The following is a 57671-nucleotide window of genomic DNA, read 5'->3' as shown; positions in this document are numbered from 1 at the left end:
GACCATCGCATAAGGCTCCTCCAAGACGCCCGGCTTAAACGAACTGCGGTACAGTTCCAAGGCAGGCAGCGTATTGGCCGGCGAAAAATGAGCCGCAAATGCAAACGGCAAACCGAGTTCCCCGGCAAGCCGGGCGCTGAATCCGCTTGAACCGAGAAGCCAAATCGGCACATCAAGCCCTTCGCCCGGTATGGCGCGCACGTGATTTCTTACATTGCCGGACGGCTTAAAATACTGGCGGAGTTCTTCAAGCTGCTCGGGAAAATCCTCCCCGCTGCTTATATTTCTTCTTAATGCGCGGGCGGTTAATTGATCCGTACCCGGAGCGCGCCCCAGTCCTAAATCGATTCTGCCTGGATAAAGGGATTCAAGCGTTCCGAACTGTTCGGCGATGACAAGCGGGGAATGGTTCGGCAGCATAATCCCTCCCGAACCGATGCGCATCTTCTTAGTGCCCCCGGCGATATAGCCGATCAAAACAGAGGTGGCCGAACTCGCAACGCCTTCGATATTATGGTGCTCAGCCAGCCAGAACCTGTGGTATCCCCATTTTTCGGCATGCTGCGCCAAATCCATAGATTGTTTAAAAGATTGTCCCGCATTTCCGCCTTGTACGATAGGAGACAGATTTAATACGGAATACTTCGTATTTTTGAAATGCTGTTCTGACATCGTTTTTCCTTCTTCCTGAAGTGTAGTGGTTATGTAATTAGACGATAACATAATCGTTCCGGTGAATAAAAGAAATTAGTTCGAAAAAAATCGAACTAATGTGTTAAAAGCTTGCCTCCCTGCGGAGGCAAGCCTTTTTTTAAGAAGCGGCCGTTTGGCCGGCTGTCTGGTTCCTTCCTTTAAAGAAATAAGCAGCGCTAATGAGCAAATAGATTCCCGCCGTCACCAGTGTAATGACAATCGACGTGGTCAGGATGACACCGATCAGTATCGCTGTCAGCGAAATGATTGCCACCCAAGTCGTATAAGGGAACCATTTGACATAGTAGCCGTTCCCCGCTGTTTGATTCCGTTTCCTCGATTTTAAATGGGCGGCGGCAATCAGCATCCAGATTACAAGGACGGTATAGCCGAGAGACCCCATCAAATATTCAAACGTTTGGCTGCCGGCAAACAGTGAAAACAATACACCCAAGTATAAGAAAGAAGTACATAATAGAATCGAATAAACCGGCACCTTTCTCACGGAAAGTCTCGAAAAGATTTTCGGCATTCTTCCGTCTGACGCCTGTGTATACAAAATTCGTGAGGCGCCGTAAAGCCCTGAGTTCATCGAAGAAATGACCGCCAGTAAAATGACCGCATTCATCAAATGATCCGCTCCGGGAATGCCGATCATCTTAAAGACCATGACAAAAGGACTCTCCGACACTCCGTTGACTTGATTCCATGGAATCAAGCTGACGATCACGAAAAACGGCAGAAGATAAAAAGCAATAATTCGAGTCAACGTTCCACGCACGGCTTTAGGCACGACCTTCTCAGGGTTTTTGGTTTCCGCCAGTGTCACCCCGATAATTTCGGTTCCGCCGTAGGAATAGATCACAACAAGCATGGCTGTAATCAGCCCTCCGGCGCCATTCGGGAAGAAGCCGCCATGGTCTGTCAAATGAGTAAAACCGACAGCTGAGTGTTGTCCAAAAGAGAAAAATAACAAGATAAATCCGGATATAATAAAGACGACAATCACTGTGATTTTAATAAGGGCAAGCCAGTATTCCGTCTCGGCGAAGCTTTTGACAGAAAGCAAATTCACGCTCGTAATGACGAGTGAAACAAACAGCGCCAGCACCCAGATCGGCAGCCCCGGCAGCCAGTACTGCAAAAATATCGCGGCGACAACAGCCTCTGCCGCAATATTGAGAACCCACATTTTCCAGTATATCCAGTCCAAAAAATAAGCGGCATACGGCCCTAATATTGATTGAACGAGATCCCTGAATGTTCTGGCTTCACTGTTTCGGACAGCCATCTCGGCGAGCCCCTGCATGATAAACAGCAAAATTATGCCGCCGATCATGTAGGCGATCATGACCGAAGGCCCCGCCAAATCGATCGCTTTGCTGCTTCCTTTAAATAATCCTGCTCCAATGGCTCCGCCCAATGCCATCATCATAATATGCCGCGATGTCATCGTGCGCTCGAGCTTCTGCATGTCTTTCTCCATCTATGTTCACTTCCTCTATTAAAATAAAAAAAGCTCACCGTCTCCCTCTTCGATTTGAAGATAAAGAGACGATGAGCTTTGAAGCTTACCGCGGTACCACTCTTTTTGATTCTATGCCAAGAATCCAGCTTTTGAGAAGCACAGCCGTGCTGTGCAAACCTGTTAACGAAGGTTAATCGTAGTGTCCTCAGGAATTGATGTCCGTCCTTTAGCCAGTCCACTCCCGGGCGAGTTCAAAGGTTCATTGGTCTGCGTCGCACCTACCCGCAGCTCTCTTTGCCAATGCCGATCTTTTACTGCTCCCGTTCATTGTGTTTCTTCTGCCTGAAATATATTCATATAATATACGTGCCGATCTTGACTTTGTCAACATCAAATCCACTGCCAAAAAATAAAAATTAAAATTTTTCTCTCTTTTTAAGGAAAATTGCCTTTTCTATTGGAAAATACAAGGGAAGATATGCACAACTTTCATGGTGATGGAGCATTCTCCATAAGAGGAAAAATGTAAAATCGGCGAATATCCCCCGAAAAAAATAGTTAAATTGAAATATTATTCAAACTTTACAAAATATTTTAACGATGATAGAGTGTGAACCGAATCATCACATCAGCTAAAGGAGGAAGAGAACGTGAAAAAACTTTCGTTTATGGTGATCTTGTCCGTATTGACGCTCGTCTTTGGTTCATCGTCCGTAAGCTTTGCGAAAGACATTCCTGAAGACAGGTATACAACACCTACAGATGCTGAATTTAGCCAGATGAAAGAGATTTTAAACGACGCTGATATCGAAACCGGCAATTTGCAAAAGGATTACGGTGTGATTGTCAATGATCCCGCTGAAAAAGTCGGCGTCATATCAGACATCCCCGCCGAAAAGGATGACTGGAGCCATGTCAGCTTCCATTCCTACTATGTCGACCTCAACAGCAACACTCTTATCGCTGATGTTCAATTTGAATTCACACAAAACGATGACGGCACTTCGGAAACCGAGTACAAAAACGTAACAAACGGAGGCAGGTATTTCGTCAAAATGGACCAAGACGGAAATGTCATTGATGAAGATGCGACCGGCGACATGTCGATTTTGGGGAAATACTAGAAACCGAGCGCCCCTTATGGAAAACGCCTTTATTCAAAGGCGTTTTTTGTTCGGGTTTTTAATAGATCTATCCATTGACGCCATTCGCATCCGCAAGATTAAAGGCATGATGCCCGAACAAACCCGGGCTCATGCCTATCAAAGTCTTTCTGTCAAGAAACAACGCGTTCCTCTGAGCTGTCCATAAAGATGTCTTCAAGCGACGGTTCATCGACATGAATTCTGTAGATTCCCACTTTGCAGTTCGTTAATACTCTGACGATGGCGGGAATTTTTTCTTCTGAATTGACGGTGATCGAAATCTCATGGTGCTTGAATTGAACGTTTTCACCAGCTGACTCAAGAAAACGGTCGATCAGGCCGAAATGCTGCTCGGGAATATTCGAGTGACGAATGTGAACGCTTATGTTCGACATGAAATGCCTTCTTAATTCATCGAGCGTGCCTTCCATTAAAATGCGGCCGTTTTTCATAATCGCGATTCGGGTGCAGATTTTCTCGATTTCATGCAGGTTGTGTGACGTCATAAATACCGTCTTACCTTCTTTTTGCAAATCTATGATCAGCTTTTGAATGTGCAGAGCCGATTCGGCATCGACACCTGATGTCGGTTCATCCAAAAAGATGAGCTCGGGATCGTGGATGATCGCCTGGGCGATGCCGAGCTTTTTTTTCATACCGAATGAATAGGTGCCCGCTTTTTTTTCAGTATGCTCGGTAAACCCCACTCTCTCTAAGACTTCTTCGCACCGCTCAGTCGATACGGCTTGTCCGTTCAGCTTTGCAAAATACTTCAAATGCCCGACTGCTGTCATTGAATCATAGAGAGTCAAATAATCGGGCAAAACGCCGATGCGATGCTTGACGTTTTCAATCGAAGCGTCATTTAACAGCAGAAAACTGCCGGCAGTCGGCTGAGTAATGCCTGTAATCATATTCATGAACGTAGATTTCCCCGCACCGTTGCGGCCGAGGAATCCGTAAATCTCTCCTTTTTCGACTTGGAGGTCGACATGGTTGACGACGGTTTTGGCTCCGTAGCTTTTCATCAGCCCTTTTGCCTCGATCACCACATTCATTATAAATCTCTCCTTTTAAACAAAACGATCGCGCCGCACAGAACGATGGCGGCGTAGACAAAGTTGATGAAAATAAAAGAACCGCCCAATACGGAGTAATAGTACGGCGTTACATATTTAAACCAGGTGATCATGCCGTTCTCTGAATAAACAGCCCATAAACTGACCGCAGGAAAGACGAGTGCAAACACGATTCCGAAAAACATGGACATGGCGGGCCTTGAAATCACGATCGAAAATAAAAGGTTCAAAGAGATTGCAGCTGTAAGAAAAGCCATGCTGTCTGCATAACTCATCCATAAAAACTCTTTTGAGACGATCATCCCCAATGTATATGAAACGAGCATGCAGAAAAACCAAAACAGCCAGACGCCCAAAAATTTCCCCAGAATGATCTTGATCCGCGACGTTTTCGTCACAAGAAATCTGACCGTCCGGGCATGGACTTCGCGGTTGATCATGTCATGGGAAAGTCCAGCGATAAACAGGAAACCGAGAGCAAAAACGATAACGGCTGTTCCGATTGCGTTTGCATCGCTTCCTAAATCCAATTCGCGCACGAAGTCCGCAGGCGCCTGTTCGATCAATCCCGCAGTCTTATAGCTCACCCAAAACATAATAATAATGACAATCATCGACTTGATGCTTTTAAAAAGACTGATAAATTCATTCAGACATACCGCCCGCATACGAGTCACTCCTTCACTATTCTCCATTATAGTGAGTGAACATTATCGGGAAATAATCTTATCCTTAACATTACCTTAAATTTTAATAGACTCTTTCTTTCAGGGGTGTTTCCGAGAATAATAAATGAGATGCAAACGGCTCGAACCAGCAGCAGAAATGGGGATGCAGAGCCGGCTAACTGATAAAAATGCCATTTTAATATAACAAGTTTATGACCGGCAAAAAAGTGGAATGATGCGGTAAATCGGGATATGCCGGAATTTTCATATCGCTAAATAAAAAAGATTAGCTCAGCATGAGGCTAATCTTTTTGTTATCGTCTTATTACCGGTCCGTCACGACAATATAGGCCGCTTTTACCGGGCCGTGGACGCCGACTACAAGATCCATTTCGATGTCGGCTGAATTGCTCGGTCCAGTGACATAGTTGATGCAGGACGGGATGACGTCGCCGTCTGCAACCTTTTGTTTGATCATTGCGCTTGCCTGTGTCATCCGCGGGACGATGGTGCTTTTCGGGACGATCGCGATATATGTCGTCGGCAGCAAGCTGACAGAACGTCCTTTGTCTTTTGAACTGAAGAGGACGACCGTTCCGGATTCAGCAAGCGTGATCTCGCTGAATGTCACGCCGATGTTAGCCTGTTCGGCCCGCTGGATATTTTCATCTCCGGCCGCTGCATCCCATTCCCATACTTTTGTCCCCTCATTCGGCCACTTGTCTGTTAACAGGCCTGACAGTCCGTACTCTTTAAAACGGTCATCTTTCGGAATGATGACAGGCCCGCCTCCAAATCGCGATGCTTGTTCATACAAGGCATCATGCAAGCCGATGACATCCGTTTCAATCAGCTCCGTATGAATTTTCCGGCAGTGGTCCTTTAAGACGCCGACAAGCTCATCCTGTGTATAGCCTTGATATACCCGGTGCTGCGGCTGATACGTATAATCAGGAACGGTGACGCCCGCCGAGCGCCTGTTGCGGCCGAGCCTTTCCGCAATCCGGTTTAAAAAGCCGTCTTTGTTTTGGATTGTTCCATTTGTCATCTGTCTTCCCCCTTCTCTTTCCGTCTGTCCTCAAACCAGTCGCGGAACCTTGACTTGTTCGGCGCGGGGAAGTCGCGAATCTGGGTCCACTGTTTTAACGGACCCGGCCCCTTCGTTATTTTGCCGTCTTCATTAAACGGCTTCATGGCTGCCGGCGCCCATTTGGAGCCCATTTTATATAGGGATGGCGCAGATGTTCCCAAGCCGAACGCTTTCATCGCGAGCTTCTCGGATATCGGTGCGCGCCCTTCTTTTTCAACGATGCGCTGCCGGTGCTTCAGAAGCAGTTCATGAAGCGGGATTTTCACAGGACATGCTTCAGAGCAGGCCGCACATAATGAAGAGGCGTACGGCAGTTCTTTATAATCGTCATATCCGCCGAGCAGCGGCGACAATACGGCTCCGATCGGGCCTGAATAGATCGAACCGTAAGAATGTCCACCGACATGACGGTATACGGGACAGACATTGATGCAGGCCGCACAGCGGATGCATTGGAGGACGGATTGAAACTCCGTTCCGAGAATGTTCGAACGCCCGTTGTCAACGATGACGAGGTGAAACTCTTCGGGTCCGTCCGCTTCACCGGGCAGCCGCGGCCCTGTCAGCGCCGTGATATAGCTCGTCAGCCGCTGTCCGACCGCACTTCTTGTGAGCATGCCGACGAGAACTTCAAACTCGTCGAATGAAGGGACGAGCCGCTCCATCCCCATCACGGTAATCTGCGTCTTCGGAATGGTCGTGACGAGACGGCCGTTTCCCTCGTTTGTGACAAGGCTGACAGACCCCGTATCGGCAATCGCAAAATTGCAGCCCGTAATGCCGATGTCAGCCTCGAGAAATTTCTTTCTCAGCACGGCGCGCGCGTGCATGACAAGCTCTTCCGGCTTTTCGGTGTTGCGGTAGCCGATCCGCTCTTTAAAGACGTCGCGGATTTGCTCTTTGTTTTTATGCAAAGCAGGTGCGACGATATGTGACGGCGGATCATGATCATCGATTTGGAGGATGTATTCGCCCAAATCGGTTTCGACCACTTCGCAGCCGTCGCGTTCAAGCGCCTCGTTCATGTTGATTTCTTCGGTCACCATTGATTTTGATTTCACGATTTTTTTGCCGTTTTTCTTTTTCACGACATCGCGGATATAGCCTGTCGCTTCTTCGGCCGTCTGTGCAAAGAATACGTGCCCGCCTTTTTTGGCGACATTTTCGGCGAGCTGTTCTAGGTAGTAGTCCAGGTTTTCGAGCACGTGCTGCCTGATTTCCTCGGCCTGAGACCGCCATTCTTCCCAGTTCCCGAGCTCTTCCGCCGCCTCAAGACGGCGCGTTCTCAAGCGCTCCTGCGCACTTGAAACAGCCCCCCTCATAAACTCGTTTTCGAGCCCGTCAGATACGCGCTCTTTAAATTTCTGCGTTCCGATCTTCATTGCCATAACGAATGTCCCCCTCTATCTGTGAAATGACCGGATGTCTGTTAGGATCTGCTGTTCAGCACTTCTGCGATGTGCATGACTTCAATGGACTTGTTCTTTCTCCCGATCCGTCCGCCGATATTCATCAAGCAGCCGCAGTCCGCCCCGATTAACACATCTGCGGCTGTTTCTTCGACACACGCCACTTTCTCATCGACCATCTGTTCGGATATTTGCGACATCTTCACCGAAAAAGTCCCCCCGAATCCGCAGCAGTCGTGTTTGCGCGGCAGCGGCGTGAACTCCAGTCCCTTCACATGCCGAAGCAGTTTCATCGGCGCGTCTGTGACGCCCAAAAGCCTTGTCATATGGCATGACGTATGATAAGTCGCCTTTTTCTCAAGTGTCGCCCCAACGTCTTCAACCTTCAAAACGTTGACGATAAAATCGGTCAGCTCATACGTTTTGTCAGCCAGCCGCTGCGCTTTTTCCGCCCAGGCCGGCTCATCCCGGAAAAGGTGCGGATACTCTTTGAACATAAAAGCGCACGATCCTGAAGGGCTGACGACGTATTCGGCTGATTCAAACGTCTCAATCATCCGTCTCATCGCTTTTTTGGAATCTTTGACATAGCCGCTGTTGTACGCAGGCTGGCCGCAGCAGATCTGCCCTTCGGGAAAATCCACTTCACATCCGAGCCGCTCCAGCAGTTCAACCGTCGCTTTTCCGACATTTGACTGAAACATGTCAACCAAACACGTGATAAACAGTGATACTTTCATCTTGATCCCCTCTCCAACCCGATAAATCAGGTCATCTGATGACTTGGTTAGAAAACCCTCTTTCTCCATCTTACACCTTGGTAAAATTTTTTGAAAGGGGTTTCTTTTTCGTTTTCACTCAGCCCGCTGCTTATATGGCCGGCTCGTCGGTCTGTTTCGTTTCTTCAAAATATGAGGCCAGCACATTTTCCACATTCGTCAGATGGTTGTGCATCGCCAGCTCTGCTTTTTGGCCGTCTTTTTCCATCACAGCCTGATAGATGGCTTCGTGTTCCTCATAAAGGCGCTTAACGGTTGTGTTCTTCGAGAACAGCCAAATTTTGCGCGTCTCCCTCATCGTCTCAATTAAGAGCGATGACACATGATTCATCAAGCCTTTCAGCAGATCGTTTTGCGAGGCGCCGGCAAGCGCAAGATGAAACGCGAGGTCGGCTTTTTCGCCAAGTTCGCCGTTCCCGTCCGCCTGCTTCATATCCTCAAGTGCTGCCTGCATGCGCCCGAGATCATCTTCCGTGCGCTTTTGAGCCGCACTTGAAACAGCTCCGATTTCAAGAATCTTACGGACTTCGAGGAGTTCAGCGACGTCTTTCTTTTTCATCAAAAGCGCAGCCGAAAGGGGGATGGAAATTTGCTCAGGCTCAAACCTTTTCACATACGTCCCTTCCCCCTGCTTCATTTCGACCATTCCCATCGCTTTTAACGCGGACAGCGCTTCCCTGACGGCCGAACGGCTGACCTGAAAGCTGTCGGCGAGCGCCTGGACGGAGTCAAGCTTGTCACCTGGCTCAAGCTCTCCGCTTTTAATCGATTCAAGAAGCGCTTCCGCGACTTCTTCGTATATTTTTTTCGTCTTGATTTGTTTGTATTTCAACTTTTTTCACCTCGTAACCAGACTGGGCATGATGCGCTATTTTTTATTATACCGTTCTTTCCGTCCGGAACATATAGACTTCGGCTCCATGCAAAAAAAGATTGTAATTTATGACATTGAGAAATATAATGCTAAATAATCAGTCTTATCATCATGTCATCAGATGACTGAGTGAGACTTTGAACAAAGGGGGAATTGGAGATGGGATGGACGCAAGATTATACTCCATTGGGGAACAGTTTGCTGCTTTCTTCGCTTGCAGCGCTGATACCGATTTTGTATTTTTTCTGGGCTCTGGCAATTAAAAGAATGAAAGGGCATACAGCGGGTGTGACGACTTTGCTGATTGCGCTCGCGCTGGCCGTTTTCGTATACGGCATGCCTGCTCATCAGGCTGTGATGTCGGCTTCGCAAGGGGCGGTTTACGGGCTGCTTCCGATCGGCTGGATCATTGTGACTTCCGTTTTTTTGTACAAGCTTACAGTCAAAACCGGTCAATTTGAAATCATCAGGAGCTCGGTATTGTCGATCACAGATGACCGCCGTTTGCAAGCACTTTTGATAGCGTTTTCATTCGGGGCGTTTTTGGAAGGAGCGGCAGGCTTCGGCGCCCCTGTCGCGATCTCGGCCGCATTGCTTGTCGGCCTCGGCTTCAATCCGTTGTATGCGGCGGGCATATGCCTGATCGCCAACACGGCGCCTGTCGCTTTCGGGGCGATCGGCATCCCGATTATCGCGGTTGAAGGGCCGACGGGGATTCCTGCGATGGACATTTCAAAAATGGTCGGACGCCAGCTCCCGTTTTTATCTGTATTTATTCCGTTTTATTTGATTATCATCATGAGCGGCTTGAAAAGGGCTTGGGAAGTGCTGCCGGCGATTCTCGTGTCGGGTGTCTCTTTTGCCGTTACGCAGTATGTAAGCTCAAACTTTCTGGGGCCTGAGCTCCCGGATATTTTGTCAGCCATCGTATCGCTTATCGCGCTCGCTGTATTCTTAAAATTTTGGAAACCGAAAACGACATTCAGATTTTCACATGAAAAGGAAATGGCCGCTGCCGCGGAGGCGCAGCAGCTTGAACATCAAAAGGCTTCATACTCGGCGGGGCAGATTTTCAAGGCGTGGACACCGTTTTTGCTGCTCACGGCAATGGTCTCCATCTGGGGAATTCCAGCTGTCAAACAGGCGCTGACAGGCCATTATGAAGGGGCAAATCCACTGCTGCTGTTCATCAATGACATCGGCGGCAGGCTGACATTCGCGCCCGGTGTGCCATTTTTGCACAATCAAATTCTCGATGGCTCGGGAAAACCGCTTGAAGCTCTTTATAAACTTGATCTCGCCGGATCAGCGGGAACGGCGATCCTGATTGCCGCCGTACTGACAAAGTTTGTCACAGGCATGCCCTGGAAAGAATGGGGCGCCGTGTTTACAGATTCGCTGAAAGAGCTCGGCAAGCCGATATTAACGATCGCTTCCGTCGTCGGTTTTGCCTATGTCACCAACTCTTCGGGCATGAGCACAACACTTGGCATGTCCCTTGCGATGACGGGTTCAATGTTCGCATTCTTTTCTCCCGTTCTCGGCTGGCTCGGCGTCTTTATAACCGGTTCAGATACGTCGGCCAATTTGCTGTTCGGCAGTCTGCAAAAAGTGACGGCACAGTCGGTCGGAATGGAGCCGGTGCTGTCTGTGGCGGCCAACTCTTCGGGCGGCGTCACAGGAAAGATGATCTCTCCGCAGTCGATTGCGGTCGCCTGCGCAGCCGTCGGACTGGCAGGAAAGGAATCCGATTTGCTGCGCTTTACACTGAAACACAGTCTGTTTCTTCTGTTCCTGGTTTGCATGATTACGTTCCTGCAGCATCACCTGTTTGCGTGGATGATCCCGTAAAAAAGAGCCGCCGGCGTTCGTGCCGGACGGCTTCTTTATTGATATCTCTTTCTGACAGACGAAGGCAGTATATTGAGCTGATCACGGTATTTGGCAACGGTCCGCCTCGATATGACGACGCCGTGCTTTTCGTTTAAAAGGTCGGCCAGCTTCTGGTCTGAAAGCGGTTTCATTTTATTTTCTTCATCGATCAGCCGACGAAGATGCGCTTTGACTGTGTGACTTGACGTATGTCCGTCAGCGGCGTCCTTTACCTTCGCCGAAAAAAACCGTTTAAGCTCGCACAGCTCAAAAGGCGTCTGCACGATTTTCCCTTTGACTGCGCGGCTTACAGTTGATTCGTGAACGCCGAGAGCATCGGCGACCTCTTTTAATGTGAGCGGCTTCAGTTCGTCTTTCCCTTTTAAAAAATAATCTTTTTGCCGCACCATAATTTCCGCCATCACCCTCCGCATCGTTTCCCGTCTTTGCCTGAGGGCATTGTCGAGCCATTTCCATTGCTTGAACTTATCAGAGATATAAACGGTCGCCTCGTCTTTTGACTGACGCTGCAAAAACGGCTCGTAAAACGCGTTAAGCTGGATGTCGGGAAATGAACGGCTGCTGAGCTCAAGCACCAATTTTCCATCCTCTGCTGAAATGATGACATCAGGCTCGAGATAGACTTCGCCTTCTTCCGTGCCATACATCAATCCGGGACGCGGCGACAGTTCTGCGACAAGATCTTGTATGTCCTGAAGCTCTGAGAGCGAAAGGCCCGATCTCTCAGACAGCTCTTTCCATCCTTTTTTGGCAAACAGGTCAAAGTATAGGGAAATGACTTTCTCCGCTTTTGCCGTCTCCTTTGGCAGACGCTTTAATTGGATCAGGATGCATTCCTGAAGCGACCGCGCTCCGATGCCTGCCGGATCAAGAGTTTGCAGCTTGCCCAAGACTTCTTCCGCTTCTTCTCTGGTGACAGCCAGCTCGGAAGCGATAAAGGCGATGTCTTCTGTCACATATCCGTTTGGATCAAGGGATTCGACCAAGTAGCTGAAAATCCGCTTTTCCCGGTTTGACAGCCGGAGATCGAGCGCCTGCTGTTTCAAGACGCTTTTGACATCTTCACGGGAATGCGCCGTCTCAGAGCGGCTCATTCCTTCATTTTGCAAATGACGATTCGTTTTATGGTAAAATGATCGGGGAATATCGGGGTCTTTTCGTTCGATCAGGGGGTTTTCCAATGAGAGTTCGTCAATCCGGCTGTTCAGCTCGGCCGACGAATACTGAAGCATATGAATGGCTTGGGCAAGCCCTTGCGTCAAGTGAAGTTTTGCCGATTGCTGCTGCTGTACATGCAAGTTCATCATATCTCCCCTCCCACTATTAGTTTACACGATCGGTTCCGTACCGTATAGACTTAAAAAAGGAGTGTTACCATTGACAGAACTTTTCTCTGTTCCCTATTTCATAGAAAATTTTAAAACCCATATTGAAATGCATCCAAATGAGGATAAAATCCACGCGATGAACAGCTACTACCGTTCAGTCGTGTCAACGCTTGTCCAAGACCAGCTGACAAAAAACGCGGTCGTTTTAAAACGGATTCAGCATTTGGATGAAGCCTACAACAAAGTAAAGCGCGAAGAAGCATAGCAAAAAAACCGCCTGTCATACGTGAACAGGCGGTTTTTCTGCTTCTTCCGGCTTGTTTTGAATCAGTTCTGTACTCGGGATATCCTTCATCCATGTGTTGTAGTAATTGGCGTTTTTTCCGTAAGAGTTGTCAATCACGACGTTTTCTTTTCCGAGCAGGCACGATAAGATGTGGCCGTGCAGCCTTGAAGTTACGACAGATTCATAACGGCTGAAAAAACGGATGGATTTGTCGACGAGGCTGTCCGAATAGCGTTTCCAATAAGAAGCGATCGGCAGCGGATTACCCGCTTTTTTGTTGAGGACATTGATCGTCTGCAAACGTTTGATTCCGCGTTTGTCGCCTTCTGACAAGATGACGTTCCAATCGTACGTATCCGGCTCCCCTGTTTTCTGCAGGCTGCTGTTTGCTTCTTTGTCGGTTCTGATCAACCGCAGAACGGACTCAGAAGGCTTTTCGGCAGGTGCCGCGATCGGCCAGAGCTGGTGCGCCATGTCGGGCATCATTCTGATGTTTTTCACCCCTTCGAAATGCTTGAGGGCAAATTCGAATGATGCCTTTTCCCTCGTGAATAAGTGCAGATCCGGGTGAGCCGTCAAAATGCCGCGCGTTTTTTTTGCATTTTCTTCATGTTCATAATAAATTGACTGCGGCAGAATGACGATCCGGTTGTCCGGGTAATGTTCGACCACCCGTTCCCTGAACTGCTGAAAGTGAGGGTACAAATCGCCAAAATTGCCGCCCCCCTGACAAACGATGATGGCGTCCTTTGGAATGCGGCGGCCCGGAATGAAATTCTCTGCATTCCATCTTTCGCGCACCTTGATGCCGTATGCTTCAAAAAAAGCTTCCGTTCCTTTCATGATCAATAGGTCCCCGACGTTTCCGTAGAGCGGGTAGTCCAAGTAAACGACTGATGAAAGTCTTGGGATGACATCCAAAATTTCTGCCAGCTTATGCTTTAAGCTGTCCATGGAATATGTAATCGCCATGTTTAGCACCTCATTTATATTTAATCCGGTCGGCCACGATTTGAATCACCCGGTCCTGCTCTTTTCGCGTCATACTTGATCCTGATGGCAGGCAGAGTCCGCGCTGAAATAGGTCGCAGCAGACAGAGCCTTTGTCATCGTGCGGATAAAAGGCCGCGCCTTTAAAAAGGGGCTGTCTGTGCAAAGGCTTCCATAACGGCCGGGCTTCTATATTTTCATTTGCGAGCTGTTCAATGATGTCCGCCGGTGTTGTTTGAATCTTTGCTGTGTCAAACGTTAATGTCGTGAGCCAGCGGTTTGACATGCCGGCTTCAGGCATGAATTCTATACCTTCGATACCGGCGAGCGCCTCCTGATAGCGCTCGAAGATCGCCCGTCTGGCGTGTACCCTGTCATCCAGGACGGCGAGCTGAGCGATGCCGATTCCGGCCAGGACATTGCTCAGCCGGTAATTGTAGCCCGCTTTTTCGTGCTGATAATGAATGGCGGGCTCGCGCGCCTGAGTGGCTAAAAAGCGCGCCTTCTTCAAAGCGTCTTCATCATCGCTGACAAGCATTCCTCCGCCTGATGTGGTGATGATTTTGTTACCGTTGAACGAATAAATGCCGAAGCGTCCGAAAGTTCCACTTTTTCTTCCTTTATAAACAGAACCGAGCGATTCGGCCGCATCTTCAATGACTGGCACGGCAAATCGATCGCAAATCGCCATAATCTCGTCCATTTTCGCGCTTTGGCCGTACAAGTTAACGACGATGACGGCTTTCGGAAGATTCCTGGCCCGCTCCGCTTCGTCGAGCGCCCGTTCAAGCGCCTCGGGCGACATGTTCCATGTATCCCATTCAGAATCGATGAAAACCGGTTCAGCCTGTTCATATATAATCGGATTGGCGCTCGCTACAAACGTAAAGGAAGAACAGAAAACCGTATCGCCTTTGCCGACGCCGAGCAATTTCAACGCCAGGTGGATTGCGGCTGTTCCTGAGCTGACTGCCGCGGCACCGGATGTCCCCGCATAGGCGGCAAGCTTTTCTTCGAATGTATCGACAAGGGGACCGAGGGGCGCGATCCAGTTTGTCCGAAACGCTTCGGCTACATAGCGCTCTTCGTCTCCGCTCATGTGCGGCGGGGATAAATAAATTCGCTTATTCTGACTCATGTTTTTCACCCTTTTTACTGCTGTTATTTGATCTTTCTTGCAGGGACTCCGACAGCGGTACAATCATCAGGAATGTCGTGAATCACGGCTGATCCCGCTCCCGTCACGCTCCAGCGTCCGATTGTCTTTCCGGGAATGACCGCCGTTCCCGCTCCGAGATGAGCGCCTTCCATAACTGTCACGCCTCCGGTTAACACCGTTCCCGGCGAAAGATGAACGTAATCGCCGATCCGGTTATCGTGTTCGACGATCGCACCTGTGTTGACAATCGTGTGGATGCCGATGTGGGCATCCGCTTGGATAACGCTCGACGCCATGACAACGGTGCCGTTTTGAATCCGGGCCGAACCGCTGATCACGGCGGATGGGTGAATCAAGACCGCATACCGGTCAAGCGGAAGGCCGAGGCGTTCATACAGCTGCTGTCTGATGCCGTTTTGACCGACAGCTAAGACGAACTTCGCGTCCGGATGCAATCGCGCAAGTTCTTTTGCGGCGCCTGAAGGCCCGCGATACAGACCGTTCTCGACATGAAGCTCCGCATACCGGTCATCGAGAATACCGGCAAGCGCCGTATCGGGCCGCGCTTTTACAAGATCCCGAACGACTTTCCCATGGCCGCCGGCTCCGATGATCACCACGTTTTCCATCAGGCATTCCTTCTCCCCGTAAATTTTTCTGCTGTCACATGCCGGTCCTGGCTGACGCCTTCCGACTTCAAGACTTTTACGACAGTCAACAAAAGGATTTTGAGATCAAGCAAAAAAGAACGATGATCCACATACCAGACATCAAGTTCAAACTTTTCCTCCCATGTCACTTTATTTCTCCCGTTGATCTGCGCCCAGCCCGTGATGCCCGGCTTGACTTCATGCCGTCTCCACTGCCGCTTCGAATAGAGGGGAATATACTCCATCAAAAGCGGCCGCGGCCCGACGAGGCTGAGGTCTCCTTTGATGACGTTGATCAGCTGCGGCAATTCGTCAAGGCTCGTTTTTCTGATCAGCCGCCCCGTCTTTGTCAGCCGTTTTTCATCGCTTAGCAGATGGCCTGCTTCATCTCTTTCATCAGTCATTGTTCTGAATTTATATAATGTAAAAGGCTCGCCATTCAGCCCCGGACGGGTTTGGCGAAATAAAACAGGCGAGCCGATTTTCCATCTGATGAGGCAAGCTGTCAGGATCATGGCCGGACTGAGCGCGACCAGCAAAATAACCGACAATGCAAGATCGAAAAACCGTTTCGCTAGCACGAAAAACGCACCCCTTTCTTTTATTTAAAAAATCCCTTTTGAAATGGTAAGGATAAAGAGCATCGAAATGCTTGCAGCCTCGTTATGACAATATGCCGTTCCGCTTTCGTCAACGTGACGAAATAGGCAAACAGGCCGTATGCCCCCGTCGCAGCAAGCGCCGTGACAAACAAGGACAGCAGGCTGTCGACCGCAAATAAGTATTGAAGAGCGTAACAGACAGCCAAGGTAAATGAAGCGCCGGCAACCGGCCCGTATATGCCTTTATAAAAAACCCTTTTTCTTTCACCCGTAATCTTTGACGCATAAATCGGAGTGAAGACGACATTTTTCAGCATTAAAGCTGCCGCACCGGCCAGCGCAATTCCGTAAAGGCCGAGTCCCGCCGGTCCGCTCAGCACGATGGCAAGCAGCAAATTGACAACGCCGAAGGCAACCGTGGTCAGTGCCGGTGTTCTCAGCTTGTTATAGGAGGTAAAGATATAAAACAGCGGCGCCGGGCTTAATGAAACAACCAAGTAACCCGCATGTATCAGTAAAAGCCATTTCAAATGTTCGAATGAAGGGCCGAGCCACAGCGTCAGAAACGGGCCGGCAAGCCCGCCCAGAAGCGCCGCCGGCAAAGCGAGCAGAATGCCGTTAAACCTGACGGCCTGGTTGGCATAGCGGACGAGCCCTTCTTTGTCGCCTTTTGAATAATAGAGTGTAATCGTAGGTGAAAATACGGCCGCAAGCGTTCCCGAAAGCGTCCGCAATAACAGCGGAAACTGAATGATCGCCGCGTACATGCCGGATTCGGAAACCCCCAGCATCACATTCGCCACCATTAAATCGATTTGCAGAAACAGCAGGACGCCGACTTGGCTGACGGAGCTCCAGCCTCCCGCCTGAAGCAGTTTTTTGCACTTTGCAAACGACATATCCCTCACCCGAAAGGTAAACCATGGGATCAATTTCTTAAAGAAAAAGATCGACAGGATGCACGCCGAAGCGGTTGCGATAAGAGCGGCGAGCTGAATGTGCCAGATCTTCGGCGCAAACCACGCGAAAATCAACAATACGCTCAAGACGCGAATCAGCATTTGGACGGCCTGGATCGTACTTGTAATATAGATTTTATTGGCAAAAAACGGACCGGCGGCAAATCCCGACATCACAAAGGTCAATAAAAACAGCAGACTCCCGATCAAAAGCGCGATCTGCACATCTCCCAAAAGACCGGCGGGAACGCGAATGATCTGATCGATAAAAAACACCGTGCCGCCAAGCGGAAAAAACAAGATGACTGAAAGCACCAGTGATGAAACGATGTAGGTATTCATATAGCCCCTCGCTTCATCAAGCGCTCCCCTGTGGGCGGAAACAGAAAAAAACCTGACAACGACCGCGCTCAAGGCGACCGTAATAATCGAAAAGTAATTGATCATATTCTGCGTGAGATGGACAAACCCAAACGCCTCAACACCGAGGTTCTTGATGACATAAGGCGTCAGCCACATCGAAAACAGCACCGATAATAAAAAAGACGCCACATTGGCGCCGAGATTCAAAATAAATGTCTTATTCAAAAGGCTCATCCCTTACTGGGCAGATTTCGTTTAAAAAACAATTCGAGCAGGATCGGAATATTCAGCTTGCATAGCAATAAAACGAGCCGTTGGCCGATTAAAAGATTGCGGTTGCGGAGAGACGTTGATTTGACGCACGACTGCACCATCCGGTAAGACAAAATGTCTTTAATGTGCCGCCTCACCTGCTTTGAAGGCTTCGGTTCCGCACAGGCATTGGCTAAAAGCATCGGAATTTGATGTTTGCATGTGTACGTTTCCAGATCGTCCGCACATTCATCCAAAAGCTGAAACGTCTCATAGAATCTCCTTTTCGCCCGGTACTGCCTTTTCAGGCTTTCGTCCATGTACGGTTTAAACGGCACCTCCGTCAGGCTATCCGGATTGCACCTGTACATGTAGTAGCCGTCATCGATCGCTCTTACCCGTTTCGCTGCATAAAAGGCGTACAAATTGAACGGCGAATCCTCTGCAAAACGAATGTCTTCAAAAAAGTACAACTGGTTTTTCTTCAGCAGATCGCGCCTGTACAAATTCCGCCACACATACCAGATGAAGCGGGTTTCGTGCGCCTTTTTGAGCTCGCGTTTAATATCCCAGCTCAACAAGAGACGATCGGTCGGCAGCGGCGGCGGGAAATAGGTGTCTTCCGCATCGGAATGTTTATGATACCCGCACATGACGATATCAAGGTCGTCTTTTTTGGCAGCGGCGTACATGTTTTCAAACATGGCAGACAATACAAAATCATCACCGTCGACAAATCCCACATAATCTCCTGTCGCGGCTTGAAGACCGGCATTTCTCGCCGAGCTCAGCCCGCCGTTTTTTTTATGAATCACTTTCACTCTGGCATCCAGGCTGCAGTACTTTCTCGCTATCTCCCCGGATCTGTCAGGAGAGCCGTCATCGACAAGGATGATTTCAATATTTTTCAGCGTCTGCCTGCGCAGGGAATCGACGCATTCTTCTATATAATTTTCGACATTGTACATCGGAACAATGATACTGACAAATGGCTTCATTGGACATCACCCATAATTTTCTGTCTTAAATCTGTGAAATAATGCTCCCTTGACGGAGTCTCACGATACGAATCACCGGTCTTAATCAGCTCTTCAATTGCGCCGAGAACCTCTGCCGCATCGGGATTTTCCACAAGCTTCATCGAAGGAACGCTTTTCAGCCAGCGAAAGCCTTCAAGCACCTTATGATCAAAAGAGCGGATCACAACGCACGGCGTCCCTGTAATCGCACAAAAAATCATGCCGTGCAGCCTGTCTGTCACAACGACCTCCGCACCTCTCAGCTGATCCCAAAGCCGATTCAGCTCCTTCTCGCGGGACATGCGGCTGACCCTCCTGCCGATCGTCGTTGTAAAAGTTTGCACGCCGCCGTATTCGTCGCCGACAGCCTTCATCAGCTTTTCACGCTCTTCCGGTCTGAGAAAGCTTTCTTTATCCTCTCTTAAACAAACCAGCACACCGTCTCTTTCAGACTGCTGTTCTTTCTTTAAATAAAGCACCATATCAGGCTGCTTCACAATCGTTTGCTTCGAAAAATGCTGTTTCATAAATTGATAGGTTGTATCATCGCGCGCCATCATAAACAGCCGACGATGGGAGTTGTAGACTTTTTTCGCTCTTTTCAGCTCCTTTTTGCCGCGGGGCGTCTCGGAAAAGTGCGCGGTGGCTGGGAGCTGGACAATTTTATAATGCTTGAATGTTTTGATAATAAAGCGCCTCGTCCATTCCTCATTGCGGTACAAATCCCCCATGTTTCCTCCGCCGATGATGAACACCATATCCTCGGGGTGGCGGATGCGGATGAGGGCTTTTGCATGTTTGTAAATATCGTTGATGCCGATTTCAATTAATTCAAAATCGGGAAACTCGTTTTCTATGAATGTCCGGCTTGCCAGGGCAATCGCGTGATCTCCCAAATTATCATGGGACGGAATTAAAGTCAGAATGATTTTTTTCTTGCCTTTGTATTGATCAAAACGCTTCAAACCCGGCGTTCCCATCACATATTCAGAAGGATATTTCACCTTGAGCAAAAGCCATTCTGCAAGATTGATCTTCAGTTCCTGAAAGGTCATTTCCTCACCGCCTATTTCTTCATTCTGTGCTCGATCATTTTCTGGTAAATGGCCGCAAATCCATACACTGCCGGCATAAACCGCAAGCGAATCAGCATAAGGAGAAGCTTCTTCTTCGAATCGAATGCCGACATGTCCACCGCGGGAATTTTCCCCCTGAATTCCGGACAGGCGCATATGCTGCGGATATTTTTATATTTTTCTATTGAAGGATTTTGGTTTCGGCTCTTGCATTCATTTAAAATACTGATGCAGCCGTGGTTGACGATAAAGACGTGCAGCGCCTCCTTTAAAGCCGGAAGCTCTCCGTGCTTTGTCAGGCAGTCAAGGTTCGCTTCATAAAGAGCGAGCCCGTCTTCAAACAGCCCCGCCTGATACTTTTGGACGATGGACGACAGGTGGACCCTGTAATGATAAAGCGGCTTAGTCACGAACGCCGCCGTATTCGCATATAGAAGGCATCTGAAGCTGAAGTATTGATCTTCGATGTTTTCCAGCTCGTCGCGCAGCGGGAAAACGAGCTTATGCTGCTCAATCAGGCTCCGCCTGTAGAGCTTGTTCCAGGAAAAGCCGCTTACTTGACCCTTTAATAAAGCTTTTATGAATGCCTCTTTCGGCTTTCCTTCATAGTTTTTCCCGATGTCCGGGCAGACCGTTTTTCCGGTATCCTGAATTTCGACGGCATAATCACAGATGACAAGGTCGGCATCCTCATCCTTTGCTTTTTCATACATAGATTGGCAATAGTCCGGCTCAATCCAGTCGTCGGAGTCGATGAATGCCAAGAACTCGCCTGACGCCGCTTCGATCCCTTTATTGCGGACAGCGCCGAGGCCCTGATTCTCCTGCCGAATCGTTTTGATGCGTCCGTCCTTTCGGGCGTAATGATCAATGATCTTCTGGCTTCCGTCTGTTGAACCGTCATTAACGATAATGATTTCGATATTTTTTAAGGTCTGGCTGATCAGCGATTGCAAACAATTCGGCAAAAAAGCTTCTGTATTATAAACAGCGACCAGTAGACTAACTGCTGGATTTTCCAATGTGATGACTCCTTTGTCGAAATTTTCACAAGATATTCCGCTATTCAACGTTCAAAAATCGTTCTGTAAGGCAATACCGACGAGTCGAACGGCATGAGCATAAAGCTGTATAAGAAGTAACAGATCAAAATCAAAACATACAGAAGCGCGTTCGATTTCGGTTCGAAAATCCGTACAAAATAAGGAACGAGAATCAGCTGATAGAGCCCGAAATAAATGTTGAACCTCGCAAAAATGACATCCTTTGTCGCCAAAATTCCGAACAGGAAACCGATCAGACAAAGGTTGACGATATAATCGACTTCGGGCCAGCGTTTTCTGAGCTGCTCCCTGAAGCAGAATGCAAGTACGAGCGGGAGAAGAAGAACGATGATTTTAATGGCGTTCATGCCGTTCGTATTTTTCATCAGCCATTCTTCGTAATGTCCGTATTGACTGTTTTCAAGCACGACAAGGAATACGGACAAAAATTTTTGATACAGAAAAGTTCCCGCCAAAAATAAGAGCATGAGGCACCAGAGGACAGGCGACCACGCTTTTCTTCTGACGATGAAATAGACAGGAATCATGATCAAAGCCGAAGAATGAAAAAGCGAACAGATCAGCACGACGATCATATAGCGCACCAGCTTCCCATCGATCAGATACCGGACCGCCCAAAACAGAATGGCCGCCGCCATGTATTGGCGAATACCGTTAAACGAAGCGTAATAGTGAAACATGCCGATAAAGAGAAACATGCTCAACTCAAACGGCCTTCCATACACATATAGCGTCTTGACGATATAGATATAGGTAATCGCGGCAACGACGGCAAACATGAGCGCCGGATCGGCTGAAATCTGGTTTAATATCCATAAGAGTGCGGTAAATCCGGGATCTGTCGACGACTTATCTGTTCCGAAACCGAAGATCTCCCAAATGTTGTTGTATTTTCCGGCTAATTCGTAAAGCAGCATATAGGTGTGGTAATCCGTTCCGACCTTGTATCTTAAGCCGGCAACGATAATCAAAGACGCGAGCGGAACGACGGTGAGGATCGCATTCGGACGGTAGCCCGTCGGCAGCCTGTGATCTTCCCTGCCGTACATTTTCGCAAACCATGACCAGATGAAAACAATCCCCATATTCAACATGTAAACAGACATACACTCACTGTCCTTCTGCCGCGGAGATTGAATAGATGTCCATCAGTCTCGCCAAATTTGCTTTTGCATCATAGCCTCTCTCTGCCAGGCTTCTCTCAATCTCCGGCCATGCAGGCTTTTTCGCCTGAGCGGCACGGCTGATATCCTCAGCCCACCGTTCAAAGCCGGCATTTAAGCTGAGACTGGTCAGCAGGCCGAGTCCCAAATCGGTTTCCTCTGTAATATGGTCTGATACAATACAAGGAAGCCCTGATGCCTGCGCTTCGACGAGTACGAGAGGGAGCCCTTCAAACAAAGACGGCATGGCAAATACATCAAACGTCTGCATGAGAGCCGGGATATCTTCGACGACGCCGAGAAACAGAATGTCGTCTTTTACACCGAGAGCGGCGGCTTTTTCTTCCATCTGTCTGCGCAGCGGACCATCACCTGCGAACACCGCTTGAAAAGGCGTGCCCGATTTCTTGAAATGAGCGGCAAGCCCGAGCAGAAACGCGTGGTTTTTCTGTTCAAAAAAACGGCCGACATGTCCGATAACCAATGCGTCTTCCTTGATGCCGAAGCTCTTTTTTGCATCCGTCTTTGAAACGCCGTTCGCTTCTTTGAAGCGGTCAAGTTCAATCCCGTTTTGCAAAAGATGGACCGCGTTTTCGCCCATCTTTTTTCCGCCGAATAAAAAACGCCCGGCATCTTTGCCGCAAGCACACAGAGCCGTAGCACTGGAGAAAATCAAACGGCGGAATGCGAGGAGCTGCCATGTATCCCAAAACCGGGGGTTAGGCTTCCAGGCCGTGTTGTGGGAATGACAGACCCTCACCGGAACGCCGGCGAGCTTGGCCGCCAATGCGGCAAACCCCGTCTGAAAATCCGTATGGGCGTGCACGGCGGCATACGGCCCTTTCTCAACCAAAATCCTTCTGATGTTTTTGATGTAGGCGAGAGGCCCCGACCGCCCGATGCTTGGTACATAAAACACCCGGCCGCCGCGCGTGATGATCTCCGGATCATAATCGCACGTTTCTTCCCGGTGGGAAATAAAATCAAATTGAATATGCCGCCTGTCTGTATGGCGGTATATATTCATAATCATCGTCTCCGCTCCGCCGCGGTTCATTCCGCTTACGATGTGAAGCACCCGTTCTGGTCTCACGCTTCCGTCATTCATGTTTTACGACCCCTCCGCCTTCATTCATCAATCTTCTTTTATGGTATTTGTTCATGATAAAAGGAGGCATGAGCCCCCTGATGATGGGTTTCATCATATAAATGTAGTCTGAGAGCGGCAGCTTCAGCCGTCTGCAGGCGGCAAAGACGATAAACGCATTGTCAATCGAGTAGCTGAACTTTCTCCTTTTAAACGCCGATTCGTCTTCCCTTACTTTGTATAAAGCTTCCTGAAGGTTATAGCCCGTGTAGCCCGCTTCAAAAAAACGGAGCCACAAATCGATATCTTCCATCCTTCTTGTTCTCCGGCCGACCCGATAGCCGTCCAGCGCCTCGTACACTTCCGCTCTCATCATGATCGTCGCATGGCAAAACGGCGTTCCTTTCGCCATGATTCTCGGCCCGGGAGAGGGAGGAAGCATTCTGACGCCTCTGATCCCGTTTTCGTCGAAGGCCATCATTCCGCTGCCGACGACATGATAATGAGATTGTGATTCAAGAAATGCGACCTGTTTTTCAAAACGCCTTGGCAAAGAGATGTCATCTCCGTCCTGGCGCGCGATATATTTCCCGCCGGCGTACCGGAGACAGTGGTTTAGCGAAGCAGCCAGCCGCTGATTCTTCTCGTTTTTAATCAGCTTGATCTTATCTGCGTAATGATCGGCATACCGCCTGGCAACAGCATATGTCCCATCTGTTGATGCATCGTCGCATATAATCAGTTCCCAATTTTTATAGGTTTGATTTAAAATCGACTCGATGCTCTCTGCGATCGTGTCCTCACAATTGTAGACTCCCATAATGACAGAAACTTTCGGCTTTTGACCCCCTGTCATCCTTTCAGCCTCCTTTCAACTGTTTCATGATCCATAAAGGAAGAGTAAATGCCCGCCATTTCTTTGACGGTGCGCTGCTGGGAAAAAGCGGCGGCCGTTCGTCTCCCCGCGTCCCCCATCTTTTTTCGCAAAGAAGGCAGACGGTACAGCTGCAAAATTCGGTCGCTGAACGTTCCGGCGTCTCCCTGCGGAATCAAAAATCCGTTCACGCCCTCTTGAATAACTTCCCGGTGTCCGCGGTTGTCCGCTGCAACGGCGGGCTTTCCTGCCGCCATTCCTTCCAGGAGGTTCATGCCGAGCCCTTCCCTGATGCTTGAAGCGACAGACACATCGGCAAGCTGAATCCATTCGTGGATGTTTTTTTGAAAACCTGCAAACGTGACGGTCGAAGAAACGCCTTTTTGTTCAGCGAGACTTCGGTATTTTTCTTCCATCTGCCCTTTTCCTGCAAACACGAGCTTTAAGTTTGGGGCTCTATCTTTTAAAGCAGCCGCCGTTTCGATGAGCAGCGCCTGGTTTTTATTCGCGTTCAGTTCCGCGGGATATATGAGAATAAAGTCGTCTTCTTTGAAACCGTATGTTTTCCTGAGCAGCATTTTCTCTGTTTCGCTGACAGGATGAAAGCGCTCGGTATCGACGCCGATGCCATGAATTTTTTCTGTTCGCAGCGCCTTGCGCAAGCCTTTTGCAAGGACGAAATCTTCTTCATTGATCGTGATTAGGCAATCGGTCAAAGCGGACAGCCCTTTTTCAATCGGATAGTATAGCAGCCAATTCTTTAAAGGTGCACCTTGGCAAAAGTGAAAACCGTGAGCGGTATAGATCACTTTCGTTCCCTCTTTTCTCTGTTTCCGGGCCGCAAGCCTTGCCAGCACGCCTCCCATCGGCGTATGGCAATGAATGATGCTGTACCGGTTTTCGTCAATGATGCGCGCCAGCTCCCGATAGGCTGCGATATTGCTTGCATTCAGAGGAGAACGCCTGATGTCGATATCAAATTTTTTGTCTGTATAAGGCAGTGCCATATCTCCTTTTGCGGCGATATGAACGTTCCACCCCTGCTCTTTAAACCATTTTAAATATGGGAGGTGGAAGGCCTTGAAATGGTAATCCACAGTAGCGCAAAACAAAACCGTTCTTGTCATGTTCTTCCCCCTAGTGCGCTGTCACCAGCTTTTTCTCATGCTGGCCGATCGCTTGGAACAAGCGTTCTCTCAGCTCGCGGTCTGACAAATACATAAATTCCTCCATGAATGTCTTCAGCACCGTTAGCTCGACGTCGACCGCCTTGCCGATATGAATCTTCGGAAAAACCTGCTCTGCCAGCACTTCATTTTGATTCAGCAGCTCTTCGTACATTTTTTCTCCCCGGCGGATGCCTGTAAATTCAATTTTGATCTGGTCTGTCGTATAGCCGGAGAGCTGGATGAGATTTTTGGCGAGATCGACGATTTTGACCGGTTCGCCCATATCGAGCACGAAAATCTGTCTTCCTTTGGCAAGCGCCCCCGCCTGAATAACCAGCCTTGAAGCTTCCGGAATCGTCATAAAGTACCTCGTCATGTCCTGGTGTGTGACAGTGACCGGACCGCCTCTAGCGATTTGTTTTTTGAAAATCGGAATGACGCTTCCCCTGCTGCCGAGAACATTTCCGAAGCGGACGGCGACAAATTTGGTTTTGCTCGTTTTGCCGAGATTCATGATCAGCATTTCTGCGAACCGCTTCGTCGCCCCCATGATATTGGCGGGGTTGACCGCTTTGTCTGACGAGATCAGGACAAAAGTTTCCACTCCGGTTTCGTCGGCGGCTTCAGCGACGTTTTTCGTACCGAGGATATTGTTTTTGACAGCTTCTTTCGGGCATTTTTCCATCAGCGGCACATGCTTGTGTGCAGCTGCATGATAAATGACATTCGGTTTGTAGCGTTCCATCAGCAAAAACATTTTCTCTCTGTCCTGTATGTCGGCGATTTCCGGATAATAGGCGACATGCTTTCCGAACTTCTCCTCCAGTTCCAGCAAAATCGAATGAATGCTGTTTTCTCCGTGCCCGACTAAAACAATCGATTTCGGTTTAAATTTGCTGATTTGCCGGCAGATTTCCGAGCCGATTGAACCTCCGGCCCCCGTCACAAGAACGACGCGGTCCTTGACCGTATTGGAGATTTCGCTTGTATCTAGCTGGACAGGCTCCCTTCCGAGCAAATCTTCCGCTTTGACATCGCGAAGCTGGCCGACAGGATGTCTGCCGAGCAAAATTTCGTCTATTTTCGGCATGACCTGCGTTTTGACCCCCGTTTGCGCACACGCCTTGTACATGTCCTGCATCTGAGTGACGCTTAAAGATGGAATGGCGATGATGATCCGGTCGATATTCCACTGCCGGACCGCCTGCATGATCTGCTCTTTTCCGCCTAAAACGGGCAAACCCATGATCTCAAGCCGGTATTTCGTTTTGTCATCATCGATAAATGCGACGGGCTTAATGTTCAATTCCGGCTTTTGCACAAGCTGTTTTGCGATCAAACTGCCGGCAGAGCCCGCTCCGATAATAAGCGCTCTTAAAGATCCTTTGCTTTCTTTGTTCACCTGTTCCCTGATGATGCGCCACATCATCCGCGACCCGCCGATCAAGATCAGCTGGAACAGCCAGCTTAAACATAAAAGGCGAACCGGAACGTTTTGAAAGAAAAACAGTTCGAGGACCGCCGTCACTAGATGTGACAAGGTAATCGATTTAAGCAGCACATATAATTCACCGATGCTTGCGTACTCCCACACTTTTTTGTAAAGGTGGAAACAATGGGCGAATAAATGCTGAGCGCCAAGCAGTATCAGTGAAGTCATCAGCAGCATTTCCGAAGGGTATAAATCATATGATGGCGAAATCAGCTGATATCCGATAAAGATGGACAGCAAAACCAAGTACGAATCGAGTGCGGTAATAATGGAAAGCCTTCTCCGATATGTCAATTTCCTACCTCCTAATGTATCTTTCTAGCTGATAGGATCTTTCAGGCCAAAATCCTATGAGCTAAAAAGATACGGGCGATTTTCAAATCTAAACCGAGCACGTACATCAAATAAAAATGGGCATTTAACCCGTCCTCACGCTCCGCCATCGACGACTTGCGTCTAAGGCAGACGGGTAGTCTGCCCACGGTAGAGCCGAGTGCCTCCATCGGTAAAGGCAAGGAGACATCACCTAAAGCGGTTGCAGCCGCTTCATAAGATTACATGGTTGCGTAATTATACTGACGCGCTTTCTTCACTTTCCGCCCGTTCAACACGGCGCCGAGCAGTTCGCTTTTTGAAGAATTCAGCGCGTCTCGGGACTTGATCGCGTTATCAAGCTTTGTTTTTCCGCTGAGGATGACAAGGATGCTTCCATCCACTTGGTTCGCCAATATTTGCGCGTCTGCGACCGGCAAAAGCGGCGGTGAATCAAAGATAACTAAATCATACTGGTTGTACGCTTCTTTAAGCAGATCCTCCATCGCCTGCGACGACAACAACTCGGACGGATTCGGAGGTATCGGACCGCTTGTCAGCACATGGAGATTTTCCGCCTGGCTTTGCTGCACGACATTTTCCAGCGTCGTTTTTTTCATCAATACATTTGTGACGCCAGAATGGTTATCGAGCTCAAAAATTTTGTGAATCGTCGGCTTTCTTAAATCCGCGTCGATCAGAAGGACCTTTTTTTCCTGTTGCGAAAATACGACCGCCAAGTTTGAAGCCGAGAATGATTTGCCCTCTCCCGGGAGGCCCGATGTGATGAGCAATGATTTAAACGGCTTCTCAAAGGATGAGAACTCAATGTTGGTCCTGATCGTCCGGTATTGTTCGACGATCGGCGCATTCGGCTGATGCAATGCGACAAGCGCCGATTGATATTTGCGAGAGCGTTTTTTTCTAATAGCCAAGCGGCTCACTCCTTCCTGCTTTCACACGGATATTCATATCGGGGTCTCCGCGAAACAGACTTTTTGTATGCTTCATTTGCTCAATACTTCCCAAATAAATAAATCCCGCTTCCTTTTCGACTTGAGACGGCCTTGCAACCGTATCATCGATAAAATCCAAAAAGAACGCCAAAGCGATTCCGGTCATTATTGCGGCGCCGAATGCCAGCAAAATATTCATTTTGTAATTCGGTCTGACAGGAGTCGGCGAATCGACGATGTCGGCTTTTGAAAGGACGGTTATCCGATCGGTGTTCATGATTTGCTTAATCTCTTTTTTGAGCACCGCTGTTAGCGTGTTCGCTATATCGGCTGCCCGTTTCTGATTTTCGTCTTGAACTGTAATGTTAATAATCTCTGATTCGCTTTCACTGCTCGTTGCGATTTTTTCACCCAACCGGCCGGCAGAGTAAGGTAAATCAAGCTCTCTCTTGACTTGCTCCAAAATCACCGGGTTCTTCAGAAGCGCTTGGAATGTCCGCGTGTATTGCAGGTTGATTTGAATATCGCTGTACGTGGCGCTCCCTTTTTTCTCTCCTACTTGATGCACCAAAATCTGCGTCGATGCCTGATAGACAGGTGTCAGCACATAGAACTGAATGATTCCGGTCGTCAATGTTACACCTATTGTCAAAACGAGAATAAGAACCGTTCTTTTTCGCAAGATTGCAATCAGTTCTCTAAAATCAATATTTTCTTTCATGCTTGACTGCCTCCTCAGGAATGCCGTTTGTTAATGATTGGATTATAAAAGAAAAAATTTGAATTGAAAAATGCTGAATTTAGCTATATAGTTCTTTTTAGAGAACAAATCCGTTCGTTTTCTTTTATTTTCTGTCGATATCTTAAATTTTTGAATTTTATAAAGAACAAATTATTTCTTATAATGAACAGGAAAGCGTTTTTATATGAATGGCAAGGGGAAGAGGAGGAATCAGTATGATCGGAAGAGTCATCCGAATGTACAGAAAAAGAAAAGGCTACTCCATTAACCAGCTTGCTGATATAGCAGGCGTATCAAAATCATATTTAAGCAAAATCGAACGCGGCGTTCACAGAAATCCGTCAGTCGAATTCCTAAAAAAAATCTCCCGTGCGCTGAAAGTGGAATTAAAGGAATTGTTTGATACCGAAGTGATCCTTTATCGCCGGACCGAGCATGAAGACGAGTGGAGAACCCACCTTGTACAGGCCGTGCAGGCGGGGATGAACCAGGAAGAACTGTTTCAATTCACACACCGTCTCAAACAGAAAAAGAAAGAACGGACGCTTTATCGAAACAGGGAGCTGACACAAGCCAATATCGACGAATGGAGAGCCCTTATGTTGGAGGCCAAAGAAATGGGATTAACCGTCAAAGAAGTAGAAGCGTTTTTGATGAGAACAAAAAACCATTAATTCATCCTGCATTCATATTTAATTTTTTAGAAGATAACGGGAGCTTTTGACTTGAACCATTCATCCGGATATAAATCCACATTTCCATTTCAACTTGCCTAAAATTCGGAATAATCGCATTAATAGATATCGCCCGATCATGAAGATGCATGTCTATAGCTCCGTTTTCACCTGTTTGCCTTATTTTTTCATGGCAGTCTTTAAGAGACTTTTTACTTATGTTTATATATAAATGAAGAAACTCGGATTTTGACCTTTCGCATCTTACTCCAAGGCATGCAAATTCTGTGTCTTGCGGCTTATATCAAGACCTTTGTCACGGCCCGATTCCTTGAATAGGGATGAAGCGTTTTTGTTGAATCCAAGCTGGCTGTTCGTTAAGATGAATAAAATGGAAGAAGGAGATGGAATCATGAAAGTATTGGTACTCGCATTTCATCCGAATATGGAGCAGTCAGTTGTGAACAGAGCATTTGCAGACACATTGAAAGATGCACCCGGCATTACATTCCGCGACCTTTATCAGGAATATCCTGACGAGGCCATTGATGTGGAAAAAGAACAAAAACTTTGTGAAGAACACGATCGGATCGTCTTCCAGTTTCCGCTTTATTGGTACAGCTCGCCGCCACTTTTAAAAAAATGGCTTGACCACGTTTTTCTCTACGGCTGGGCATACGGAACAAACGGCACAGCGCTTCACGGCAAAGAATTCATGGTCGCTGTATCGGCGGGCGCTCCCGAAGAAGCCTATCAGGCCGGCGGGTCAAATCACTATACGATCAGCGAACTGTTACGCCCTTTTCAGGCGACAAGCAACTTCATCGGTACTACATACCTTCCGCCGTACGTCTTCTATCAAGCGGGCACGGCCGGAAAAAGCGAGCTTGCTGAAGGTGCGACACAATACAGGGAGCATGTGCTGAAGTCATTTTAAATGAGAAAAGCCCGGCTTATGAGCCGGGCTTGCAGATTGTTGACAAAATCCCAAAACGACTTTTTGTTTTGGGATTTTGTCATCCTTTCAGCGTGATTGAAAACCCTTGCAGTCTAGGAAGACCGAGCATCGGAGCGGAGCGAATGTTGGAATTCGTGAGCACCGACGCGCAGGCCTGACAACGAATGCGAGGGTTTGTCGACACGCTGAAAGCCCGGCTTATGAGCCGGGCTTGTTCCTTATACTTGAATCTGTTTCACTTTTCCCAATAGGAATAAATAATTTAAAATGGCAATGACGATCAAGGCAGCTGAAAAAAGGAGCGCCGGCACGAAAGAACCCGTTGCGCCAACGATGAAGCCGGTAATGATGGGCCCGACCACTCCGCCCATATTAGAGACTGTATTTTGAATACCGGCAACCATCGACGTCATATTTTTCGGAGCCACATCCCCCGGAAGCGCCCAGACTTGGGACGCGGCGACAGTCGTTCCCGATTTCGCTACACAAAGAAGGATGACAGCCAGGATAGCAGAATCTGCAAAAGCGGCAAAACCGATGCACGAAGCCATGGCAAGCCCGATAATTAAAAACAGTTTCCGGACGGCTGTCAGCGACAGTTTTCCCTTTGCATATATCCGGTCGGACATCCACCCGGCTCCGACTTCAACGACCATTGCAGTCAAAAGCGGCAGAGACGCCATAATCCCCATCTCGATTAAATCCATGCCCCTTTCTTTGACAAGGTATGTCGGCAGCCATGTGATAAAGAAGTAAGAATTATAATTGATCATGAAAAATCCGATGCACATCGCCCATATGTTTCGATATTTGAATAGCTGATACCACTTCAGCGGCTGGCCGCCGCCCGTTTCTTCCATGTGAGCCTGCCCTTCCCGAATATGAGCCAGTTCCGCCTCATTGACGCGCTTATGATCTGCGGGATTCTCCTTAAAGAAAATCATCCAGACAATTCCCCACACGACACCGACAAGTCCGATCAAAAGAAACGTCAGTTTCCAGTCAAAGACCGCTATCATCCAGGCAATCAAAGGCATGGCAACAGCTCCGCCAAACTTTGACCCGCTGTCAAAAATTCCGGCTACTGTCGCCCTTTCTTTTTTCGGAAACCATTTGGCGGCGATCCCCGCATTGCTCGGATATGCAGCAGCCTCTCCGACTCCCAGTGCGACCCGCAGCCCGAGCAGGGATTTGAAGCCTGTCGCAAGACCCGTCAGCGCCGTAGCAACAGACCACCAGACGACCGCAAAACCGAGCGTTTTTTTCTGGCCATACTTGTCGGCCGCCCAGCCTGAAGGCAGCTGCAGCAAAGCGTACGACCAGAAGAAACCGGACATGATGATTCCCATTTGGCCGGCTGTCAAGTTGAATTCCTCGGTAATATAAGGAGCGGCAGCCGAGAGCACTGTCCGGTCAATATAATTGATGGCAATCGCAGCCCACATCATAAACGCGACAACCCAGCGTACATTTGACTTTTTTTGAATCGGGTGATTCAACATGTTATCCACCTCATCCCATTTGTAGAAAACGCTTTCAAATCATGATGCAGGGCATGAATGAAAACACATTCACAACCCGTTGACGACAAACTCCGGTTTTTGTTTGTCGATCAGTACACTAGCGATGTTTTTGACGCATATCATCCCAAGGTTCTGTACGGCATCTCGGGTGTACCCCGCGATATGCGGCATGGCGATAAAACGGTCCAGCTCAAAGAGAGGATGCTGCTTCAGCGGTTCGGTTTGATACACGTCAAGCGCAGCCCCTGCGATGCTCCCGTTCGCCAAGGCATCATATAACGCACACTCAGACACGATGCCTCCCCTTGAAGCATTGATCAGATAAGCCGTTTCTTTCATAGCGGCTAATTCTTTTTCACCGATCATGTTTTCCGTTTCGGCTGTGAGCGGCATATGAAGGGTGATAAAGTCGCTTTCTTTCAAGAGGTGATCAAGCTCCGTAAATTGGATGTGATGATCGGCTGCGAATGCACGATCGGGAAACACATCATAGGCTAAAACAGTCATATTGAAGCCTTGCGCCCGTTTGGCGACTTCTTTTCCGATCATGCCAAGTCCGACGATGCCGAGTGTTTTGCCGTAAACGTCAGATCCAAAAATCCTCGGCCATTTTCCCAGCTTTGTCTCCCTGTCGGCTGCAGGAATCTGTCTTGCAGCCGATAGCATGAGGCCGAATACAAAATCGGCGACTGCATGCTTGTTGGCGTTGGGAGCATTCGTCACCCAGACATTGCGCTCTTTCGCAGCGTGCAGATCAATATTGTCGATACCGACGCCATGTTTGCAGACAATTTTTAAAGAAGGGAGACGATCCAGGACATACGGCGTAATCTGGTTAAACGCCACGATCGCGGCATCCGCTCCGCCTGCTGCTTCTATGAACTGCTCCTCGGTTATATCTGCAGGAAGGCGTTCCAGCGATATGCCTTTTTTCTTCAAAAACAAGACGGGATTGTCTGAGTATTTCGCAAATGACGGTGATGTACATACGACTTTCATAAGATGCACCAACCTTCTTTCATTTTTCTACGATTTGGGTGCCAGCTCAGCGGCTGACCGCAAAGCAGCGAGCATGCTTCTTTCATCGGCTTTGTTCTGCCCCGCAATGTCAAATGCGGTTCCGTGGTCGACAGAGGTGCGTATGATCCCGCCGTTTAATCCGACCGTAATGTTGACGCCCTCTTCCAACCCGAGGACTTTGACCGGTATATGCCCCTGGTCGTGGTAGCAGGCTACGACCAGGTCAACATCTCCTCTGACAGCTTTGTAAAACAGCGTGTCTGCGGGGTATGGGCCGCCGGCATCAATTCCCTCAGCTGCCGCCTGCTCAATCCCCGGAAGCAATTGCCGTTCTTCCTCGCCGCTTCCAAACAGGCCGTTTTCCCCTGCATGGGGGTTGATTCCGCAAACAGCAATTTTCGGCTGTTCGAATCCGGCTCTTGTCAATGTATCATGTGCGAGACGGATGACTTTATAGGTCCGCTCCGGCGTAATCGACTGAATCGCCTCGATCAGCCCTTGATGCGTTGTCAGGTGAATCACCTTCAGCTTTGGCGAAGCCAGCATCATGCTGTAGTCTGTCGTATTCGTTAAATGAGCGAGAATTTCCGTATGCCCCGGGTATCGGTGTCCGCCTTTATGCAGCGCCTCCTTATTTAAAGGCGCTGTGCAAATCGCTTGAATGCAGCCTTTTTTAGCGAGCTCAACCGCTTTTTTCACGAAATGGAAAGCGGCGTTTCCAGCTTCAGCCGATACCTTTCCGACAGGCAGGTTTTCAGGGAGCAGATCGATATCGAGGCAATCGATCTTTCCATGTACAAAACCGCCCTCGTCCGGATGCCCGACCTTGTTAATGACAACCTTTGATCCGATTTGGAAAGCGGCTTTTTTCAGCATTTTCATATCGCCGATGACGAGCGGCCTGCACATGTCATACACTTCACGGGACTTGAGGGCTTTTACGATAATTTCCGGACCGACGCCTGCCGCGTCGCCCATTGTAATGCCGATAACCGGTTTCTTCATTGTTTATCCTCCTTGTAGCTTGTTTGCCGCACTTGCCATCACCGAACGCGAGCCAAAATTTCCGGCCTTTGTCACAATGTACAATTCTTCACCGGCTGCTCCCAGCGGAATGCCGGGCTCAACTTCGTCCAGCAATCGTATCTCATGAATCCGAAGCTGATGCAGCACTTGGTATGCCGTGTCACCTCCGGTTAAAAACAGACGTCTCACATGAAAGGCTTGAATCAGCTCGCCCGCCAATTCGCCTAGTGCACCGGACACCGCATTGCTCGTTTGAACCGGGGTGAGTCCGCGGCTTTCACCAATCTTCTGTGTCTCTGCCGCATTGTCCGAGGTGCAGAGGACGATGTGTTTCGAACGGCGGCGGACGTCCGCCGCCCTCTCCTTCAGCCGTTCGAACTCGTTTCTTTTCTCAGCTCCGCCGCACAGCACGCGCTCTGATCTCATTTCAATTTTTTCAGCCGCACGTCCGGCGAATAGTTCGTGAAGCTGTTCCCTCCCCTTCCGACTCATGCTTCCGACGACAAACATGATCGGCTGGTCGGAAAACGGAACGGTTTGACCGAGCTCCCTTTCTTTCAGATTGAACGCTTTGGGCAGGCAGCTCATCAAGCCTGCCGAACCGGCTAAAATGATAGAATACGGCAAACTCTCCAAAATAAGCGCCAGATCCTGCAGATCGGATTCGTGAACCGAATCGGCCGTCACATATGAAATCCCTTCCGCCCGAAAGCGTTCCAGCTTGTTGCGAACATGCCCGTGTCCGCGGCGGATGTCTTCATATGATAAATGCCCGCTCTTATTTCGAGTCTGCTTTTCTATTAATCTTTGAATATTCGACTCGGCTACAGGCGTTTTCGGATCGTTTGCCGCTTCGGTTTCTTCAAGCTTTACGCCGTTCACATAATGGACGCCGCCGATAACCTGACGTCCGTTTTGAGGGTAGCCGGGAGCGATCAGTACAAAATCCGGCTGAAACACTTCGTGCATCGCTTGAAGCTCGGCTCCGATATTTCCCCTCATTGTGCTGTCGATTTTTTTGTAGACGATATCAAACGATTGCCGGGAGATGTGTTCACTGATGTTTTTCACAGTCGCCTTCGCCTCTGCGGCTGACAGCGATCTGCTGTCCGTATTGAAAATAACGACGCCTTCCGTTTCCCGTATGGTGAATTCGGCGTCGAGTTTGACGGAAACATCCATCCCGTAATGAACAAGCTGACCGCCGCAGTCGTTCGCTCCCGTCAAATCATCCGCGATGATTGCAATTTTCAAATGTCTTCATCCTTTAGTTGATTAGTTTTCGATAGATGTCTTTTATATTTTCCAGACTGAGCGGTTTCGGATTGTTATGAAGCAGGCGCGTCACTTTTGAAGCTGAGTCGGCTAAATCGTCCACGTCGCTTGCGGTTACGCCGAACGCTTTTAAATCCTGAGGAATATTCAGCCGCTTCGTCCACTCTCTTATTTTCTGCACAACAGCCTCAGCCGCTTGTTCGGCGGTCAAATCAGATGCAGCGATTCCCATCGTTTCTGCCGCAAGAGACAGCCGTTTTGTAATAGCATCCATATTAAACTCCATCACATGCGGAAGGAGCATCGAATTGGCGACACCGTGGGGAATTCGGTATTTCCCCCCAAGCGGATAGGCGAGGGCATGAACGGCAGCAGTACCGGCAGCCGTCAGCGCCATTCCGCCATACGTCGAGCCGAGCAGCATGTTTTCTCTCGCTTGTATCGATGAACCGTTTTCATACGCTTCCACAATACTTGCCGAAATCAATCTGATGGATTCTAAAGCGAACATATCGCTGATCGGGTTTGCTTTCGTCGAAATGAACGATTCAAGCGAATGGGTGAATGCATCCATTCCGGTAGCCGCCGTAATTGATTTTGGCAATCCAAGGGTGATGATCGGGTCAAGAATGACAAGTTTCGGCAAAAGAAGCGGACTGACGATGCCGACTTTCAATTCCTCTTCGGGAAGCGTAACGATCGCGTTCGGCGTCACCTCTGCGCCTGTCCCCGAGGTACTCGGAATCAGCACGGTCGGGATTCCCGGCTTTTCGACCAAATCTGTCCCGAGCAGCTCCTCGACCTTTTTTGAATTCGTTTGCAGCACGGACAATATTTTCGTTCCGTCCAGCACGCTGCCTCCGCCGATTCCGATGAGAATGTCGTATCGTTTATCACGGATTCCTCTAAATACGTCTTCAATATTTTGTGCGGTCGGTTCCGGCAATATGGCTGTGCAAACATCTGACTGAATGCCAATCTCTGTAAGCTGAGCCTGTACTTCTCCGATCGCGCCAAGTTTGACAATCGACGGCTGGGTAATAATCAGCGCCCTGTCCGAATTCGGTACAATCGTTCGTACATGATCTTTGAGCCTGCGGATGGAATGTTCGCCCGCAACGATATGATCGGCTGTCCGAAATTGATAATTCGCTGGCATTCTTGAAACCTCCCTATTTTGATTGATAGTAAGCGACCATTTTTTCGACCTCCAAGAGCGCCGAACCGGCCAGCTCTTGGATGGGCGCTTTCGGCGGGCCTACAGGGATTGAATAAAGCCCAACCGCTTTTTTCAGTGCCGCCGGGATCGTACCTAAACGAAATGTATCGCGAAGCGGCTGAAGCTCCATCTGGGCAGCCTCCGCCTTTTCAGTCTCACCCTCTGACCAATGGTGGTAAATCGACGTTACGATATCAGGGAGCATATTTGCTGTTGCTGCGACTGCTCCCGCTCCTCCCGCTTGAAGCGTTTTCAATATGAGCGAATCGGTGCCTGCAAAAACGGAAAAGTCCTCATTTTTCGTCAGCTCGATATACTGCTGTATGTTTTCAAAGTTTCCGCTGCTGTCCTTAATTCCAACGATATTATCCACTTTCGCAAGCTCTGCCACTGTTTCTGGTTCTAAATGGAAACCTGTTTTTGAAGGGATATTGTACAAAAGGATCGGAAGTGAAACGGATGCCGCAATTGTTTTATAATGCACCGCCGCTTCTTCCTGTGTCGGTGGAATAAAGAATGGCGTGATGACCGACAGCGCATCTGCGCCAAGCCTCTCCATTTTCTTAGAAAGCCAGATCGCTTCTTCTGTGCTGTTTCCTCCGCTCCCTACCATGACGGGAACGCGTCCTGCCGTCTCTTGAATGATGATTTCTGCAACTTTCAGCTTGTCTCCGGTGTTGAACATATGAAATTCCCCGTTGGTACCCAACGCAAAAAGCCCGTGTACATGAGCATCGATCAAATGGTTTGTCAGCTGTTTCAACGCCGATTCATCAATGCTTTGATCTTCTGTGAGCGGTGTCAGCATAGCGGGATAAATCCCCTTTGGTACGAATCCCATGATTGCCTCCCCTTCCTGTAAAGCGTTTTCAAAAATGATTATATACATAAATGTTTCAATAATCAACGTTATTTATCTAATTATTTTTTATTTATTGTTGCATATTAAAACAAAAAAATAAAACACCGGTTTAGCCGGTGTCTTATCAATGTGACGATTTCAATTTTCTCCAAAGCGTCGTTCTGTTGATGCCGAGCCTTTCCGCTGTTCTTGTTTGATTGTTCCCTTCTTCGGCATAGATTTTTTGAATGATTCTTTTTTCGATCTCTTCGAGCGTTCCGGATAAATCGATGTCTTCTCTTTCTTCCTCGTTCAAGCGGCTCAGGACCCGTTCGGCGTCAGCCTTCTCGATATAAACGCCCTGCGCTTCAAGGACACAGTTTTGGACTGTTTTTCTCAATTGGCTGAGGTTGCCCGGCCATTTCGCTTCTTCAAGCAGAACACCAGCTTCGCTTCGAAAGCCGACGATTTGTTTGCCGAATGCCTCATTGCTTTCCGCAATAAACAGATAAGCCAGATGCAAAATATCCTCTTTTCTTTCGTAAAGAGGGGGAACGTCCAGCTCCAAATGACAAAGCGCATCATATAAATCGCTTAAAAATTCCCCGGCGCGCCTGCGGGAAGAAGAAACGATCAGCCTCGGCCCGTCATACGGTTCGCTGATCCGCCTGAGTAAAAGCCGTTGCGAGGATGGCGGCATGCGATCGACTTGTTTGATGTATAGCGTTCCTCTCCCTGAAAAGAATTCTTCGCTTTCACACGCCTGTTCCCATTCTGCTTCAGACAGCAAACCGGCATCGATTTTTCGAAACGGCTCATGCTTGTCCTCCCCCTTCATATGGATCAGCCCGGCCAAGCTCTCTTTCCCTGAGCCGGGCGCTCCGTTGATCCATATGGGTTCCCGCCTTGCCGCGAACAACTCCGCTTTTTTCAGCACCTGCTGCATCGTTTCGTTCCTCGATGTTTCCATATAACTCATCCGTAAAGGAGAAAGAATCGCTGCTCCAGGCAAAGAAGAAACGTGAACATCTTTTGCATTTTCCGCGGTAAATACGGTCAATGCCTCGTCTGATGCGAAAAACCTGCGTCCCGTGATATTCCATGTCCGCCCATGCTTTCGGAATCTAAAATGGATGACTCCCTTCTTTTCCGCTTCCCCGATCAGCTCTTCCAGATGATCCATTAAGCCGATTTGTTCGGCAAATACGCCGTTTTGAAAAACCGGCCGCAATGTCTTGTTGTATACTGCATAACCGGTCTCGGCCTTTTGTAAAATGTGATACGGCACAGCGTACTTCTGCTTGATGCTCTCTAAAAAGGAATACAGTTTTTTAGCGTATGCAAAAGCTTTGGCAATGCTTTCTTTTCCGGATGTCAAAAGCAGTCCGTTTAAACCGAGCTGCTCTGCTTTCTCAATTGTGATCACATCGCCGATAATGATCTGATAGCCCTGTTCTTTGAGCTGAAGAAGCACCGGTTCAACATCGCGTTCGTCTGATACGGTGCAGGCGTCGATCCGGATATCCAAAATTTCGCACACTGCTGACGCGCCGTCGGCAATCATCGGAAATCCGACAATTGCCGCTTTGCCGGGATAGCCCTTGGCAAGCGTAAGCACACGCAGCATATCGTATCCCGACACTTCGATATCCACCACCGGAATGGAAACTTCTTGCTGGATCAGCTCAGCGGTTCCACCTCTACTGATAATCAAATCAGTCCCGTTTGCTTCCGCTTGTTTCGCCAGCTCCACGCCCTTCTCTAAATCTCCGGAAGCCGCCTCGAATTCAAAATCCTCGCCGCCTGCCACTTGAATCATCAGCTCTTTTAATCCTTCATATGGAGCAATTGCCATCACTTTCATATTCGATCACCTTTTGTTGCAAATTTAAACACATTATCACTATACCAAAAGGCAGAAATATTTGGAACCACAAAACGAAGGCAAAATAAAAAGGCTCCATTACGGAAGCCATTTTTCCCCCCACGCGGCCATCTCTTTAAAAATGCCGTGGAACTCTTTACCTTTTTCTGTTAATTCATATTCTACAGTAACAGGAACCGTCGGGAACACCTTCCGGGAAATCATACCGCTTTCTTCAAGATGTCTTAATGTGTCAGTTAATCCTTTAGTGTTGACGTTTCCCAAGTTCCTTCTGAGCTCGTTGAATCGCCGCTTGCCCTGAATGAGCTCGGCGAGAACCAAAAATGACCATTTACCGGAGAAAATTTTCAATACACCCTGTATTAAAGAAGAGCATTCTTTATGATCGACAGCTGAATTCATAGCAATTCCTCCATTGCCTCATTCGCCAATTTTGACTTGATCCTACCATATGGACACCAGAGCATTCAAGAGAACGATCTTACGGTTTATTTTTATAAAGCATATATAAAAAAATTGTGTTCTTGTGGAGCCTCACGGTGGTTGCTATGGTTATATCAAAAGGAGGAAAAACATGAAAAAACAATACGATTCTTTATTCACACCCTTTACTTTTAAAAACGGCATCCAATTGAAAAATAGAATCATCATGCCGCCAATGGGGCATTCATCCTCTATGCCGGGAGGATTCATTTCTGACGACGAACTCGTCTATTATGCCGCGCGGGCGACAGATGTCGGGATGGTCATCACATCTGCGACAACCGTACAGCCCGGAACCGGATTTCCCGGCATTCCCGGAGCTGAGAACGATGATCAAATCCCGGGACTAACCCGGCTTGCAGCCACTTTAAAGAAACATGGAGCAAAAGCAATCCTGCAGCTCTTCCATCCTGGAGCCAAAGGTATAGAGCAGACGGTCAGTGCCAGCGCCGTCGCTCCGAATCAACCGAATGCACCGGTGCCAAGGGCACTGTCTGAGCAAGACATTCAAGACCTTATCCATTCTTTCGGCCAGGCGGCGCGAAGAGCGATCGAAGCCGGGTTTGACGGAGTCGAAATTCACGGCGCAAACGGGTATCTCATCCATCAGTTCTTCTCCCCTTATTACAACCGGCGCAATGACAGCTGGGGCGGCACTTTAGAGAAACGGATGAGATTTCCGCTTCAGATTATAGAAGAAATCAGACGCGTAGCGGATAGCTACCATAAACCATCTTTTATCATCGGCTACAAATTTTCGCCCGAAGAGCCGGAAACGCCCGGAATCACAATGGCTGAAACGTTGCCTTTCGTCAATGTACTGCGGGAACAAGCATTGGATTACCTGCACGTTTCTCTCATTGATTTCCGGTCCTTGCCGCGCCGTGGTGCAGACAAATCCCGCACGCGGATGGAACTGATCAAAGAAGCGGTCGGGGACCGTCTTCCTCTGATCGGAGCCGGGAAAGTACACACACCGGAAGATGCCGTTCAAGCGCTGAAAACAGGTGCCGATCTCGTCGGAATCGGTCGGGGACTTCTGTTGGATCCGGAATGGCTTCAAAAAGTTCAAGCCGGAAAAGAGGACGATATTCAAACAACCCTGTCAAGACATGATCAACGAAAGCTCGCAATTCCAGATGCCTTTTGGGAAAGTATACCGATGTATATTGATTTCAACGATTGACGATTCCTCCTTATACGGACTATAGATTCATTAAAAAAGGTGCCTTTTAGCTTAAAATTGATGTCATTTGCAAAAAAATGTATGAGAAAAGAGGAACTTAGACCAGTTGAGTCCCGGAGATGAGTATATTAGAATGATGGTAATTCAATATTGTCGGGATTGTTACTGTCTAAGCAGGCAAGACCTAAAATGTGTGAAGGGCGAAGTCTATCTTTTGCCTATATGACCTTGCACATTTTAGGTCTTTTTTCTGTTCTTCAGGACAATGCCGCAGTTAGGAGGGATGATTGGAAACGTTCATGTTGTCAGGAGCAATCTGTTACATATTGAAAAAGGGAGGAAATATTGATGAACATCAAAAACATCGCTAAAAAAGCGTCAGCCTTAACCGTCGCAGCAGCTCTGCTTGCGGGAGGCGCGCCGCAAACCTTTGCAAAAGAAACGCAAGATTACAAGAAGAGTTACGGATTTTCTCATATCACAAGACATGACATGCTGAAAATTCCCGAACAGCAAAAGAGCGAACAATTTAAAGTTCCTCAATTCGATCCGAAAACCATCAAAAACATCCCTTCAGCAAAAGGTTATAACAAAAATGGAGAACTGATCGATTTAGACGTATGGGACAGCTGGCCGCTGCAAAATGCCGACGGAACAGTCGCTACATACCACGGCTACAATCTTGTTTTCGCGTTGGCGGGCGACCCGAAAGACGTCGATGACACATCCATCTACTTGTTCTATCAAAAGAAAGGCGAAACTTCCATCGACAGCTGGAAAAACGCCGGCAGAGTGTTTAAAGACAGCGACAAATTCACTCCTGACGATCCGTACCTTAAGTATCAAACACAAGAGTGGTCAGGTTCCGCCACGCTGACAAAAGACGGAAAAGTCCGACTGTTTTACACAGCTTTCTCCGGCACGCAATACGGCAAACAGACGCTGACAACGGCTCAGGTCAACTTCACGCAGCCGGATTCGGACACACTGAAAATTGATGGTGTAGAAGATCATAAATCGGTCTTTGACGGCGCCGACGGTTCAGTGTACCAAAACGTTCAGCAATTCATTGACGAAGGAAACTACAGCTCCGGCGACAACCATACGCTGAGAGACCCGCATTATGTGGAAGATCACGGCCGCAAATATCTCGTATTTGAAGCCAATACGGGAACAAAAACCGGCTATCAGGGAGAAGACTCTCTATTCAACAGAGCTTACTACGGAGGCAGCAAGCAGTTCTTTAGAGGAGAAAGCAGCAAGCTGCTTCAAGGAGCGAACAAAAAGAACGCTTCATTGGCTAACGGCGCACTCGGAATCATCGAATTAAATAAAGATTATACGCTGAAAAAAGTCATGAAGCCTTTGATCGCCTCCAATACGGTGACTGATGAAATCGAACGGGCCAACCTCTTCAAAATGAACGGAAAATGGTATCTGTTCACAGATTCAAGAGGATCAAAAATGACAATTGACGGCATTGGTGCAAAAGACATTTATATGCTCGGCTATGTATCAGATTCACTAACCGGGCCATTCAAGCCTTTAAACAAATCCGGACTTGTTTTGCACATGGACCTTGATTACAATGACATCACATTTACTTATTCACACTTTGCCGTACCGCAGAAAAAAGGCGACAAAGTCGTCATCACGAGCTACATCACAAACAGAGGAATTTCAAACGAGCATCACGCCACATTTGCACCAAGCTTTTTGCTGAAAGTCAAAGGATCAAAAACATCCGTTGTCAAAAACAGTATTCTTGAACAGGGACAATTAACGGTAAACTAATAAAACGAACGAAAGAAAATGCCGGTGAACATCGGCATTTTCTTTCGTGTGTCATCTTAGAATAAAGCGGGGAATTTTCTTGAAGAAGACAGTATATAAGCGGATTAGCATTTTAACTGTTTGTCTTGGAATCTTCATCATGATATTGGCTTCAGACCGGGAAACAGAAAAAAAGGGAGAATCCCCGGAAACACCGGAATATCGCGCGGCTTTCCATTTGACAACCCCTGACAAGTGGAAAAACGACCCTCAAAAGCCCGTCTATTTCAATGGAAAATATCATTACTACTATCTCTATAACCGGGACTATCCGGACGGCAATGGGACAGAGTGGCGCCACGCGGTGTCAGATGATCTCGTCCACTGGCAGGATCAAGGGGTTGCCATTCCGAAATATACGAATAAAAACGGCGATCCTTGGTCCGGTTCTGTCGTTGTCGACTCACAAAACACAGCCGGCTTCGGCAAAGGGGCGATCGTGGCGATAATGACGCAGCCTTCGGCCAATGACGGGAAGGAAGAACAATTTTTATGGTACAGCCAAAATGGTGGAAAAACATTTAAACCTTACGGTGAAGAGCCGGTATTGCCTAATCCGGACACCGTCGATTTCAGAGACCCGAAAGTGATCTGGGATGAAGAGGATGATAAATGGGTGATGGCGCTGGCTGAAGGAACGAAAATCGGCTTTTACGAATCACAAAATCTGAAGGAATGGCGTTATACAAGTAGTTTTCAAACAGAAAATATCGGCATCATCGAATGTCCGGATCTATTCAAAATGCGGGCGGATGACGGAACATATAAATGGGTTCTCGGAGCAAGCGCAAATGGAAAAGGTGCCGGCAAGCCGAATACTTATGCATACTGGACAGGCAGCTTCAACGGCAACGAATTTACCGCGGACGAAGCGGAACCTCAGTGGCTTGATCACGGCTTTGACTGGTATGCGGGCGTGACATTTGAGGACGGCGAAACAGACGATTCGTACGAGAAACGCTATGCTTTGGCGTGGATGAATAACTGGGATTATGCAAACCGGACGCCGACATGGAAAGACGGCTTTAACGGAACCGATTCGATCGTCCGGCAAATTCAGCTTAAACATAAAGGCGGAAATCAATACAGCCTTGCCTCTCATCCAATCGATCAATTGGATGAATTAACCGAATCGACAGATGAGTTTGAGCGCATCGAAGTAAACGGATCAAAAACGCTTCAGATTAAGGCAAATACCTATCAGCTTGAGGCGGATATCTCGTGGGCCGATCTTAAAAACGCGGGATTCAGGCTAAGAGAATCCGCGGATCGAAAACGCCATATCGATGTAGGAATTTCGGCTGAAGGCGGTTATTCTTTTGTGAACAGAGGATTTACGGGACAGCCTGACAGCACCCGCACCTATTTGGAAAGCAAAGCACCGTTTGATCCGGAAAAAAAGCGGGTGCATTTCACAATCATCGTAGATCAAAACACTGTCGAAGCGTTTATTGATGACGGCGAAACGACGCACTCAAACCTTGCATTTCCCGACCTGAATGATACGGGTATCACGCTCTTTACCGAAAATGGAACGGCCGTCTTTGAAAATCTAAAGATCAAACATATGCGTTCAATCCACGATTAAACAACAACGGGCGGGCAAGCGGCCGCCCTTTTTTGTAAAAGCGCAAAAAAGCGAGCCTTCCAGCTCACTTTCCGTTTCGTTTCGGCACAACAGCAGACAACAAAATCCCCGCCCCAAGGCCGATCAAAAGCCCCGGTGCCGGATGGTCGAATAATATCCCGATGCCTAATCCAATCAACAGTCCTGACGGTATAAAATAATTGTGTTTTTTGTCCATTTAACCCCGCCCCTTCGTCTAGTCATCACGAGTAACCCCAATTGATATATGCTTCCGGGGAGTCAAATACGACTAAAAGTGCACAAAAAAAACAAGGGCGGCTAATGCCAAACCCTTGTCTTGAAAACGCGCTCGGAGGGATTCGAACCCCCGGCAGACGTGGTACCGGAAACCACCGCTCTATCCAGCTGAGCTACGAGCGCACAATATAATTTTTTAACGTCAGCAATTTATATTATAAGGCCTGTTCTTTAAAAAGTCAATCACAATCTCTTGCTCGAAACAATGCAGGTTTAGATTATACTCGATTTCTTTATTTAATTCGTCCGTTGTTTTCACAAGGCAGATCATACCGTCAATAAAAGACCAAATCTAATCCAGTTGAGAAGCAGCATGGCTACAGCGTAGCCTGTTCTCTCGACGAGATAAAATCTGTGAGCGGCAACAACGCCGAGAAACCCGATCAGCTTTGGTTTCTTCTTATTTGGAGCTCTGAGCGCTCTTGTCTGCGTTCACATATATAACCGGCTTCCTTTTTTCCTATAAATTAAATTGAAGATCAATGGACTTAGACCCCATTTTTCTATACTTTCCTCTGTAAAGTTGATCTTTTGTTTGAATGTCCTTTAAAATGGGAAAAATAAACCCCAGTATGTCTTTTTAATGAAGGCGGCTTTTTGTTTGACCTTTATTGACCAAAAATGTATGATTAAACTACATACTTACCTTTTAAGGTGAAGGAGGAGCATTATGAATTTAATACCTACAGTCATTGAACAGACGAACCGCGGGGAAAGAGCGTATGACATTTACTCACGCTTGTTGAAAGACCGTATCATTATGCTGGGATCAGCAATCGATGACAATGTTGCGAACTCCATCGTATCTCAGCTTCTATTCCTTGAAGCCGAAGATCCAGAAAAAGATATCAGCATCTATATTAACAGCCCTGGCGGCTCTATCACAGCCGGCATGGCGATTTATGACACCATGCAGTTCATTAAACCTCAAGTCTCTACGATTTGTACGGGAATGGCGGCATCTATGGGTGCGTTCCTTCTCGCAGCCGGCGAGAAAGGGAAGCGCTACGCTCTTCCAAACAGTGAAGTCATGATCCACCAGCCGCTTGGCGGAGCGCAAGGTCAGGCAACAGAAATCGAAATTGCCGCGAAGCGCATTCTTTCATTGCGTGACAAACTGAACAAAATTCTTGCAGAGCGCACTGGACAACCGCTTGAAGTGATCGAGCGCGATACTGACCGTGACAACTTCAAAACGGCTGAAGAAGCAAAAGAATACGGCCTGATTGATAAAGTGCTCACACGCAATATCGACGCACAGAAGTAAACAGCAAAAAAAGCTGCCGAAGTCATCGGCAGCTTTTTTATGTTACCGTACCTCCGCTCATTATGTAAGAGTTTCTATAAATCCTTCCACTTTTTCTCGAGGACAGGGTAGTGATAATCATTCATGTTCCCGATCAATTCCGCGGGGCTCGCCGAAGCATGAATCAGCTGAAGGTGCGATTCATTCGAAAAGCCTTCTTGAACGCTGTATTCGAGCATTTTAAGAAGTGGGTCAAAATAGCCGTTCACATTGTAAAGTCCGATCGGCTTTTGATGAATGCCGATCTGGGCCCAGCAAAGCACTTCAAACAGCTCTTCAAACGTACCGAAGCCTCCGGGCATCGCGATAAAGCCGTCAGCTAATTCACTCATTTTCGCTTTGCGCTCATGCATGCCGCTCACTTCGATCAGCTCTGTCAGCTGCTGATGAACGATTTCCCCTGTAAAAAGTCCTTTCGGCATAACGCCGACAACTTCCCCGCCGTTTTTCAATACGGTATCCGCAATCACGCCCATCAATCCCATTCTCGATCCTCCATAAACAAGGCGAAGCCCCTTCTCGGCAATATAAACACCAAGCTCTGCAGCTTTCTTCTTGTACGCCGGGTCCGTCCCCATATTTGATCCTGAATATACGCATACCGTTTTCACTTTCGCTCACTCCAACTCCATATATTGATAAAAGCAATTAACATTGTACTATATATTGTTTGTTCCGTGTGCGATAATATAATTGAATTTCTAAATGGGAGTGTAGACTTATGACAATCACAGACGCGGAGCAATGGACAAAGACATTTTATCGGAAAAGGGGATGGAGCGAATACGGACCTTTCATCCGGATGGGATTTTTAATGGAAGAGGCCGGTGAACTGGCGAGAGCGGTCAGGGCATACGAAATCGGAAGAGACCGTCCTGATGAAGCAAAACGGCCGGCTGCTGAACTGAAAAAGGAACTGATCGAAGAAATGGGCGATGTGATGGGGAATTTGATTATGCTTGCCGGCATATACGATGTTTCATTGGAAGACATGATGGATGCCCACCGCCGCAAACTGACGAAAAGATTTGCAGGAGAGCATCATGAAGATCAATGACCGCCTTTACGGCGAGGCAGATTTGGAGCCTGTGCTGACAGACCTCATTCATTCAAAAGCCGTTCAGCGTCTAAATGGGATTCACCAAGGCGGAGCATGCTTTCTCGTCAATCCCGCATGGAACATCAGCCGCTGCGAACACAGCATCGGGGTTATGCTTTTGATCCGCAGGCTTGGCGGAAGCCTTGAAGAACAAATTGCAGGTTTGCTTCACGATGTTTCCCATACGGCATTTTCCCATGTGGCTGATGATGTATTTAACATGGAAAACGAAGATTACCATGAACAGATGTTTCGGCAATGGGTCAAGTAATCTGATATCCCCTGGATTCTGGATACATACGGATTCAAAGATGAAGATATCTTATACGATGAAAAAAAATGGACGCTGCTGGAGCAGCCGGCTCCTTCATTATGTGCGGATCGCATCGATTACACGCTTCGCGACTCTTTAGCCTACGGGTTTGGCGACCAAGAAGAGATTCGACGATTTTTAGAAACCGGACTGACCGTTGTCGAAGGCGAAATCTGCTGCACTTCGACAGAGCACGCCGAATGGTTCACCCGCCTTTACTATCAAGAGGTAATTGACTTCTTTATGAATCCCCTCAATGTATATGCGCTCTGTACACTCAGCCAAATGCTGAAAAAGGCGCTTGACATGCGTATCATCACGGGACGCGATTTTTTCAAAACCGACACGGAACTGCTTGCGATGCTAAAGCAAAAAGCGTGCTTCCGGGAAACGCTTGAAAGGCTCAGTACAGCGAGCCAGAGCGTTAAGCAAGGAGACGAAGACGATTTTACTTTTCATCAAACTTTAAAGGTAAGATGGATCGATCCAAAAGTCGCCGTTAACGGAAGAAAAGTCCCCGCCTCCACACTTTCAAAAGACGTCCTTTTGATGAAAGAAACGGCAATAGCCACAATGAAAAAAGGCACATATGTAAAAGCCGCCGAATAAAAGCAACCGCCTGCTTCGGTCAGCCCGGAACAGGCGGTTTTCTTCAGTTATGTCACGTCAAATATTTGTTCAGGCCTGTCGACAAAATGCTTTTTGCCGATTTTATGAAACAGCCCTGTTTTATGAAGAAGCTCACGCGGCTGCTGCTGCAGCCCGACAATCATCACTTTGCCGTTTTGCTGGTGGACACGGTTGACGATCGTCATCAAGCTGCCTTCTGCGGAAGAATCCATGTAGTCTACTTTGTTCATAAGCAGGATGAGGAGTTTTGGCGGGTGGCCTTTGTCCAAAATTGAATCCTCCAATGAATTCGATGAGCCGAAAAACAGCGGGCCTTCAACAGAATAGATGCTGACAGAGCGGTGGAATTTCTTTTCTTCCGCTGCAGCAGCCGACTGGACGATCGATTCAGACACATCCTTTTTAATGCGGAACGATTTGCTCATTCTGACGATAAAGGTGATGATCGCCAGCAGGATCCCGGCCGCCACTCCAAATACAAGGTCCTGCCAAACCGTTAAAAGAAATGTGACGACAAGCACGGCAGAGTCGGAATTCTTAATTTTCAAAATGTTTACAAACTCTTTCCGCTCACTCATATTCCAAGCGACCACCATTAAAATCGGCGACATGCTTGCAAGCGGGATAAGGGAAGCGTATGGCGCAAACAAAAGCAGGACCAATAAAACAAACACGCCGTGCACGATCCCTGAAATCGGAGAAGCAGCACCCGTTTTAATATTGGTTGCCGTACGGGCAATCGCGCCTGTCGCCGGAATTCCGCCGAACAGCGGTGCGGCAATGTTCGCAACCCCCTGGCCGACAAGCTCTTTATTGCTGTCATGCCTTGTTCCCTTCATATTGTCTGCCACCATCGCGGAAAGCAGCGATTCGATTCCGCCGAGCATCGCAATCGCAAGAGCGGGAGGCAGCAGGTAAATGATTTTTTCCAATGACAATTCAGGAAATTGAAAGCTCGGCAAGCTGCGCGGAATTTCGCCGTAAGCTGAGCCGATCGTTACCACCTGTTCAGGAAACATCATCGTGGCCATGACCGTCGATACAAGCAAGCCTGCAAGCGCTCCCGGCACTTTCGGCAGAATCTTTGGCGTAAACAGCACAAAGAAGAGCGATACGACAGCCGTCAAAATGCTGTAGAAGCTGAGCGTGTTCAGGTTGATGACAACCTCTCGCATATTCATATAAAAACTCTCATGCTTCTCAACATTCCTCAAACCTAAAAACTTGGCGATTTCTCCGGTGAAAATAATCACTGCGATGCCGGCCGTAAACCCGATGATCACCGGCCGCGGAATAAACTTGATAATCTTGCCGAGTTTTAGCAGCCCTAATATGACGAGAATCACTCCGGCCATAAAACCGGCAATCAGCAGATTCTCAAATCCGTATTGGAGCACAATAGCGAACAGGATCGGAACAAAAGCGCCTGTCGGTCCGCCAATCTGGTATTTCGACCCGCCGAGAAGCGAAATCAAAATACCGGCGACAATCACTGTGTAAAGACCGTGTTCCGGTTTCACCCCCGAAGCTATGGCAAAAGCCATGCCAAGCGGAATTGCGACGACTCCAACGACCATTCCTGCTACAATATCTTTTTGAAACCGTTTAAGGCTGTATCCTTCAAATCTGCCTGAAAAACGTAACATTCAATCTATCCTCCCCATTTCCGAAAGCAAAACGTCTTCACGTGAATAACCATCTTCCACAACATCCAAACGGCCGGTCTTTGGATCAATCACCAATCCGTGCACCGGAACGTCTGAAGGCATCAGCGGATGATTCCGAACCATGTTCACGCTGTGGCTGACGCTGTCTTCAACGCTGTCAAAGCCCGTCATCCATGTGTCCAAGTCGATGCCTGAATGCTGCAGGAGTTCGAGACAGCCATCATCAATCCCCCGCTGTTTGGCCTTTTGAAGGATAGATGAAGCGTTCAGGCTTGCCATACCGCACTCATGGTGGCCGATCACGCAGACTTCTTCAGCCTGCAGCTCATAGACAGCCACAAGAATGCTGCGCATGACGCTTCCAAAAGGGTGAGAAACAACGGCCCCCGCATTCTTAATGATTTTTGCGTCTCCATTTCTTAACCCCATTGCATGATGGAGCAGTTCTAATAAACGCGTGTCCATACATGTCAAAATCACAAGTTTCTTCTCCGGAAATTTTGTCGTTTCATAAAACTCGTACCCCTTTTCCTCTACAAAAGACTGATTTCGCTTCAAAATGGAAGTTAAAATCGCCATTTCTCTCTCACTCCTTTTCATAGTCATATGACCTTGATATTGTTACAGCCGAATTATAGCACATGGTTTTTCGATTTGGATTCGAATCAAAAAATTCACTATAAATGTACTGAATATTTTAAAAAGTCTAATTTTATATCTTTCTAAAATAATAAAATCTACACTGTTCTTCACCTATAAAAATAGAACTGGAAGCAAAATAGAACATCTAATATTTGGATTTATAGTTATAAAAATGCATTAAAATAAATTAAAAAACTGAAATAAGTATCTATGATTTTCTAAACAACAATAATTGAGCTGATAGTCCTGCGTTTATTCGGAACAGACTTTGATTTTTATAGAAGCCGTTTTTCCTCTATAATAGAAGCAGATGATACGCGGAAGGAGAATGCAGATGAAACCGTTTGTATATGTCACAAAACCGGTCCCAAAAGAAATCGAAGAGATGCTCGCCGAACACTGCACATATGAAATTTGGACTTCGCGCGAGCGCATTCCCAGATCGACCCTGCTCGAAAAAATCAAGGAAGCAGACGGTCTTTTAACCTCAGGGACAAAAATCAACCGTGAATTATTATGCAATGCGCCGAAGTTAAAAATCGTCAGCAACAACTCCGTCGGCTATGACAACTTTGACATTGAAGCAATGAAAGAAAAATCGGTTATCGGCACTCACACACCATACATTCTTGACGGCACAGTCGCAGACCTCGCTTTCGGTCTGATCCTTTCCTCAGCGCGGCGAATCGCCGAGCTCGACCGCTACATCCGCGATGGAAAATGGACCAAATCAGAGGATGATGAAAGCTTGTTCGGATGCGATGTCCATCACCGGACGCTCGGCATCATCGGAATGGGACGAATCGGAGAACAAGTCGCCAAACGGGCGGCCTTGGGTTTTGATATGGAAGTGCTCTATTACAGCCGCAGCCGCAAACCCGACACAGAGAAAAAAACCGGCGCGGTTTATACGGGCTTTCATGAATTGTTGGAACGCTCGGATTTCATTGTTCTGATCACACCGCTCACAGATGAGACATACCGCCTTATCGGCGAAGCTGAATTCAAAAAAATGAAACCGTCATCCATTTTCATCAACATCTCCCGCGGCAAAACCGTTGACGAACAAGCGTTGATTCAAGCGCTGAAAGAAGGATGGATTAAAGGAGCCGGACTTGATGTATTTGAAAAGGAGCCGATTGAAAAAGACAATCCGCTCCTAAGCCTTTCCAATGTGACCCTCGTTCCCCACATTGGATCATCCACTCTTGTCACACACGTCAACATGCTGAAAAGCGCCGTCCAAAACCTGATTGACGGTCTTCAGGGCAGACAGCCAAAAGATATAGTCAAAGAACTGAGATGACGCACATTCTTACATTCAGGCCCGGAATGTTTTGCCGAGCTCGCGTCCTAAACCAAAATAGTGTCTAAAAAGATAAATTAAAGGCCCCCATTTTTGAGGATCGATGTGGTGTTCCCCTTTTATAATCGCTTCATGTGCGTGCACATGAAGCACTTTTGTTTCAATGACGGCAAAATACGGTGAATGTTCCGGAATGCGGATATTGACGGCTTCCGCTTCAATTTGAAGCGGACAATCGGCGACTCTGTCAGGTTTCACCGCCAGGGAATCTGCTGCCGTAAATCCGCCGGCTGCAAACTTTTCTTTAAGGTATGTAAAGCCGAGCCGCTTTTTTTCTTCCGGAACGCATCGTTTGCCGGTATAGGAAGCGAGCCGTTCTACATTGCTCCATAAAGATGAATCCGGCACATTGATGACACATCCGGCTTGTCTCTCTAAATTCTCCAATGCTTTGCCGCAGGTGCTGACGCCGAGTACGATCGAATCCCCAAGCGCCCAAGAAGAGGAAAGCGGGCTGAGATTCGTGGAACCGTCTTCGTTCAGCGTGCTGAGCAAAATGACGGGTGTTCCGTAGTATAAAATGCTTGGCTGAATAATTTTGCTGTTTAGATGCATATCGGTCTCCTCCTTTTATGCTTTTATTGTAATTCTCCAATATTTCAATTAACATCGAAGTATCGATTACATTTTAGGAGGAAGTGTCATGACCGTGAATCCGAATATCGCCGAGGTCGCCAAGCTTGTCACCGATCCGTCGCGGGCCGCGATTTTAACCGCATTGCTTGATGACCGGTTTTATACAGCTACCGAGCTGGCCGGATATGCGGGAATCAAACAGCAGACAGCAAGCTTTCACCTTTCCAAACTGCTTGACGCCGAAATGCTGACATGCCGGAAGCAAGGACGGCACCGCTATTACCGGCTCAAAGATGGCAAAGTTGCACAATCGCTGGAAACTCTGCTCAACATAGCCCCCCCTGCTGAAATTCGCTCTTTCCGGCAGTCAGCCGAAGATCGGGCGGTCAGAAAAGCGCGGACATGCTATGATCACTTGGCTGGATCGCTCGGCGTCACACTTGCGGAGCGGCTCGTGGAGATGGGCGTGTTGAAAGAAGAAGAGACGGCTTTTACCGTGACTGAAGCAGGAGAATTATTTTTGAAGGAACTTGGCATCGATGTTGGGGAAGTCAAAAAGAAACGGCGCTCTTTTTGCCATAAATGCCTGGATTGGAGTGAAAGGCGGCATCACATTGCCGGTGCCCTGGGCTCCGCACTGCTCGACGCTTTTATCCGCATGGGCTGGATCGAGCGGCGCCCGCGCACACGGGCCGTTGCAGTCACGCCTGCAGGCGCAAAGGAACTTTACCGCCTATTTCACATTTCCATTGAAAAGAACTGATGAAAAACAGTCGGTTTTTTTCTTCAGATCTTGACTAACATTGTGGGAGTCAAATAGGAAACGCGGCGATCCGTTCCCGTCCCCGGGTTTCATGGAAAATTTACAATACTATAATATTTCTGAGCATGTTTTGAGGTACAATTCAATATGATTACAGACGGAATATAGAAATGAGGAAATGCGGCTGTTCAATCACATGAAGGCACATTCTTCATGTTTATGCTATAAAGTCTAAAGACAGGGAGGACTTTATCCGTGAAAAAAATATTATCCACACTTGCGCTTGGGATTGTTCTCGCGCTGGGCTTTCTGGCGGGGAACCTTTTCACAAGCTCAGCTGAAGGGCCGCATGCAGAAAAAGGCGGTACTGTTCAGTCAAATGAAGTCATCAATACATTTGAAGGTGTTGCCGACTATATTGTGAAATACGGCAGGCTGCCTGACAACTTCATCACAAAAGCCGAGGCGTCAAAATTAGGCTGGGACCCGCAAAAAGGCAACCTGGCAGAAGTAGCGCCTGGTAAAAGCATCGGCGGCGATATCTTTCAAAACAGAGAAAAGCTGCTTCCAGATGCGTCCGGACGCGTATGGAGAGAAGCCGACATCAACTATACATCGGGATTCCGGGGGTCAGACCGGATCGTCTATTCCAACGACAGACTGGTTTATAAAACAACTGACCACTATAAAACGTTTACGAGAATGAGATGATCATATGAAACAAGTCACTTTAAACGGAGACAAGATCGCGAATGTATCAGATCTTCACCAAGCATTAAAAGAACAGCTGGAGCTTCCGGACTACTATGGCGAGAACCTAGACGCGCTGTGGGATTGTCTGACTGGCTGGATCAGCATGCCTTTGCTGATCGAGTGGAAGAATGTCGAAAAAAGCCGGATTTACTTGGGCGATCAAGCCGAAGCATATTTGCAGCTTTTTCGCGAGGCCGAAGAAACACTGGACGGCTTTCAGCTGAAAACAGAAGGATAAAACAGAAAACGAGCGGGCGCTGCAGACAGGCGTCCGCTTATTTTAATTGATGCCCGCAGCGGTTCTTCAGTCAAAAAATGCTTGACTGAAAATGGTCTGGAAATCTCCGGCGTTCACATCTTCTTTCGTCAAACCGCTCCCGGTTTGCTTTGTGAAGTGATCCTTCGACAAAATTAACTTTCCGTCCTTTGTCAGCTTGGAAGCGAGCGGGTTTTTATTAAAGGGAGACGCTTCCTCATCGAAAACCGCATCCCGCACGCACGTAAGCGCTGCTTCATCGATTGGCGTCAGCGAAAACGCGTAGCCGATCTGCCATCCCTCTCCCTTATCCATTTCAAGAAGGTAATCGCCTTTATCTGTCTTTGTTTTCCTGATACGATAAGCTCCTGTTTTTGAGGTGATCGGTTCACCTGAGAACGGAACGGGTGCAAGCGGCAGGTTGATGCCGAATCCAGTATCAAGCAAATAGGTTTCATCGCCTTCCCGCAAAATAACGGCGACATGCGTTCCCGTCAGCGCCCACGCCTGTTCTTTTGCATTAAAAACCGTCCCGCGTACCATGTGAACGGAAAAGCCGAGCTCTGTCAGCACATAGTAAAGAAAGGCGTTCAAATCATAGCATAAACCGCCCCTTTTATTGTTCAGCAAGGCTTCCGTCAGCTCTGTTTTCGTCATCGAAATCCGTTCATTTCTTAAAACCGCGCCATTTTCAAAAGGAAACTGTAAAGCCAGCAGCGATAAAAACTCGGGCAAGTCAGCAAATGTCACCTGCTGACCGGGCTTATATCCGATCCTTTTAAACAGCGAATCAAGCATCGTCGTCATCGGTTATTCTCCTTCCGCTTTGAATCGATGAGAAAAAGCCAAACCTCATAAAGGTTTAGCTTGTTTCTCTTGAACATATGCAGTCAATGCAGCAAGAGCATCTTGTTCATCGGATCCGTCAGCGATCAGCGTGACTTCCGATCCGGTGCTGACAGCCAGGCTCATCAGCCCCATGATGCTTTTGGCATTCACTTTTTTATCTCCCTTTTCCAGAAAAATATCTGATTGAAAACGGTTGGCTTCTTGAACAAACAATGCCGCCGGGCGCGCTTGAAGCCCCGTTTTCAAAAGAATTTCCACCTTTTGTTGAACCATACGATCTCCCCCATTCCCTATTTTAAAGAGACAGATTGTCCTGAACGCAGCTGCTCAGCTATTTCATCCAGTTTCCTAAGCCGGTGGTTGATGCCCGATTTGCTGATTTTTCCGCTCGACACCATTTCCCCGAGCTCCTTTAAGGTTACTTCCTGATAATCAATGCGGAGCTGGGCGATTTCCCTCAGCTTTTCCGGTAGCGCATCAAGCCCGATTCGTTCGTCGATCAGCTTAATGTTTTCCACCTGCCGCAGAGAAGCGCCAATCGTTTTGTTTAGATTGGCCGTCTCGCAATTAACGAGCCGGTTGACCGAGTTTCTCATATCGCGAACGATCCGGACATCTTCAAAGCGGAGCAGCGAATTATGCGCGCCGATCACATTCAAAAACTCGGTGATTTTTTCAGCTTCCTTCAGATACGTGATGTACCCTTTTTTCCGCTCAAGCGTTTTGCTGTTTAAATGAAACTGATTCATGAGCCTGCACAATGAATCATTATGCTCTTTGTACAGCGAAAAAATTTCGAGGTGGTAAGAAGATGTCTCGGGATTGTTGACAGAACCCCCGGCTAAAAAAGCCCCTCTCATATAAGAACGTTTGCAGCATCGTTTTTTGACTAAGTCTTCCGAGATGTTTCTGGCAATGACAAAGTTGTCTCCGAGTATTTTCAAGTCCTCGAGAATCAGCTTGGCATTTTCGATCAGGCGTACGATGTAGACATTGTTCTTTTTCAGTCTCATTTTCTTTCGAACGAGCAGTTCAACGGAAACATCGTATTGTTTCTTCAGCAATGTGTAAATTCTTCTGGCGATGGCCGCGTTCTCGGTCTGGACGTCGAGAACCACTTTTCGGTTTGAGAAAGACAATGAACCGTTCATCCGAATGAGGGCAGAGAGCTCTGCTTTCGCGCAGCAATCCTTTACTTCAAGGTTTGTAAGTTCTTTTTTCGTTTCCGATGCAAATGACATATTATAGACACCCCCATTCCAAGGCCTGCTATTCTTTTAACAAATCAACAAGTAGCGAAGCGACTTTATGTGTATCATGACGGATCACGCCATTCTCGTATGTCACAATCTGATCTTTGATGACCTCAAGCCCCATCGCAGACAGATCTTCAATGTTAAACTGGACGGGCTGTGCCTGCTCCTTCGCATAGCGTTCCCGGATGTCGTCCGGGATTTCCTCATTGTTGACGAGGATCGTATCAATAAACGGACCGCCCATATGCTCGTTAAGCGCTTTTACATGATCGGCTGCGCTGTAGTACAGCGTTTCTCCCGGCTGGGTCATCACATTGCAAATATAAACTTTTTTTGCCGGGGCGTTTAATATTTCTTCCCTTATCTTCGGAACGAGAAGGTTCGGCAAGATGCTCGTATACAGGCTTCCGGGGCCGAGAATAATCAGGTCGGCGCCGCGGATTACATCAATCGTTTCCGGGACGGGTTCAATTTTTTCAGGGGTTAAAAACACCCGTTTAATCTGCTTCCCGTAAGACGGAATCGTCGATTCCCCGGATATGACCTGTCCGTCATCCATTTCTGCATGAAGGACAACGCTGGTATTGGCCGCGGGCAGAACCCTTCCCCTCACATTTAAAACTTTGCTCATTTCAGTGACGGCGTGAAAGAAATCACCGGTTATATTCGTCATCGCCGCCAAAATCAAATTTCCCAATGAATGGCCGATTAAATCGCCGCCTTTAGAGAAGCGGTGCTGGAACAGGTCTTCAACAAGCGGTTCAACATCAGACAGTGCAGCGAGCACATTTCTGATATCCCCCGGCGGGGGAATTTTAAGCTCATCACGCAGCCTCCCCGAGCTTCCGCCGTCATCTGCGACCGTCACAATCGCCGTAATGTCAACGGGCTGTTGCTTCAATCCTCTGAGCAATACCGAAAGGCCAGTTCCTCCGCCAAAGATTGCGATTTTTTTCTGATCTGCCATGCTATTTTCTACTTTTCTTCTCGATGTCCCGGTGAGTAACATGAGTATAGTAGTCCTTTTTATAGTAATCGGCAAGGTATTCAGCAAGCGTCACAGAGCGATGCTGTCCGCCTGTGCAGCCAATCGCGATGACCAGCTGGCTTTTTCCTTCGCGCTTATATGACGGAAGCATAAAGCTCAGCAGCTCGGTCAGTTTTTCAAGAAACTTTTGCGTTTCGTTCCATTTCATCACATACGAAGATACTTCCTGATCTTTTCCCGTCAGCGGCCTCATGCTGTCGATATAGTACGGATTCGGAAGAAACCTTACGTCGAACACTAGATCCGCATCGATCGGTAATCCGTATTTAAACCCGAATGACATCACATTCACCGTAAAGGTATGTCCGTGATCTGCCGCAAAATGCTGGACGATTTTTTCGCGCAGGTCCCTCGGTTTCATATCGGATGTATCATAAATGATTTGAGAGCGGCCTTTCAGCTCTTCGAGAAGCTCCCGTTCCGTCCGGATGCCCTCAAGCGGCAGGCCAGTTGTCGCAAGGGGGTGGGACCTTCTTGTCTCTTTATATCTTGAAACGAGAACCAAATCCTTGGCATCTAAAAATAAAATTCGCGGGGTAATCCACGATGTTTCCCCAATCTCGTCAAGCGCTTCAATCAGGCTGTCAAAAAACTCGCGGCCGCGCAAATCCATAACAAGGGCAACTTTGCTCATTTTTGAACTTGATTCCTTCATCAGCTCCAAAAATTTCGGCAGCAAAGATGGCGGCAGATTATCG

At 48.0% G+C, this 57671-nt stretch carries 57 protein-coding genes, 1 tRNA gene, 1 pseudogene and 1 other annotated feature (2 of these 60 cut by a window edge); of the genes and pseudogenes, 15 read left to right on the top strand and 44 right to left on the bottom strand.

Going from position 1 to position 57671, the window contains the following annotated elements:
* Both KI350_RS06405 and KI350_RS06400 read right to left on the bottom strand, forming a co-directional pair.
* Positions 1-672, bottom strand: the 5' portion of a protein-coding gene (locus KI350_RS06405) for an LLM class flavin-dependent oxidoreductase (protein WP_065644302.1). The gene continues 336 nt to the left of window position 1, outside the view; only the first 672 of its 1008 coding nucleotides appear in the window; the start codon lies at positions 670-672; its stop codon lies off the left edge, out of view.
* 139 nt (positions 673-811) lie between these two features.
* Entirely contained in the window at positions 812-2179 is a 1368-nt protein-coding gene (locus KI350_RS06400; RefSeq protein WP_065644301.1) for an amino acid permease, read from the bottom strand.
* Between the two features lie 61 nt (positions 2180-2240).
* Positions 2241-2498: a binding site (T-box leader), on the bottom strand.
* A 313-nt stretch (positions 2499-2811) separates the two neighbouring features.
* On the opposite strand from KI350_RS06400, the gene KI350_RS06395 reads away from it, so the two are divergent.
* Positions 2812-3285 (top strand): hypothetical protein, encoded by a 474-nt coding sequence (locus KI350_RS06395; RefSeq protein ID WP_065644300.1) that lies wholly within the window; start codon positions 2812-2814, stop codon positions 3283-3285.
* A 152-nt stretch (positions 3286-3437) separates the two neighbouring features.
* On the opposite strand, the gene KI350_RS06390 is transcribed toward KI350_RS06395, so the two are convergent.
* From KI350_RS06390 to lutR, 6 genes are all read right to left on the bottom strand, one after another.
* Positions 3438-4364, bottom strand: a complete 927-nt coding sequence (locus KI350_RS06390; protein ID WP_059230945.1) for an ABC transporter ATP-binding protein — start codon at positions 4362-4364, stop codon at positions 3438-3440.
* A complete protein-coding gene (locus KI350_RS06385; protein ID WP_059230947.1) occupies positions 4364-5053 on the bottom strand; it encodes an ABC transporter permease in 690 nt (229 codons plus the stop codon). The genes KI350_RS06390 and KI350_RS06385 overlap by 1 nt, the downstream gene beginning before the upstream one ends.
* Before the next feature lie 325 nt (positions 5054-5378).
* The gene (locus KI350_RS06380) at positions 5379-6101 is read right to left on the bottom strand and encodes a LutC/YkgG family protein (protein WP_059230949.1); all 723 of its coding nucleotides are present in this window, start codon (positions 6099-6101) and stop codon (positions 5379-5381) included.
* Complete coding sequence (locus KI350_RS06375) at positions 6098-7531, bottom strand: LutB/LldF family L-lactate oxidation iron-sulfur protein (protein WP_059230951.1); 1434 nt, start codon at positions 7529-7531, stop codon at positions 6098-6100. Before KI350_RS06375 ends, KI350_RS06380 begins: the two co-directional genes overlap by 4 nt.
* Before the next feature lie 41 nt (positions 7532-7572).
* Entirely contained in the window at positions 7573-8292 is a 720-nt protein-coding gene (locus KI350_RS06370; RefSeq protein ID WP_059230953.1) for a (Fe-S)-binding protein, read from the bottom strand.
* Positions 8293-8422: 130 nt separating this feature from the next.
* Positions 8423-9163 (bottom strand): L-lactate utilization/bacilysin biosynthesis transcriptional regulator LutR, encoded by a 741-nt coding sequence (lutR, locus tag KI350_RS06365; RefSeq protein ID WP_065644299.1) that lies wholly within the window; start codon positions 9161-9163, stop codon positions 8423-8425.
* A gap of 201 nt (positions 9164-9364) precedes the next feature.
* Here lutR and lutP point away from each other — a divergent pair, with 201 nt between their 5' ends.
* Positions 9365-11056 (top strand): L-lactate permease LutP, encoded by a 1692-nt coding sequence (gene lutP, locus KI350_RS06360; protein ID WP_059230957.1) that lies wholly within the window; start codon positions 9365-9367, stop codon positions 11054-11056.
* 35 nt (positions 11057-11091) lie between these two features.
* On the opposite strand, the gene rpoN is transcribed toward lutP, so the two are convergent.
* The gene (gene rpoN / locus KI350_RS06355; RefSeq protein WP_059230960.1) at positions 11092-12405 is read right to left on the bottom strand and encodes an RNA polymerase factor sigma-54; all 1314 of its coding nucleotides are present in this window, start codon (positions 12403-12405) and stop codon (positions 11092-11094) included.
* A gap of 70 nt (positions 12406-12475) precedes the next feature.
* On the opposite strand from rpoN, the gene yvfG reads away from it, so the two are divergent.
* Positions 12476-12691, top strand: a complete 216-nt coding sequence (gene yvfG / locus KI350_RS06350; protein WP_003185491.1) for a protein YvfG — start codon at positions 12476-12478, stop codon at positions 12689-12691.
* A 15-nt stretch (positions 12692-12706) separates the two neighbouring features.
* On the opposite strand, the gene KI350_RS06345 is transcribed toward yvfG, so the two are convergent.
* From KI350_RS06345 to KI350_RS06275, 15 genes are all read right to left on the bottom strand, one after another.
* Positions 12707-13684, bottom strand: coding sequence for a polysaccharide pyruvyl transferase family protein (locus KI350_RS06345; protein WP_059230962.1), 978 nt, complete (start codon positions 13682-13684; stop codon positions 12707-12709).
* 10 nt (positions 13685-13694) lie between these two features.
* On the bottom strand, positions 13695-14840 hold the full coding sequence (locus KI350_RS06340) for a DegT/DnrJ/EryC1/StrS family aminotransferase (protein WP_065644298.1): 1146 nt from the start codon (positions 14838-14840) through the stop codon (positions 13695-13697).
* A gap of 23 nt (positions 14841-14863) precedes the next feature.
* Positions 14864-15490 carry an acetyltransferase gene (locus KI350_RS06335; protein ID WP_065644297.1) on the bottom strand — a complete coding sequence of 209 codons (627 nt, stop codon included), beginning with the start codon at positions 15488-15490 and terminating at the stop codon, positions 14864-14866.
* On the bottom strand, positions 15490-16092 hold the full coding sequence (locus tag KI350_RS06330; RefSeq protein ID WP_065644296.1) for a sugar transferase: 603 nt from the start codon (positions 16090-16092) through the stop codon (positions 15490-15492). The genes KI350_RS06335 and KI350_RS06330 overlap by 1 nt, the downstream gene beginning before the upstream one ends.
* Positions 16093-16112: 20 nt before the next feature.
* Positions 16113-17669, bottom strand: coding sequence for an MATE family efflux transporter (locus KI350_RS06325; RefSeq protein WP_223254852.1), 1557 nt, complete (start codon positions 17667-17669; stop codon positions 16113-16115).
* Entirely contained in the window at positions 17666-18685 is a 1020-nt protein-coding gene (locus tag KI350_RS06320; RefSeq protein WP_025810735.1) for a glycosyltransferase, read from the bottom strand. Before KI350_RS06320 ends, KI350_RS06325 begins: the two co-directional genes overlap by 4 nt.
* Positions 18682-19761 carry a polysaccharide pyruvyl transferase family protein gene (locus KI350_RS06315; protein ID WP_025810734.1) on the bottom strand — a complete coding sequence of 360 codons (1080 nt, stop codon included), beginning with the start codon at positions 19759-19761 and terminating at the stop codon, positions 18682-18684. The genes KI350_RS06320 and KI350_RS06315 overlap by 4 nt, the downstream gene beginning before the upstream one ends.
* 11 nt (positions 19762-19772) lie before the next feature.
* Positions 19773-20804 (bottom strand): glycosyltransferase family 2 protein, encoded by a 1032-nt coding sequence (locus tag KI350_RS06310; RefSeq protein WP_020453025.1) that lies wholly within the window; start codon positions 20802-20804, stop codon positions 19773-19775.
* 44 nt (positions 20805-20848) lie between these two features.
* Positions 20849-21952 carry a biofilm exopolysaccharide biosynthesis protein EpsG gene (gene epsG / locus KI350_RS06305; protein WP_020453026.1) on the bottom strand — a complete coding sequence of 368 codons (1104 nt, stop codon included), beginning with the start codon at positions 21950-21952 and terminating at the stop codon, positions 20849-20851.
* 4 nt (positions 21953-21956) lie between these two features.
* Positions 21957-23117, bottom strand: a complete 1161-nt coding sequence (locus tag KI350_RS06300) for a glycosyltransferase family 1 protein (RefSeq protein WP_043054482.1) — start codon at positions 23115-23117, stop codon at positions 21957-21959.
* Positions 23110-23952 (bottom strand): glycosyltransferase EpsE, encoded by an 843-nt coding sequence (gene epsE, locus KI350_RS06295; protein ID WP_020453028.1) that lies wholly within the window; start codon positions 23950-23952, stop codon positions 23110-23112. Before epsE ends, KI350_RS06300 begins: the two co-directional genes overlap by 8 nt.
* On the bottom strand, positions 23949-25097 hold the full coding sequence (locus tag KI350_RS06290; RefSeq protein ID WP_025810732.1) for a glycosyltransferase family 4 protein: 1149 nt from the start codon (positions 25095-25097) through the stop codon (positions 23949-23951). The genes epsE and KI350_RS06290 overlap by 4 nt, the downstream gene beginning before the upstream one ends.
* 10 nt (positions 25098-25107) lie before the next feature.
* Positions 25108-26925: a polysaccharide biosynthesis protein gene (locus KI350_RS06285; RefSeq protein WP_065644294.1), complete on the bottom strand. Its 1818-nt coding sequence runs from the start codon at positions 26923-26925 to the stop codon at positions 25108-25110.
* 260 nt (positions 26926-27185) lie between these two features.
* On the bottom strand, positions 27186-27878 hold the full coding sequence (locus KI350_RS06280; protein ID WP_171866312.1) for a CpsD/CapB family tyrosine-protein kinase: 693 nt from the start codon (positions 27876-27878) through the stop codon (positions 27186-27188).
* A complete protein-coding gene (locus KI350_RS06275) occupies positions 27868-28620 on the bottom strand; it encodes a YveK family protein (RefSeq protein WP_025810730.1) in 753 nt (250 codons plus the stop codon). The genes KI350_RS06280 and KI350_RS06275 overlap by 11 nt, the downstream gene beginning before the upstream one ends.
* Before the next feature lie 236 nt (positions 28621-28856).
* Here KI350_RS06275 and slrR point away from each other — a divergent pair, with 236 nt between their 5' ends.
* Together slrR and KI350_RS06265 are read left to right on the top strand one after the other, a co-directional pair.
* On the top strand, positions 28857-29315 hold the full coding sequence (gene slrR, locus KI350_RS06270; protein WP_023856335.1) for an HTH-type transcriptional regulator SlrR: 459 nt from the start codon (positions 28857-28859) through the stop codon (positions 29313-29315).
* Positions 29316-29727: 412 nt separating this feature from the next.
* The gene (locus tag KI350_RS06265; protein WP_023856337.1) at positions 29728-30252 is read left to right on the top strand and encodes an NAD(P)H-dependent oxidoreductase; all 525 of its coding nucleotides are present in this window, start codon (positions 29728-29730) and stop codon (positions 30250-30252) included.
* A gap of 239 nt (positions 30253-30491) precedes the next feature.
* Here the strand turns inward: KI350_RS06265 and KI350_RS06260 are convergent, their stop codons facing one another.
* The 8 genes from KI350_RS06260 to KI350_RS06225 all read right to left on the bottom strand — a co-directional run bounded on the left by KI350_RS06260 (position 30492) and on the right by KI350_RS06225 (position 39464).
* On the bottom strand, positions 30492-31775 hold the full coding sequence (locus tag KI350_RS06260) for an MFS transporter (RefSeq protein ID WP_023856339.1): 1284 nt from the start codon (positions 31773-31775) through the stop codon (positions 30492-30494).
* Between the two features lie 69 nt (positions 31776-31844).
* Entirely contained in the window at positions 31845-32795 is a 951-nt protein-coding gene (locus KI350_RS06255; RefSeq protein WP_025810729.1) for a phosphoglycerate dehydrogenase, read from the bottom strand.
* Between the two features lie 27 nt (positions 32796-32822).
* Positions 32823-33821 (bottom strand): 4-hydroxythreonine-4-phosphate dehydrogenase PdxA, encoded by a 999-nt coding sequence (pdxA, locus tag KI350_RS06250; RefSeq protein WP_020453037.1) that lies wholly within the window; start codon positions 33819-33821, stop codon positions 32823-32825.
* 3 nt (positions 33822-33824) lie between these two features.
* Entirely contained in the window at positions 33825-35096 is a 1272-nt protein-coding gene (locus KI350_RS06245; RefSeq protein ID WP_065644292.1) for a four-carbon acid sugar kinase family protein, read from the bottom strand.
* Positions 35097-35109: 13 nt separating this feature from the next.
* On the bottom strand, positions 35110-36276 hold the full coding sequence (locus KI350_RS06240) for an iron-containing alcohol dehydrogenase (RefSeq protein WP_025810727.1): 1167 nt from the start codon (positions 36274-36276) through the stop codon (positions 35110-35112).
* A 13-nt stretch (positions 36277-36289) separates the two neighbouring features.
* A complete protein-coding gene (gene dapA / locus KI350_RS06235; protein ID WP_020453040.1) occupies positions 36290-37177 on the bottom strand; it encodes a 4-hydroxy-tetrahydrodipicolinate synthase in 888 nt (295 codons plus the stop codon).
* A 145-nt stretch (positions 37178-37322) separates the two neighbouring features.
* The gene (locus KI350_RS06230) at positions 37323-39041 is read right to left on the bottom strand and encodes a PrpR N-terminal domain-containing protein (protein ID WP_025810726.1); all 1719 of its coding nucleotides are present in this window, start codon (positions 39039-39041) and stop codon (positions 37323-37325) included.
* Positions 39042-39140: 99 nt separating this feature from the next.
* The gene (locus KI350_RS06225; RefSeq protein ID WP_020453042.1) at positions 39141-39464 is read right to left on the bottom strand and encodes a winged helix-turn-helix transcriptional regulator; all 324 of its coding nucleotides are present in this window, start codon (positions 39462-39464) and stop codon (positions 39141-39143) included.
* Between the two features lie 172 nt (positions 39465-39636).
* On the opposite strand from KI350_RS06225, the gene KI350_RS06220 reads away from it, so the two are divergent.
* The 3 genes from KI350_RS06220 (at position 39637) to KI350_RS06210 (ending at position 44152) form a co-directional block, all read left to right on the top strand.
* A complete protein-coding gene (locus tag KI350_RS06220) occupies positions 39637-40731 on the top strand; it encodes an NADH-dependent flavin oxidoreductase (protein WP_065644291.1) in 1095 nt (364 codons plus the stop codon).
* Between the two features lie 348 nt (positions 40732-41079).
* Complete coding sequence (locus KI350_RS06215) at positions 41080-42525, top strand: glycoside hydrolase family 68 protein (protein ID WP_023856345.1); 1446 nt, start codon at positions 41080-41082, stop codon at positions 42523-42525.
* Positions 42526-42604: 79 nt separating this feature from the next.
* On the top strand, positions 42605-44152 hold the full coding sequence (locus tag KI350_RS06210) for a glycoside hydrolase family 32 protein (RefSeq protein ID WP_059260908.1): 1548 nt from the start codon (positions 42605-42607) through the stop codon (positions 44150-44152).
* Positions 44153-44216: 64 nt separating this feature from the next.
* On the opposite strand, the gene KI350_RS06205 is transcribed toward KI350_RS06210, so the two are convergent.
* The 3 genes from KI350_RS06205 to KI350_RS22965 form a co-directional block, all read right to left on the bottom strand.
* Positions 44217-44369, bottom strand: coding sequence for a hypothetical protein (locus tag KI350_RS06205; protein WP_023856347.1), 153 nt, complete (start codon positions 44367-44369; stop codon positions 44217-44219).
* A 127-nt stretch (positions 44370-44496) separates the two neighbouring features.
* Positions 44497-44572, bottom strand: a tRNA-Arg gene (locus KI350_RS06200).
* Between the two features lie 144 nt (positions 44573-44716).
* Positions 44717-44833, bottom strand: a complete 117-nt coding sequence (locus KI350_RS22965) for an NINE protein (protein ID WP_223254860.1) — start codon at positions 44831-44833, stop codon at positions 44717-44719.
* Positions 44834-45119: 286 nt separating this feature from the next.
* On the opposite strand from KI350_RS22965, the gene clpP reads away from it, so the two are divergent.
* Entirely contained in the window at positions 45120-45716 is a 597-nt protein-coding gene (gene clpP, locus KI350_RS06190; RefSeq protein ID WP_003185550.1) for an ATP-dependent Clp endopeptidase proteolytic subunit ClpP, read from the top strand.
* A 74-nt stretch (positions 45717-45790) separates the two neighbouring features.
* Here clpP and KI350_RS06185 read toward each other — a convergent pair whose 3' ends face one another.
* Positions 45791-46366, bottom strand: coding sequence for an LOG family protein (locus KI350_RS06185; protein ID WP_065644290.1), 576 nt, complete (start codon positions 46364-46366; stop codon positions 45791-45793).
* Between the two features lie 110 nt (positions 46367-46476).
* Between KI350_RS06185 and KI350_RS06180 the strand changes: the two genes are divergently transcribed.
* Together KI350_RS06180 and KI350_RS06175 are read left to right on the top strand one after the other, a co-directional pair.
* Positions 46477-46812, top strand: coding sequence for a MazG nucleotide pyrophosphohydrolase domain-containing protein (locus KI350_RS06180; RefSeq protein ID WP_020453047.1), 336 nt, complete (start codon positions 46477-46479; stop codon positions 46810-46812).
* A pseudogene (locus tag KI350_RS06175) lies at positions 46799-47776 on the top strand (HD domain-containing protein). The gene KI350_RS06180 and the pseudogene KI350_RS06175 overlap by 14 nt, the downstream one beginning before the upstream one ends.
* A 47-nt stretch (positions 47777-47823) precedes the next feature.
* On the opposite strand, the gene KI350_RS06170 reads toward KI350_RS06175, so the two are convergent.
* On the bottom strand, positions 47824-49443 hold the full coding sequence (locus tag KI350_RS06170; RefSeq protein WP_065644289.1) for a SulP family inorganic anion transporter: 1620 nt from the start codon (positions 49441-49443) through the stop codon (positions 47824-47826).
* Complete coding sequence (locus tag KI350_RS06165) at positions 49444-50043, bottom strand: beta-class carbonic anhydrase (RefSeq protein WP_020453050.1); 600 nt, start codon at positions 50041-50043, stop codon at positions 49444-49446.
* A 397-nt stretch (positions 50044-50440) separates the two neighbouring features.
* On the opposite strand from KI350_RS06165, the gene KI350_RS06160 reads away from it, so the two are divergent.
* Complete coding sequence (locus KI350_RS06160; protein ID WP_020453051.1) at positions 50441-51412, top strand: 2-hydroxyacid dehydrogenase; 972 nt, start codon at positions 50441-50443, stop codon at positions 51410-51412.
* A gap of 15 nt (positions 51413-51427) precedes the next feature.
* Here the strand turns inward: KI350_RS06160 and KI350_RS06155 are convergent, their stop codons facing one another.
* The gene (locus KI350_RS06155; protein ID WP_065644288.1) at positions 51428-52027 is read right to left on the bottom strand and encodes a flavin reductase family protein; all 600 of its coding nucleotides are present in this window, start codon (positions 52025-52027) and stop codon (positions 51428-51430) included.
* Between the two features lie 88 nt (positions 52028-52115).
* On the opposite strand from KI350_RS06155, the gene KI350_RS06150 reads away from it, so the two are divergent.
* The 3 genes from KI350_RS06150 (at position 52116) to KI350_RS06140 (ending at position 53802) form a co-directional block, all read left to right on the top strand.
* Complete coding sequence (locus KI350_RS06150; protein WP_048350579.1) at positions 52116-52811, top strand: ArsR/SmtB family transcription factor; 696 nt, start codon at positions 52116-52118, stop codon at positions 52809-52811.
* 255 nt (positions 52812-53066) lie between these two features.
* A complete protein-coding gene (locus tag KI350_RS06145; RefSeq protein WP_059230967.1) occupies positions 53067-53522 on the top strand; it encodes a ribonuclease in 456 nt (151 codons plus the stop codon).
* Positions 53523-53526: 4 nt separating this feature from the next.
* Positions 53527-53802, top strand: coding sequence for a barstar family protein (locus KI350_RS06140; RefSeq protein ID WP_059230969.1), 276 nt, complete (start codon positions 53527-53529; stop codon positions 53800-53802).
* Between the two features lie 66 nt (positions 53803-53868).
* Here KI350_RS06140 and KI350_RS06135 read toward each other — a convergent pair whose 3' ends face one another.
* The 5 genes in view from KI350_RS06135 to rapZ are tightly spaced (at most 45 nt apart) and all read right to left on the bottom strand, a layout consistent with a single transcriptional unit that may run on beyond the window.
* Positions 53869-54627 (bottom strand): arylamine N-acetyltransferase family protein, encoded by a 759-nt coding sequence (locus KI350_RS06135; protein WP_059230971.1) that lies wholly within the window; start codon positions 54625-54627, stop codon positions 53869-53871.
* A 45-nt stretch (positions 54628-54672) separates the two neighbouring features.
* A complete protein-coding gene (locus tag KI350_RS06130) occupies positions 54673-54942 on the bottom strand; it encodes an HPr family phosphocarrier protein (RefSeq protein ID WP_059230974.1) in 270 nt (89 codons plus the stop codon).
* Between the two features lie 17 nt (positions 54943-54959).
* Positions 54960-55910 (bottom strand): DNA-binding protein WhiA, encoded by a 951-nt coding sequence (whiA, locus tag KI350_RS06125; protein ID WP_020453058.1) that lies wholly within the window; start codon positions 55908-55910, stop codon positions 54960-54962.
* Positions 55911-55938: 28 nt separating this feature from the next.
* Complete coding sequence (locus KI350_RS06120; RefSeq protein ID WP_065644287.1) at positions 55939-56892, bottom strand: gluconeogenesis factor YvcK family protein; 954 nt, start codon at positions 56890-56892, stop codon at positions 55939-55941.
* 1 nt (position 56893) lies between these two features.
* Positions 56894-57671, bottom strand: the 3' portion of a protein-coding gene (gene rapZ, locus KI350_RS06115) for an RNase adapter RapZ (protein WP_020453060.1). The gene runs 110 nt beyond the window's last position; only the last 778 of its 888 coding nucleotides appear in the window; the start codon falls outside the window, past its right edge; the stop codon is at positions 56894-56896.

It is taken from the genome of Bacillus sp. J41TS8 (assembly GCF_018333035.1).
Classification (GTDB): Bacteria; Bacillota; Bacilli; order Bacillales; family Bacillaceae; genus Bacillus; species Bacillus paralicheniformis.
Note: the sequence above shows the minus strand (reverse complement) of the source record. Positions and strands in the feature narration are given on the sequence as shown.

Excerpts from the sequence above, each read along its gene's own strand:
- KI350_RS06120 (WP_065644287.1), bottom strand. The coding sequence starts at position 56,892 with ATGGCAGATCAGAAAAAAATCGCAATCTTTGGCGGAGGAACTGGCCTT.
- rpoN (WP_059230960.1), bottom strand. The coding sequence starts at position 12,405 with ATGATGAACTTGCATGTACAGCAGCAGCAATCGGCAAAACTTCACTTG.
- KI350_RS06390 (WP_059230945.1), bottom strand. The coding sequence starts at position 4,364 with ATGAATGTGGTGATCGAGGCAAAAGGGCTGATGAAAAGCTACGGAGCC.
- KI350_RS06325 (WP_223254852.1), bottom strand. The coding sequence starts at position 17,669 with ATGAGCCTTTTGAATAAGACATTTATTTTGAATCTCGGCGCCAATGTG.
- KI350_RS06380 (WP_059230949.1), bottom strand. The coding sequence starts at position 6,101 with ATGACAAATGGAACAATCCAAAACAAAGACGGCTTTTTAAACCGGATT.
- KI350_RS06135 (WP_059230971.1), bottom strand. The coding sequence starts at position 54,627 with ATGACGACGATGCTTGATTCGCTGTTTAAAAGGATCGGATATAAGCCC.
- KI350_RS06150 (WP_048350579.1), top strand. The coding sequence starts at position 52,116 with ATGACCGTGAATCCGAATATCGCCGAGGTCGCCAAGCTTGTCACCGAT.
- KI350_RS06300 (WP_043054482.1), bottom strand. The coding sequence starts at position 23,117 with ATGAATGACGGAAGCGTGAGACCAGAACGGGTGCTTCACATCGTAAGC.
- KI350_RS06335 (WP_065644297.1), bottom strand. The coding sequence starts at position 15,490 with ATGGAAAACGTGGTGATCATCGGAGCCGGCGGCCATGGGAAAGTCGTT.
- KI350_RS06255 (WP_025810729.1), bottom strand. The coding sequence starts at position 32,795 with ATGAAAGTCGTATGTACATCACCGTCATTTGCGAAATACTCAGACAAT.
- KI350_RS06340 (WP_065644298.1), bottom strand. The coding sequence starts at position 14,840 with ATGAGTCAGAATAAGCGAATTTATTTATCCCCGCCGCACATGAGCGGA.
- clpP (WP_003185550.1), top strand. The coding sequence starts at position 45,120 with ATGAATTTAATACCTACAGTCATTGAACAGACGAACCGCGGGGAAAGA.
- KI350_RS06240 (WP_025810727.1), bottom strand. The coding sequence starts at position 36,276 with ATGCCAGCGAATTATCAATTTCGGACAGCCGATCATATCGTTGCGGGC.
- whiA (WP_020453058.1), bottom strand. The coding sequence starts at position 55,910 with ATGTCATTTGCATCGGAAACGAAAAAAGAACTTACAAACCTTGAAGTA.
- pdxA (WP_020453037.1), bottom strand. The coding sequence starts at position 33,821 with ATGAAGAAACCGGTTATCGGCATTACAATGGGCGACGCGGCAGGCGTC.
- KI350_RS06265 (WP_023856337.1), top strand. The coding sequence starts at position 29,728 with ATGAAAGTATTGGTACTCGCATTTCATCCGAATATGGAGCAGTCAGTT.
- KI350_RS06225 (WP_020453042.1), bottom strand. The coding sequence starts at position 39,464 with ATGAATTCAGCTGTCGATCATAAAGAATGCTCTTCTTTAATACAGGGT.
- KI350_RS06140 (WP_059230969.1), top strand. The coding sequence starts at position 53,527 with ATGAAACAAGTCACTTTAAACGGAGACAAGATCGCGAATGTATCAGAT.
- KI350_RS06160 (WP_020453051.1), top strand. The coding sequence starts at position 50,441 with ATGAAACCGTTTGTATATGTCACAAAACCGGTCCCAAAAGAAATCGAA.
- KI350_RS06170 (WP_065644289.1), bottom strand. The coding sequence starts at position 49,443 with ATGTTACGTTTTTCAGGCAGATTTGAAGGATACAGCCTTAAACGGTTT.
- KI350_RS06180 (WP_020453047.1), top strand. The coding sequence starts at position 46,477 with ATGACAATCACAGACGCGGAGCAATGGACAAAGACATTTTATCGGAAA.
- KI350_RS06345 (WP_059230962.1), bottom strand. The coding sequence starts at position 13,684 with ATGGCGATTACATATTCCATGGACAGCTTAAAGCATAAGCTGGCAGAA.
- KI350_RS06315 (WP_025810734.1), bottom strand. The coding sequence starts at position 19,761 with ATGACCTTTCAGGAACTGAAGATCAATCTTGCAGAATGGCTTTTGCTC.
- KI350_RS06375 (WP_059230951.1), bottom strand. The coding sequence starts at position 7,531 with ATGGCAATGAAGATCGGAACGCAGAAATTTAAAGAGCGCGTATCTGAC.
- KI350_RS06275 (WP_025810730.1), bottom strand. The coding sequence starts at position 28,620 with ATGAAAGAAAATATTGATTTTAGAGAACTGATTGCAATCTTGCGAAAA.
- epsE (WP_020453028.1), bottom strand. The coding sequence starts at position 23,952 with ATGACAGGGGGTCAAAAGCCGAAAGTTTCTGTCATTATGGGAGTCTAC.
- KI350_RS06220 (WP_065644291.1), top strand. The coding sequence starts at position 39,637 with ATGAAAAAACAATACGATTCTTTATTCACACCCTTTACTTTTAAAAAC.
- KI350_RS06400 (WP_065644301.1), bottom strand. The coding sequence starts at position 2,179 with ATGGAGAAAGACATGCAGAAGCTCGAGCGCACGATGACATCGCGGCAT.
- KI350_RS06155 (WP_065644288.1), bottom strand. The coding sequence starts at position 52,027 with ATGCATCTAAACAGCAAAATTATTCAGCCAAGCATTTTATACTACGGA.
- KI350_RS06290 (WP_025810732.1), bottom strand. The coding sequence starts at position 25,097 with ATGACAAGAACGGTTTTGTTTTGCGCTACTGTGGATTACCATTTCAAG.
- KI350_RS06205 (WP_023856347.1), bottom strand. The coding sequence starts at position 44,369 with ATGGACAAAAAACACAATTATTTTATACCGTCAGGACTGTTGATTGGA.
- KI350_RS06260 (WP_023856339.1), bottom strand. The coding sequence starts at position 31,775 with ATGTTGAATCACCCGATTCAAAAAAAGTCAAATGTACGCTGGGTTGTC.
- KI350_RS06165 (WP_020453050.1), bottom strand. The coding sequence starts at position 50,043 with ATGGCGATTTTAACTTCCATTTTGAAGCGAAATCAGTCTTTTGTAGAG.
- epsG (WP_020453026.1), bottom strand. The coding sequence starts at position 21,952 with ATGTCTGTTTACATGTTGAATATGGGGATTGTTTTCATCTGGTCATGG.
- KI350_RS06230 (WP_025810726.1), bottom strand. The coding sequence starts at position 39,041 with ATGAAAGTGATGGCAATTGCTCCATATGAAGGATTAAAAGAGCTGATG.
- KI350_RS06385 (WP_059230947.1), bottom strand. The coding sequence starts at position 5,053 with ATGCGGGCGGTATGTCTGAATGAATTTATCAGTCTTTTTAAAAGCATC.
- dapA (WP_020453040.1), bottom strand. The coding sequence starts at position 37,177 with ATGGGATTCGTACCAAAGGGGATTTATCCCGCTATGCTGACACCGCTC.
- slrR (WP_023856335.1), top strand. The coding sequence starts at position 28,857 with ATGATCGGAAGAGTCATCCGAATGTACAGAAAAAGAAAAGGCTACTCC.
- KI350_RS06130 (WP_059230974.1), bottom strand. The coding sequence starts at position 54,942 with ATGGTTCAACAAAAGGTGGAAATTCTTTTGAAAACGGGGCTTCAAGCG.
- KI350_RS06370 (WP_059230953.1), bottom strand. The coding sequence starts at position 8,292 with ATGAAAGTATCACTGTTTATCACGTGTTTGGTTGACATGTTTCAGTCA.
- KI350_RS06215 (WP_023856345.1), top strand. The coding sequence starts at position 41,080 with ATGAACATCAAAAACATCGCTAAAAAAGCGTCAGCCTTAACCGTCGCA.
- lutP (WP_059230957.1), top strand. The coding sequence starts at position 9,365 with ATGGGATGGACGCAAGATTATACTCCATTGGGGAACAGTTTGCTGCTT.
- KI350_RS06320 (WP_025810735.1), bottom strand. The coding sequence starts at position 18,685 with ATGAAGCCATTTGTCAGTATCATTGTTCCGATGTACAATGTCGAAAAT.